The organism is Halorubellus litoreus (assembly GCF_037081675.1).
In the GTDB taxonomy this organism is placed as follows: domain Archaea; phylum Halobacteriota; class Halobacteria; order Halobacteriales; family Natrialbaceae; genus Halorubellus; species Halorubellus litoreus.
On the sequence record NZ_JAZAQL010000001.1, the window covers coordinates 660,721 to 715,589 of the forward strand.

Here is a 54,869-nt window from a genome sequence, read left to right on the forward strand (position 1 = left end):
CGCCCGCACTACCTGCATCGCCCGCACTACCTGCATCGCCCGCACTACCTGCATCGCCCGCACTACCTGCATCGCCCGCACTACCTGCATCGCCCGTGTAGTTCGCGCCGCCGGCATCGTCGGCGTTCGCTCACGAACCTGCGTGCGTTTCAGGGCCGGTACTGGTTGACCTTGCGCGTGGGGGTTCGTGAACGTAACGGCCAGCGAGGGACGCGAATCCGACGCCCGGAACGACGCCTTCCCGGAGCGTCGGCGATCACTCGAGCGCTTCCGGTGGTTCGGGGAGGCTGCCGATGTCGTCGGGGTCGTGGTGGACGTAGACGTCGGCGTCGTGGATGCGTTCGCGGTGCTTGACGTCGCGGATGGAGTCGACGCTCGCTTCGAGACTCCACGCGAACGACGCGGCGAGTTCCTCCTCGTACCCCTGGCGGTGGTTCGCGGCGTCGGCGGCCAGAATCACGGTGCCGGCGTCGGGAAGTTCGAGCTGGAGGCTCTGGTGGCCGGGACTGTGGCCGGGCGTCGGGAACGCGACGACGCTCCCGTCGCCGAAGACGTCGTACTCTCCCTCGATGGGGGTGACGTTCGCGTCGAGCCGGCGGAGCGGGAGGAGGTCGCCGGTGAGGTAGAACAACCGCTGGACGCCGTCGGGCGCCCACGCGTACCGGAGTTCCTCCTTCTGGACGACGATCTCGCAGCCGGCGTCGACGAACAGGTCGAGGTTCCCGGCGTGGTCGGTGTGGAGGTGACTCATCACGACGACGTCGACGTCCCCGGGGCCGTAGCCGACGTCCTCGAGGAGGTGTTCGACGCGCTGGGATTCGTCCATCTCGATGGCGTCGACGAACTCCGCCATGTGGGGCGCGCCATCGGGCCCGTACTCGGTGGGGTTCTCCTTCATGTCGTAGGAGAGCCCGGTGTCGAAGAGGACGGTGCCCTCGGGGTGCTCGACGAGGTACACCGGGCACGTTCCGGCGTACGGTTCGCCGAGGTTCGTCATCTGTACGGCCATCGAGAAGTCGAACGTCCAGTGCCCCGTGTTCAGCGTGTACAGATGGTCTGCGGTCACGGGATCTCGTAGGGGTGCCGCGGGTTTAAGTTCGGCCAATGCACCGACGGCGCCGTCGTCCGGACAGTGGGTCGCTACAGTTCCTTTGCGTACCGGACGCTCCGACCCTTGCTCGACGTCTCGGTGAACCCGAGGCGGTCGTAGACGTGTCGGGCGCGGTGGTTCGACTGGGCGACGGTCAGCCAGACGTCGGTGACGCCGAGCGAGCGCGCGTGCTCGAACGTCGCGTCGAGGAGCGCGGTGCCGACGCCGGCGTCCTGATGGTCCTGGTGGACGAAGACGCCGAGTTCGTGCGCGTCGGCGTCGTCCGGGACGAGGACGGCGTGCCCGACGACGGCGTCGTCGTGGACGGCGAGCACTGACAGCTCGTCGAGGACGACCGACAGCCACTCGGTGCGGCCGGCGTCCGTCGCGGGCGGCAAGCCCTGGGCGCGATACGCCGGCGCGAAGTCGGCGTACATCGCGTCGACGTCGCCGTAGCGCTCGGGCCGATAGCGCTCGAACGCGACGACGCGGCCGTCGTCGTCGACGAACCGGTCGATGCGGGCGTCGTCGCTGCGCCGGTCGTCGACGCCCTCGTCGTCGGGGCGACGGTCGCTGGCGGGGGCCGGCCCGTGGATGGGTTCGCTCGACATCCTCAGTCGTCCCTGCCGAACGTCACCGGGCACGGCGCGTTCAGTGCGACGCGCTGGGCGGTGCTCCCGAAGACTACCTTCCCCGTTGGGGTGCGTCGCCGGCCGCCGACGAGGACGCGCTTGGCGTCGACGGCGTCGGCCGCGGCGACGATCTCGCCGGCGACGTCGTCGCCGACGCGCGCGTCGACGTCCATGGTCGTTCCCCAGGCGCGGAGCGGTTCCTCGAGGCGGCCGACGACGTCGCGGACGGGCGCGACGCGACCGACGAGGTCGTCGGGGTCGGGGCGCTCGTCCTGGTGGTAGTTCAGTCGGTCGCGGACGGCCGCGTACCGGTCTTCGGTGAAGACGTGGAGGACGCGGACGGTGGTCTCCATCATGCCGGCGACCTCGGCGGCGGTGTTCGCGAGCGTCTCGACGCGTTCGGCGTCGCCGTACCCGATGGGGAGCAGGACGGTGTCGCGGTGGTCGCGGCGCGCGCGAACGTCGTTCGCGACGCCGAGGTCCTGGCCTGCAGCGGCGGCGGTTCCGCGCGTCGACTCGGTCATTCGGGGTCCTCCGCGGCCGGTTCGGTCGGCGGGCCATCGATGCGTGGGTTCATCCTGGCTAGCTCTCGCTCGCGGACACGGATAACGGCTGCCCATAACCACACCACCAGAGGATTAAACACCTAGAACAACACGCCTGGACGATTGAGAAAGAACGAGCGTCCAGGACGAGAACGGATAGAGCCCGTATCGTCAGATTACGGTTCCGCGCGGTCAGTCGTCGCGTTTCCGGTCGAGGTACGCGAGGACGCCGCGGACGTTCATCGCGGTCTCCGCGCTCGCCTTCCGGTCGCCCCAGACCGCGTCCATCTCGGTGTTCTCGACGAAGTGCTCGACGACCGCGTCGTCGTCGCCGAGTTCCTGCTGGGCGCGTTCGACGGCTGCGACCCAGTCCGTGAGTCGCGCCTCGTAGCGTTCGAGGCGGTCGTCGGTCGGTTGCGCGCCGAAGTGCGCGTACAGGAGCGTCGAGGGGTCGAGGTTCGCGATGGTCTCGACGTCCCGGAGCGCCTGTTCGAGGTCGAACTGCGGCGGCGGCGTGGTCTCCCTCACTTCGTCGATGGCGGGGACGTAGATGCCAGCGGCGTCCGCGGTGAAGACGGCGTCGTTCGCGGGGTCGTGGAAGACGTGCTGGTGCGGGGCGTGTCCGGGAGCGTCGTGCGCGCGGAGTTCGTGGTCGCCGAGGTCGACGACGTCGCCGTCTTCGAGCTCGCGGATGCGGTCCTCGGGGACGGGCTCGGGTTCGGTGTAGAACTCGAACTGGTCGCCGACCGCCGACTTCGTGCCTTCCCAGAGCCGCGTCGGGTCGACGAGGTGGCGCGCACCGTTTGCGTGGACGGCGACGGTCGCGTTCTCGCATTCGTCGGCGAGGAACCCCGCGCCGCCGGCGTGGTCGAGGTGGACGTGCGTCGGCACGACGTACGCGACGTCCTCGGGGTCGACGTCGGCGTACTCGAGCAGGTCGAGGACGCGGTCGTAGTGCGTGCCGATGCCGGTGTCGACGAGCGCCGGCTCCTCGGCGTCGAGCAGGTAGACCGCGCCGTAGGCGTCCACGTCGTACATCCCGGTGTCGACGTGGTAGAGGTCCGTGCACTCCCCCGTCGTGACTTCGGTGACGTCGCCTCGTGTCATACAGGAAGCGGGCGGGGACGGGCCAAAAGTCGGTCGGTCGCGGCAGTAGCTCGACTACGCTATCAGTCGAGTCAGTAGCTCGACCGCGCTGTCGCTCGCGGGTCGTTGGTGCCAAAGGGGAAACATCGGGGAGCGTGTGACACCCCGAATGCAACCAGAACACGGGGAGGGAGATACATAAACCCCATCCAACCGGAGTGAAAGTATAATCGCACGACTGCGACGGGTTCGAATCGGCGTCTGACGCCAGTTCGACGTCCGTCTGCCGCACCGAACCGGGGGTCGAGGGTGCGAGTCGGCTGGCGAGGTCCATGGTCATCGGGGGGCGATGCTGACGTCGTTCGCGTCGACGTACCGGCGGACGCGCGCCGCGAGGTCGTCGTCGCCGGGCCACGCGACCGACTCGGCGACGTCGAGGCGGTCGGGGTCGCCGACGTACACGGCCGCGCTCGCGCCCTCGAAGCCGGTCGTCGGAACGGCCACGCGGACGTAAAGGCCGCGAGCGACGCCCTCGTACGCGTCCAGTGCGTCGACGGCGTCGGTCTCGAGGAGTCGCCCGTCGACCTCGCCGCCGGGGGCGAGCGTCGGGTATCGGCCGTCGACCCGGTGGAGGCCGCGGAGTGTCGCGTCGCCGGCGAACGACCACGCGCGGTCGCCGAGCACCTCGCTGACGCGGTCGGGGTCGGTGAGCGTCCCGTAGACGAAGGCGTGCACGACGCGGACTTCGGGTTCCGCCACCCTGAAACCCGCGCCCGTTCGACTGAGAGCATGGACTGGCGGCGGACGAAGCGCGTCTGGCGGCGAGTGGCCGGACTCTCCTGGCCGATATCCGTCGAGCAGACGGTCCGCACCGGGATGCGGACGACGGACGTGTTCGTCACCGCCGCGTTCTCGCCGGCCGCCGTCGCCGCCATCGGGCTCGCGGACCTCTACGCCAGGTTCCCGCTCCGCGTCGGCCTCGGCCTCGGCGGTGGCGCCATCGCGCTCTCCAGTCAGGACACCGGCGCCGCGAGCGGGACCGACAGAGACGACGACGCGGCCGCACGAGCCGACCTCAACCGCGACGAGGCCGTGACCCAGGCGGTCCTCATCTCCTTCCTCGCGGGCGTCCCGTTCGTCGCGTTCGGCCTCCTGTTCGGCGAACCCGCCATCGCGTTGCTCGGTGCGCCCGACGAGGTGGCGCGGGTCGGCGGCGCGTACCTCGCCATCATCTTCGCCACCGCACCCGCTCGCATCGTCGGCCTCACCGCGGCGCGCGCACTCCAGGGAACCGGCGACACGCGCACGCCGATGGTCGTGAACGTCGCCGGGAACCTCCTCAACATCGCGGGGTCGCTCGTCCTCGGCCTCGGGTTGTTCGGCGTCGCGAGCTATCGCGTCGTCGGCGTCGGCGTCGCCACCGCCGCCGGGAACGTCTTCATCGCGCTCGTCCTCGCTGCCCTCATCGCGTCCTCGGCGACCGACGTCGGGTTCGTTCGCCCGCGGTCGACGATAGTCGGCCGCCAGCTCGTCGCCGTCTCCGCGCCGCGGATCGTCGAGGGGCTGTCGAACACGCTCGCGAACTTCCCGTTCAACGCGCTCCTCCTGTCGTTCGGGACGGACGTGAACGCCGCGTACCAGATCGGCTTGCGCATCTACCAGCAGGTGACGGGCCCGCTCTCGCGCGGGTTCAACGTCGCGGCGAGCGTCGTCGTCGGGCAGGCGCTCGGCGAGGGCGACGCGGCGGCGGCGCGCGAGAACGGGTGGGCGACCGCGACGCTCGGCCTCGTCACGGTCGGGACCGCGGGCGCGCTCATCTTCGCGTTCGCGCCGACGCTCGTCGGGTTCTTCACGACCGACCCGGGCACGGTCCCGAACGCGGTGGCGTTCACGCGGACGTTCGGCGTCGCCGCGCCGTTCCTCGTGTCGTTCGTCGTCGTCTCCGGCGCGCTCCAGGGCGCGAGCGACACCCGCACGCCGCTCGTCGCGCGGGTCGTCAGTCTCCTCGCGTTCTACCTCGGGTTCTCGTACGTCGCGAGCGTCGAACTCGGCTGGGGCGTCCCCGGCATCCTCGCGGGCGTCGTCCTCCACTACGCGAGCGCCGCGACCATCGTCACGCTCGGGTTCTGGCGCGGCGACTGGGCGACTCGCGCGAGCGACATGTTGCGCGAACGCGGGAGCGCCGGCGACGACTGAGTGCGCACTGAACCACCGGGACACTTGATTTCGCCGGCGTCACGAGGTACACAAGACACTTGTAGTCTCTCTCGGGATTCCGTGACGTGCGAACCGAGTCCCTCCTCCTCGGCGTGGTCGCGCTCGCGGTCGTCCTCGGCGTCGGCGTCGCCGTGGGCGTCCCGGGCGCGCTCGACCCACCCGAGGACACGCCAGACCGCCCCGAGAAGCCCGCGATGGTCGACGTCGTCGAGATGACGATAGCGCCCGGTGACGTCGGCGGCGAGAACGCCACCCTCCGCGTCCGGCCGTTCCTCGCGCAGCGCGGCGGTGCCGCCGAGAACGTCACCGTCCTCCTGCGCGCCGTCGACCACGATACCGGGTTCGTCGCAGCGACCCAGCGCCTCTCCTACGGGACGCTCGACGGCGACGTCACGCGGAGTCGCGAGGGCGCGCTCACGGTCGCTCGCCAGGGCGGCTACGACGTGCAAGCGATCGTGTACGTGAACGGGTCGCGCGTCGAGACCGGCGTCCGCGACGTCGACGGCGTCGGCACGCTCACGCCCGACTACCGCGACACGCCCCTCCAGTTCCAGGACTTCGACGCGGGCCTGCCCGTCATCGAGTACAGTATCGACGCCGTCGAGAACAACCGGTCGACGCTGTCGGTGTCGACGTACCTGACGAACACCGGCGACAGGACCGTCGACGACCTCGAACTCGTCCTGACGGCGCGCCAGAACGGCTCGAACGTCGTCGCCGACCGGACGACGGTCGAACTCGGCGCGGTCGGGAGCGGGAAGACCGTGCAGCCCACGGGAACCATCGTGGTGCCCGACGACTACAACTACTACCTGGACGCGGTCCTGTGGCGCGACGGCACGGTCGTCGCGACCGCGCGCTCCACCGCGAACCTCGCGCCCGGCACCGGCCTCCGGGTGGACGACAACACGACCACTGACGACGACGAGGGCTTCCAGGCCAGCGACTTCGAGTCGACGGAGTCCGGACGCGAGGAGGGGACCGAGGAGCCACTGACCGAGACGCAGGCGGGCGGGAGCGGCGGCCAGCCCGGGTTCGGCGTCGCCGTCGCCGTCGTCGCGCTCGTCGCCGCGGCACTCATCGCGAGGACTCGACAATGACCGACGATTCCACTTCGACGACCGACGCCAGCCGAGATAGCGACGCAGACGACCGCGACCGCGACAACCGCGGCGACCGACCCGGTCGAGAGCGCGACGACCGCGACCGCGAACCGCGCGGGCGCTCCCGGAGCGGGCTGTTCGAGGGCGACCTCTACGAGCGCCTGCAGTGGCTGGCGCTCGTCGTCCTCGTGCTCGTCGCCGTCGCGACGCTGTTCTCGTTCTACACGAACGTGACGCGACTCATCTCGATCTGGGCGAGCCGGAAGTACGAACCGGCGTTGCAGGCGGCGTTCGCGCTCGCGGTGCTCGCGACCGCGCTCGCGGGCATCGTCTCGCTGTCCCGGAACCTCCGCTAGAGACCCCCCGGGTTTGGGGCAAGGGTCAAAGTCCCTCCCGTCGAACTACTGCGTGATGAGAGCGAAGCGGGAGTTCCGTGACCGCGACGACGTGTCGGTCTCGGTGCTCGACGCCCTGGTCGAACGCGGGGAGGAGGGGATGACCGTCTTCGAACTCCGGTCGCACGTCGACGCCGGTATCGACGAGATAGAGCCGGCGCTCACGGAGTTGAAGGACGACGACCTCATCGAGGTCGACCGGTCGGGCGGGCAGACGCTCCTGAAACCCGACCCGCGCGTCGTCCCCGAGGACCCGGAGGACGACGAGCCGTCGCTGTTCGACGCGCTCCGCGACAAGCTTCCGTTCTGAGCCGCGACAGCGTGCAGTGCTGCGGCGTGGTCTCGGGTCGTGGCGACGTCGGTGCGTGCGAACCGGGACCGTACTGCTCTTGCCGTTCGGGCGTCCACGCCTCCACATGACCATCATCGATGACGTGCACGAGGCGCACGGGGCGACGTTCGTCGAGCGAGGGGGCCGTCGCGTCGTCCGGGACTACGGGCGGCCGGCGCGGACGGCGATGGCGGTTCGGCACGTCGTCGGCGCGTTCGACGCGGCGTACGGCGTGGTGACGGTGTCGGGGAGCGACCGCCGGGAGTTCGTGAACGACGCGGTGACGAACGTCGTGCCGCGCGAGGACGGCGAGGGCGCGTACGCGCTGCTGTTGTCGCCGGAGGGGCGCGTTCGCACGGACATGTACGTGTACGAGGCCGACGGCCGGTTGCTGTGTTTCACGCCGCCGGGGCAGGCGGGGTGGCTCGCGGAGGAGTGGGATTCGCGGACGTTCGTGCAGGACGTCGACGTGGCGCGCGCGAGCGACGACTTCGCGGTGTTCGGCGTGCACGGCCCGAAGGCGACGGAGAAGGTCGCGAGCGTCCTGAACGGCGCGGGAACGCCCGCGGAGCCGTTGTCGTTCGTTCGCGGGTCGATGGGGGACGCGGGCGTCACCGTGATCCGGAACGACGGGCTCGCGGGCGAGGAGGGCTTCGAGGTCGTCTGCACCGCGAGCGAAGCCGAGCGGGTGTGGGACACCCTCTTGCATCACGGGAACAACGCGACGCCGTTCGGGTACGCGGCCTGGGAGACGCTGACGCTCGAAGCCGGGACGCCGTTGTTCCAGACGGAACTCGACGGTCGGGTGCCGAACGTCACCGGCGTCCGGAACGGCGTGGACTACGAGAAGGGGTGTTTCGTCGGGCAGGAGACGGTGGCGCGCGTCGAGAACGTCGGCCGGCCGTCGCGGCGACTCGTCGGCGTGGAGCTCCCTGGCGTCGAGGACGGCGACGCGCTCCCGGGTGCGGGCGCGACCGTCAGCGTCGACGACGAAGACGCCGGGGAGGTGACGCGAGCCGCGTGGAGTCCGCACCGCGAGGCGGGTATCGCGTTCGCGCTCGTCCCCTACGACGCCGACGTCGAGCACGTCGCGGTGGACGTCGCCGACGACGACGGTGCGCTCGACGGCGACGTGGTCGCGCTCCCGTTCGTCGACGGCAGCGACCGGTCCGCGCGAGTCCCGACCTACGATTGAGCAGTCGCCACCCCCGCGACGGCGTCGGTCACGGGGCGGCGACCGTGGACGCTCAAACCACCGCCGTCCTGCGGTTTGAACGGATGAAACCGGTGGGCAGGTTTATATTTCGCCGTATCTAGATTTCACGTATGTCTACCACCCCCACCGCGCGCCTCTCCACGGGGGTCCAGGGCCTCGACGACGTCCTCGAAGGCGGCCTGGTCCCGAACCGAGCGTACCTCCTCCGTGGCGGGCCCGGGATGGGGAAGACCATCCTCGGCGAGCACTTCCTGACCGCGGACGACGCCGAGACCTCGCTGTTCGTCTCCCTCGAGGAGTCCGCGGAGAACCTCCGAGCGAACGCGGCGAGCGTCGGTATCGACCTCTCCGGCGTCGAGATAGTGGACTTCAGTCCGGACGCCGACCGGTTCGGCGACGGCGGCGCGTACGACGTGTTCGCGCCCGGTGATCGCGGCCCGTCGCTCTCGGAGGGGATCCGCGAGGCCGTCGAAGCTCACGCCCCCGATCGGGTGTTCGTCGACCCGCTGTCGCGCCTCCGGCAGTTCACCGCGGACCAGAGCGCGTTCTACGACGAGGTGGGCGCGTTCACGTCGTACGTCCGCGACGGGGACGCCACGCTCCTGTTCTCGACGCAGCCGACGACGGCGTCGCCGGACGAGGACCTGGAGTTCGTCGCCGACGGCAGCATCGAGCTCGCACACGAGCGGAAGGGTCGGACCATCAGCGTCCGCAAGCACCGCGGTGCGTCGTTCCAGTCGGGCACGCACACGGTCACCATCGACGGCGACGGGATGCACGTGTACCCGAAGCTCGTTCCGGACGTGCGGACCCGCGAGTTCGAAGCGACGATGCAGTCCACGGGCGTCGGGGAGTTCGACCGCATCCTCGGCGGCGGGATATCTCCCGGCACGGTCACGGTCATCAGTGGCGCGACGGGCGTCGGGAAGACGACGACCGCGGCGCAGGTCGCGGTCGCGGCGGCTGAGCGCGACGAGCGCACGGTCGCGTACCTCTTCGAGGAGGCCGAGGACACGTTCGTGCATCGCGCGGACGCGATCGGGATGCCGGTGTCGTCGATGCTCGACGACGGCAGTCTCGCGCTCGAGACCGTGGAGGCGCTCGCGGTGTCGCCCGACGAGTTCGCCGCGGGCGTCCGCGAGGAGGTCGAGGAACGCGGTGCGCGCGTCGTCGTCATCGACGGTATCGCGGGGTACCGCACCGCGATCCGTGGCGCCGACGACGACCTCGTCCGGGAGCTCCACGCGCTCTGCCGGTACCTCCGCGGGATGGGCGTCACCGTCCTCCTGACCGATGACGTGCACACGGTCACGGGCGACTTCGAGCCGACGAGCGAACGCATCAGTTACCTCGCGGACAACATCCTCTTCCTCCGGTACCTCGAGTACCGCGGGGAGCTCCGGAAGGCCGTCGGCGTCCTGAAGAAGCGCTCGAGCGACTTCGAGCGGACGCTCCGCGAGTTCGAGATAACCGCGGACGGAATCGACATCGGCGAGCCCCTCAGGGACCTCAGAGGGATCCTGACGGGGACGCCGGAGTGGTCTCGCGAAGATGAGTGACCGCTCGAGCGACGGACTGGCGTCGAACGGCCGGACGACGACGTGGCTGGCGACGGACGCGTCGACGGTCGTGCTCGGCGTCGCGGACGCCAGCGTCCGCCGGTCGCTCGAGTCGTGGTTCGAGGACGAGGCGTACGACGTGCGGGTGGCGGCACCCGATGACCTCCCGGCGGACGGGGACCTGTACGTCGTCGACGCGGGCGCACTCCGGACTGCTGCACCGCAGATAGAGCGCTGGAAGGCGGCGTCGTCGGTGTTCACGCCGTGCCTGCTCGTCGCCGAGGGCTCGCAGGGCGATCGCATTGCGGCGAGCACGGAGCAGGTCCTCCAGGTCGTGGACGACGTCCTGGAGACGCCGCTTCGGACGCCGTCGTTGAAGCGACGAGTCGACAGCCTCCTCAGGGCGCGCGTGCTCGCAACGCAACTCCAGGAGCGCTCTCGCGAGTACGAGCGACTCGTCGAACTCCTCCCGATCGGGTTGTTCGTCCTGGACGACGCGGGGACGGTGACGTACGCGAACGAGCGCGCCGGGTCGCTCGTCGGCGTGGACGCCGCGACGGTTCGGGGGTCGGCGTTCTCCGCGTTCGTGCAGCCCGCGGACCGCGATGCGGTCGCGGCGGCGCTGGACGGCGACGGGTCGTCGACGATCACGGTCCACCTCCAGTGCGAGGACCCGCCCGAGGCTATCGGCGCGGCCGACCGCGTGGGTCTGGACACCACAGGTGAACGCACCGTCGAACTCTCGGTGAGCGTCGTCGAGGACGACACGACGCAGGTGCTCGCGCAGGACGTCACCGAGCGGGAGGCTCGCATCGAACGGCTCCGCGTGTTCGAGCGCGCGGTCGGCGAGGCCGGCGTCGGCGTCAGTATCGCCGACGCGCAAGCCGACGACCACCCGCTCGTGTACGTCAACGACGAGTTCTGCTCGCTCACCGGATACGGCCGCGACGCCGCCCTCGGTCGGAACTGTCGGTTCATCCAGGGCGAGGACACCGACCCGAGGGTCGTCGACGAGATCCGCGCGGCGCTCGAGGTCGAGGCACCGGTGTCGGTGACGATACGGAACTACCGCGCGGACGGCACGCCGTTCTGGAACGAACTCACGATAACGCCCGTGTCAGACGCTGACGGGACGGTCACGCACTTCCTGGGGTTCCAGCGTGACGTGACCGAGCGCCGCGAACGGATGCGGTTGTTCGAGCACCTGCACGAGGCGACCGAGCGACTGCAGGGCGCGCGGACGCCGACCGAGGTCGCGGAGTCCGCGGTCGAGTCCCTCCGGAACATCCTCGAACTCGACGTCGTCGTCTGCTGGTTCCCGAACGACGACCGGACGCGCCTGGAACCGGTCGCAGTTGCCGGCGTGGACGAGGCAGTGCCGATCGAATCCGGGTCGAAGGACTGGACGGCGTTCGTCGACGGCGCGAACGTCACCGAGGTCTCGGTCACGGACCACGAGACCGACGCGGAGACGGGGCTCGTGTTCTCGCTCGGCGACCACGGGCTCATCGGTGCCGCCGACCCGGAGCGCGAGTACACGCAAGCGGTGCGGGACGCCGGGCACGCGTTCGCGGACCACGTCACGGTCGCGCTCGACCGCGCCGAACGCGAGGCCGAGCTCGCGGCGACGACCGCGGACCTGGAGAACACGCTCGAACGCATCAAGGACGGGTTCATCGCGCTCGACGCCGACTACGACATCACGTTCGTGAACAAGCAAGCGGAGTCGCTCCTGCCGTACACCGCCGACGAGCTCGAGGGCCGGAACCTCTGGGAGGCGTTCCCGAGCGAGGTCGACGGGGCGTTCTGGACGCAGTACCACGAGGCGCTCGAGACCGGTGAATCGCGGACGTTCGAGGCGCACTACGACGAACTCGACCTGTGGTTCGAGGTGACGGCGTACCCGAGCGACGACGGCCTGACGCTGTACTTCCGGGACGTCACCGGGCAGCGCGAACGCAAGCGCGAGCTCGAGCGGTACGAGACCATCGTCCAGACCGCCGGCGACCCGATATACACGCTCGACGAGGACGGCTACTTCACGAGCGTGAACGACGCGTTCGTCGACCTCACCGGGTACGAGCGAGACGACATCGTCGGCGAGCACGCACGAGCCATCTTTCCGGCGGACGACTTCGAGGCCTGCGAGCGCGTCATCTCGACGCTCCTCTCGGCGGCCGGCCCGGACAGGGAGACGGTCGAGGTGGACGTGATGACGCGGTACGGCGACCAGCGCGACTGCGAGGTCGCCATCGCGCCACTCCCCGGCGAGGACTTCGGTGGGACCGTCGGCGTCATCCGCGACCTCACGGAGTTCAAGGACAACGAGCAACGCCTCGCGGTCCTCGACCGCGTCCTCCGGCACAACCTCCGGAACAACCTGAACGTGGTCACCGGTCGCACGCGCGCACTCGCCGACCACGAGGACGACGCGGTCCGCAAGTCCGTCGAAGCGGTCGAGGAGGCGGCGTCGGACGTCCTGGAGATAGCGAACAAGGCACGGGCGTTCCAGCAGGCGCTCGAGGACGCGCACTCGTCGCTGGGGACCGTCGAGATCTGCGCGGTCGCTCGTGACGTCGTCGACGACGTCGCAGCGGCGACCGAGCGGGCGTCGGTCAGCTGCGAGCTGGAGTCGGCGGCGTCGCTCCGGGTTCGCGGGAACGAAGCGGTGGAGCTCGCCATCGCCGAACTCGTGGAGAACGCCGTCGCGCACAATCCGAACGCGGACCCGTCGGTGCGCGTGACGGTGAGTCGGAGCGACGGCGAGGCGCGGGTGGTCGTCGCCGACGACGCACCCCTCATCCCCGAGCAGGAGGTCGCGGTGCTCGAGTCCGACGTGGAGACGCCCCTCGAGCACGCGAGCGGACTCGGCCTCTGGCTCGTCCGCTGGACCGCGACGACGTTCGGCGGCCAGCTCGCGTTCGACAGCACGCCCGAGGGGAACCTCGTGACGTTCGCACTCCCGATAGTCGAGGACTGACCCGGCCACGCACTGCCAGCCGCGAGGTCGGTAGGTGGCTAGACGTCCCGGAGGCGCGCGCCCCCGTCGGCGGTGCGTTCGAGCGCGCGGAACGCGTCCGGCGTCTCCACGGTCACCGCTTCGCCGCCGCGCTCGCCGGCGTTCTTCTTCGTGACGTCCTCGCAGACGACGTTCCCCTTCCGCGTCACGCGCTCGTGGGGCGTGTGCCCGACGACCTGCTTCGGCGCGTCCCCAGGGAGATGCTCCCAGCCGAGCCAGAGCGGCCCGGCGTCCGGTCCCTTCGGGTGGTCGCGCCCGGCGCGACTCACCCACTCCTCGTCGAACGCGCGCTCGAACGTCCGATACGCGTCGGCATCCGTCCCGACGACGTCCGCGACGCTCGCGACGACCGCCCGGAACGCGTCGTTCGCTCGCGCCGGGTCGAGACCGTCGACCGCGCCGGCGTGACTGTACGTGTACTCGTAGCCGTCGTACGCCACCGCGAGGTCGCCGGCGGCGACCGCGTCGAAGAACGAGCGCCGGGTCGCGTCGTCGACCCTATCGCAGTACCAGTCCGCCGACCCGACGCCGCCCGCGAGCACGAACTGCTCGTGGTTCCCGCAGTGGTACCGGACGTGCCCCGCTGGTGCCTCGCGCTGGAGGCGTCGAATCGTCTCGACGACGCGCTCGCTATCGCCGCCGCGGTCGACGAGGTCGCCGTTCGCGACGAGGACGTACTCGCGCCCATTCTTGCCTCCCACCCAGTGGAGGTCGCCGTCGTCGTCGCGCTCGACGAGCGGCGCGAACTCGGCGTGGTCGCCGGGGAGCCTGAGCGCGGACGCGAACGAGTCGTAGTAGCCGTGGACGTCCGACAGCGAGACGACCGTCGGCGGATACGACTCGTCGTCGGCGAGCGCGAACACGGTGTCGCGCGCCGAACGGTCAGCGTAGCGCGCCGACCCGTCGTCGGGCATCGTCACGACCGCCCGAGCCAGCTCGCGAGGTGCTCGCGCGAGAACACGCTCGTCGGCCGGTCCATGTGCACGCCGATCTCGCCGGAGAACGCCTTGAGACCGAGGCGCTGGACGGGTTCGGGGAGCGAGTACGCGCGTCGAATCCAGTGCCCGAGCCGTATCTCGGTCGCGAGTTCGTCGCGCCACGCCGCCTCGTACGCGCCGAGGGTGCCCGGCCGGTCCGGTTCTATCTCGCGGGCCGCGTGGTCGGCGCTGCGCATCCCGTAGAGGATGCCGCCGCCCGTGAACGGCTTCGTCTGTGCGGCCGCATCGCCGACGAGGAACCCGCGGTGGCTCGTCACCGAGTCGGCCGGGCCGACCGGGATGAGCCCCGAGCAGCGCTTCGTGACGTCGACGTCGTACCCGGCGGGCCCGACGAGGTCGTCGAACAGCTCGTTCACGTCCGGGCCCGGCGACGCGGCGAGGCCGTACTCGACGCCGGCGTCGCCGCGCGGGATGCGCCACGCGAAGAACTCCGGCATCGTCAGGTGGACGTCGACGCGGTCGCCGTGGTCTTCCTCGTCGCTGAACCCGAGCACGCCGTGGAGGAGCTCGTCCGGTTCCGGGAGGTCGAGGTCGCGGCGGACGCGAGACGTCGGGCCGTCGCAGCCCGCGACCATCTTCGCCTCGACGTCCGCGACGCCGTCCGGGCCGCGGACCGTCACCGTCACCGAGTCGTCGCCCTCGTCGACGTTCGTCACGGTGTGGTCCTCGCGGACCTCGGCGCCCGCCTCTCGCGCCAGCTCGGCGAGGTGGCGGTCGAGGCCGACGCGGTCGATGACGTTCGACACGACCTCGGTCTTGTAGAAGTCCTCGAAGTCGCTCTCGGGCCCCTCGACGTGGAAGCGCGCGCCGTACACCTCGTTCTGGAGGAGGTCGTCGCGAGCGCCCTCGCCGGCGTACTGCCAGATATCTCCGGAGACGTGCCCCGAGCACGCGAGCGGCTCACCGAGCCGGCCCTGTTCGAACGCGAGCACGTCGTACCCGGCCTCGGCCGCCCGCCGCGAGAACCGCGCGCCGGCGGGGCCGACGCCGACGACGACGAAATCGTACATGCCCCCACTGACCCACGCGAGGAGTAAAGCAGTCACGGAAACCCCGCCGCAGCCCCAGCAACCGAGAGGCAACCCACCAGAGTTTACGTCTCATGTAAACCCCGGCCGGTGGACGACGGCCCGCCACTGGGTGGACGACGGCCCGCCGCTGGGTGGACGACGGCCCGCCGCTGGCGAGTCAGACGTGGACGAGGCCCCGAGCCGTCCCGCCGCCCTCGCCGAAGGGGAGGTCAACGTCGAGGCGCGTCCACGCGTCGCCAGCGTCTGTCGTCCGGTAGAGTCCGCGGTTCGACGCGGCGTAGAACGCGCCGGCGTCGTCGCCGGCGGCGAGCACTGGCCGGGTCTGGCCGTCGGCGCCACCGAGGCCGTCCATCGCGCGCTCCCAGGGGTCGTCGCCGCGCTTCCGGTAGACGTACGTGTCCGCGTTCGCCGGCGTGTGCGCGGTCCGAGCGCCCGTCGCGGCGCTCACGAGCCGGACGTCCGGGTCGGCCGGGTCGACCGCGACGCTCCAGCAGTACCGATGCCCGAGCCCGTCCTGGGGGTGCTCCCACGCGTCACCGTGACGGGTGCTCTCGGCGTACCCGTCACCAGCGGCGGCGTACACGCGCCCCGGCGCGTCCTGGTGCGTCGCCATCGAGTGCGTGTCCCGACGCGACCCCGGCGGTCGCTCGCGGAACGACGCAGTCCCATCCGCGACGTCCAGCACGACGAGCGCGCCCGCCTCCACCGCGACCAGCACGCGACCCTCCCGATGTGGGTCCGGCTCCAGCCACCGCACGTGATGCGTGTGCGGTCGCGGCGGGAACGCCCACTCGTCGCTCGACGGCAACTCGACCAGGCCCGAGAGGTGCTGGAAGGAGTCGCCGCCGTCGGTCGACCGGTAGACGCGCGACGGCTCCGTCCCCGCGAACACGACGTCCGGGTCCCACGGCGCCACCGCCACCGCCGTCACGTGCGACGCGTCCGCGCCGTCCACAGGTGGGCCGAGCGCGACCCGCGACCACGACCCGCCACCGTCCGTCGACCGGAACAACCCCTCGCCGGCCGTCCCGACGAACGCGCGTTCCGGCCGTGCCCGCGACGCCGCCACGCACTCCACGCGAACGCCGTCCGCGTCGGCATCGTCGTCCTCGTCAGCAGCGGGCACGAACGCCTCCTCGACCACTGGCACCGACGAGTCGACGACCGCCACGCGACGGTCGGTCGCAAGATACAGCATACCACGACTCACGCGACGCGACCGGAAAAGCGCCGCGCCGTCCGTTCCCCGAGAGATCAGGAGAGGTCGGGGAGGTCGCCGTTCGCGAGGATCTGCGAGGACGCGCCGTCGGGCGTCGTCCAGAGCACGAGCACCTGCTCGCCGTCATCGAATGCACTGGTCTCACCGGTGGTGACCCCGAGCACCCACTCCTCGCCGGGCTGCCAGACGTCACCGGGATGGTTCGTCGTCTCCAGCCACGGGTGCCCGGACGGTGGACTGCCCGCGTACTCGACGGTCACGCGATCCGTGTCGATGTCCTCCCCGCCGTCGTGCTCGATAATGAACTCCTCGTTCGGGTCGTTCCCCCAGCCGTCCGCCGTGCCCTCCTCGGACACGTACCGGAATTCGGCGTCGGGGACCGACGTCGTCGTGTTCGCGCCGAGGACGAACACGCCGATGACCGCGGCCATCGTGACCGTGATTCCGACCATCAGTATCACACCGATGACTGGCGATACCGCGTCGTCGTCCGCGAGCAGGGCCCCGAGTTCCATGGTGGATACACCGGACGGTTGCTCGTCCGTTCGGCTGGAACACACGAACGCTTAGTTAATATAGCTACCGGATATTCGAAATTAAGACGCGAGGGGCGTAGTCATCTGGGTCAGAAGACTGCATGAGAAATCAAGTCGATTTTAATAAACCGAGAGATGGCGGTGCCGTCACCGCAGAACCTCCACCGTCGCCCCGAACGTTCAAACCCGAACGCGCGGCGAACCCGGGCGTGCACTGACCACCGCCCCGGCGCGGCCACGACGGGAGCGCGGCGCACCGCCCGGGGACCCCGAGCGCCGCCTGTTCGCCATCACACCCGCTAGCGACGCTCGGGCCAACACCAACGCTCGTGGCGTCAGCGACGCGACAAGTAGCAGCGACGCGAAAAGGAGAAGTGACGCGAGAAGCTGTCAGTCGTCGGTCGCCGGTGCCGCCTCGACCTCCTCGTCGTCGGCGTGCTCCATGTCGCGCGTCTCCGGTTCCACGCGCTCGCCGCGCGGCCCCTCCGCCTCGACCGCCGGGAGGAGGTCGCGCAGATAGCGGCCCGTGTGGGACGCGTCCGTCCGCGCGAGGTCCTCGGGCGTCCCCTCGGCGACGAGTTCGCCGCCGTTCTCGCCGCCCTCGGGGCCGAGGTCGACGACGTGGTCCGCGTTCTTCACGAGGTCGAGCTCGTGCTCGATGACGACGACCGTGTTGTCGTTGTCGACGAGTCGATGCAGGACGTCGATGAGCTTCTTCTCGTCCGCCGAATGCAGGCCCGTCGTCGGCTCGTCGAGCAAGTAGAGGGTGTTCCCGGAGTCCTTCTTCCCGAGTTCCTCCGCGAGCTTGATGCGCTGGGCTTCCCCGCCGGAGAGCGTCGTCGACGGCTGCCCGAGCCGCATGTACCCGAGGCCGACGTCCTTCAGGAGCTTCAGGCGCCGGCGGAGCTGCCCCGAGGACTCGAAGAAGTCGTACGCCTCGTCGACGCTCATGTCCAGGACGTCCGCGATGGTCGCGTCCTTGTACGTCACGTCCAGCGTCGCGTCGTTGTACCGCGCGCCGTCACAGGCTTCGCAGGGCACGTAGACGTCGCTGAGGAAGTTCATCTCGATCTTCACGGTGCCCTGGCCGCCGCACTCCTCGCAGCGACCGCCCTTGACGTTGAACGAGAACCGGCCCTTCTCGTACCCGCGCTGCTTCGAGAGCTTCGTCTCCGCGAACAGCTCGCGGATGTAGTCGAAGACCCCAGTGTAGGTCGCCGGGTTCGACCGCGGCGTCCGCCCGATGGGGCTCTGGTCGATGAGTCGCACCGTCTCGACGTCCTCGATGCCCGTGATGTCGTCGTGCTCGCCGGGATTCACCGAGGTGTTGTCGTTCATCCGCCGCGCGAGGCCCTTGTAGAGGACGTCGTGCATGAGCGTCGACTTCCCGGAGCCGGACACGCCCGTGATCGCGGTGAACGACCCGAGCGGGAGGTCGACGTCGAGGTCCTTCAGGTTGTGCTGGCGCGCACCCTCGATAGTGAGGAACGCGTCCGCGCTCCGGCGCTGTGCCGGCACGGGAATCTGTTTGCGGCCGGCGAGGAAGTCGCCGGTGACGGAGTTCTCGGTGGAGACGATGTCGTCGTAGTCGCCCTGCGCGACCACTTCGCCACCGCGTTTGCCGGGGCCGGGCCCCATGTCGATGACGTTGTCCGCGCGCCGCATCGTCTCCTCGTCGTGCTCGACGACGATGAGCGTGTTCCCGAGGTCACGGAGTTCCTCGAGCGTGTTCAGGAGGCGATCGTTGTCGCGCTGATGCAGACCGATACTCGGTTCGTCGAGCACGTAGAGCACGCCGACGAGCCCGCTCCCGATCTGCGTCGCGAGCCGGATCCGTTGGGATTCGCCCCCAGACAGGGTCGCGGCTTCCCGGTCGAGCGTGAGGTACTCCAGGCCGACTTCGGTCATGAATCCGAGGCGCGCACGGATCTCCTTGAGGATCTCCTCGGCGATCTTCGTCTCGCGCTCGTTCAGGTTCGCCTCGACGCCGTCGAAGTGCGCGAGCGCGTCCCCGATGCTGAGGCGGTTCACCTCCGCGATGCTCGTGCCGTCCACGAGGACGGCACGGCTCGCGGGCTTGAGCCGGGAGCCGTCACACGCCGGGCACTCGGTGACGCTCATGTAGTCCTCGATGTGGTCGCGCGTCGAGTCCGAGTCAGTCTCCAGGTAGCGGCGTTCGAGGTTCGGGATGACGCCCTCGAAGCGCTTCTCCTTCCGGCGCGTGCCGTTCTTCGTCTGGCGCTTGAACACGACCTCCTCGCTGGTGCCGTAGAGGAACGCCTGCTGGACGTGGTCGTCGAGTTCTTCGAACGGCGTGTCCAGACTCACGTCGAAGTGTTCGGCGACCGCGTCGAGGCGCGTCTGGTAGTACGAGCGATTGTAGCTCCACGCTTCGAACACGTGCTTGAGCGGTTTCGATTCGTCGACGACGACGCGGTCCTCGCTGACCTCCTTCGTCTCGCCGATGCCCTCGCACTCCGGGCACGCGCCGTGCGGGGAGTTGAACGAGAACGACCGCGTCTCTATCTCGGGGATGTCGATCCCGCAGTGCGTACACGCGAGCGCCTCGCTGAGTTCCACGACGAGGCGGTCGTCGGTCTCGGTCTCGTCCGCGTCGTCGCCGGCGTCACCGAGCGCGCCAGTGGAGCGTGCCGCGGACCCACCGAGGGCTTCCGCCGCTCCCTCGGGCGGATCGGGGACGACGACCTTCACGACGCCGTCGGCCTCCTCGAGCACCGTCTCCACGGAGTCCGTGATGCGCGGTCGCGTCTCCGTACTCACCTTGATGCGGTCGACGACGACGTCGATCGTGTGGTCGTAGTTCTCGTCGAGGTCGGGTCGGTCCATCGTGAGGTCGTACGGTTCGCCGTCGACCTCGACGCGGGCGTAGCCGTCGGCGACGAGGCGGTCGAACTCGTCCTCGAACGCGCCCTTCTGGTCGCGGACGACGGGCGCGCAGAGCTTCGCCTTCGTGCCCTCCGGGAGTTCCATGATGCGCGAGACCATCTCCTGCGCGCTCTGCTCGCCGACCTCGCGCCCGCACTCGGGGCAGTGCGGGGTGCCGACGCGAGCGTACAGCAAGCGGAGGTAGTCGTGGAGTTCGGTGACGGTTCCAACAGTGGACCGCGGGTTGTTCGCCGCGGCCTTCTGGTCGATACTGATGGCGGGCGAGAGGCCTTCGACGGTCTCGACCTGCGGTTTGTCCATCTGGCCGAGGAAGTTCCGCGCGTACGCCGACAGCGACTCGATGTAGCGACGTTGCCCTTCGGCGTACACGGTCTCGAACGCGAGCGAGGACTTCCCGGACCCGGAGAGGCCGGTGACGACGTTGAACTGCTCGCGCGGGATCTCGACATCGATGTCCTTGAGGTTGTGTTCTTCCGCGCCACGGACCTCGATGTACTCCTTTGTCATTGGGGGTAGACAGTGACTGCACCAGTGAAGGGTTGTCGGTTGCGTTCGATACGGTGGGGTTCCGCGTCCGGGCAGCCCGTCCATTGGTTTAAGTCGGTTACTCGGGCAAGGGACGGTATGGACACAGATCGTTCCTACGACATCCAGGGCTTGGACCTCGTTGACGACCACTACACGGTCGAGCAGGCGCTCGTCCGGAACAAGTACAAGGCGATGGATTCTCGCGGGAACGTCCTCATCCGCGGGAAGCAGAAGATGTTCAAGATGAAGGAGGAGTTCCCGTTCGTGGACGCGGACGGGAACGAGGTGTTCACGGTGAAAGCGGGCGGCATCATCGACGTCGCCGGGAACTACGTCTTGACGGACGCACGGACCGGCGAGGACCTCGTCATCCTCGACAACGACTACAGCATCTTCCAGGACACGTGGAAGATCCGGGACGCGAAGACGGAGGCGAAGCTCGCGGAGATCAACTCGCGTGGGACGCTCGTCACGCTCGCGCGAAACTTCCTGCCGTTCGGTGGGTGGATTCCGCACAAGTACGAGATCACGGACCGCGACGGCGACCACGTCGGGAGTATCGAGGGCCAGTTCTCGCTGAAGGACCGCTACGAGATCCACATCGACGACGCGAGCGACGTCCCGAAGGAACCCGTCATCGCGGCGGCGATGGTCATCGACGCCATCCAGGGGAACTGACCGAGCGGTCGCCGTCGCGGCCCGACGCGTCCGTTCGGGCGTCAGGCCGCGCGGAGTTCGAGGACGACCTCGCTGCCTTCGGTGGGGTCGCCGAAGGAGACGCCGCCACCGAGCGACCGCGCGACCCACGAGACGACCCAGAGCCCGAGGCCTTCGCCGTGTTCGACGCGCGAGACGGACCGGTCGCCGGTGAGGAGGTCGCGTTCGTGGTCTGGGATGCCGGGGCCGTTGTCGGCGACGACGATGTCGACGCCGCCGGCTTCGGTGGGTTCGACGAGCACCTCGACGACGGGGTCGGGGCGCTGTGCGTGCTCGACGGCGTTCTCGACGAGGTTCTCGACGGCGAGGTCGAGGCGTTCGTCGGCGTTCGCGATCGCTTCCTCGGGCGCGTCGGTGGTGATGGTGGCGTCGGGGTACGTGTCGCGGAGTCTGTCGGCGAGCGACCGCACGTGGTCGGCGACGTTCGTCGGGCCGGTCGTGAACGTCGAGTCCTTCCGGATGACCTGTTCGAGCTGGTGGACCTTGTCGGCGAGTGCGGCGGCGTCCTCGGCGCGACCGATGACGTGCCTGAGGATGCCGACGGCGTCGGGGTCGTCGAGGTCCTCCGCGAGCTGGTCGAGGTACCCGGTGACGATGCCCATGTCGGTGCGGAGGTTGTGCCGGAGGACGCGATGGAGGACCTGAAGGTGCTGTTCGCGGTCGTACTGGTCGGTGATGTCGGTGTAGATACCGAACGCGTGCACGTCGTCGCCGTCGACGTGGTACGGGATGCCTCGGAAGAGGAAGTGGCGGTCGCCGTCGGCGGTCGAGCGCGTGATCTCGGCGCTGACGTTCTCGTCGGCGAGTGCGCGCGCGTCGAGTTCGTCCGCGAGTTCGTCGTCGTCGTCGTTCGGGACGAGGATGTCGTTCACGGGCGTGCCGACGACGTCGGCTTCGTCGTGCCCGAATACGTGCTCGAACGCGGGGTTGACGGAGTCGATGACGGGTTCGCCGTCCTGGAAGCTGGAGTCGATGACGGGGTCGGGGAGGTGCTCGAACAGCGACCGGAAGCGGTCGCGTTCCCGGTCGCGTTCCGCTTCGGCGGCGAGCAGGTCGCTGATGTCGCGGATCGCGCCGATGGTGCCCTGGTAGGTGCCGTCGTCGTCGCGGAGGACGGAGAGTTCGATCTCGGCGGGGATGGGGTCGCCGTCGGCGGTGAGGGCGTCGGCGCGGTACGTGCGCGTGGCGTTCGGGTCGTCGTCCTCGAGGAGGTCGACGATGAGTTCGGTGCCGCGTTCGAGGCCGTCGTCGGGGAAGAACCGGGAGACGTGCGAGCCGAGGACGTCCTCGCGGTCGTAGCCGGAGGCGTCGACGACCTCGTCGCTCGCGAGGACGATGCGGCCGCGTTCGTCGAGGACGTACATCATCTCGCGGACGTTGTCGACGACGGTCTGGTAGAGCGACAGGGTCTGTTCGCGGCGGGCGCGGTCGACGCCGGCGGCGGCGTTCGCGGCGAGTATCTCGGCGAGTTGGACGTCGGCGTCGTCGATGGCGTCGACGCCGTCGGCGCCGACGGCGAGGACGCCGTGGTCGCCGAGCGGGAAGAACATGAGCGCGCAGTCGTCGTGCTCGATGACGGTCGGTTCGCCGCTCTCGTAGACGCGCCCGACGGGTTCTTCGCCGGCGTCGTACGTGGTCTGCCAGTCGTGGTCGTCGGGGCGGGCGGCGGCGAGCGCGAGCGTTCGCGGGTCGTCGTAGGCGTCGTGGACGGCGGCGAGTGCGGTGACGTCGTCGACGAGCCAGACGCTCGCGCGTTCGAAGCTGAGGATGTCGACGGCAGCGTCGGTGACGACGGCGGCGATGGACGCCGGTCGGCGCGTGGTCATGAGTTCGCGGGCGGTGGCGAGGAGGCCGCCGAGCGTCTGGTCGTTTGGGCTGGTGACGCGTGCGTCGGCGTGATGCGTGATGCGTTCGCTGAGGCGCGCTTCAGGGTCCGACCAGACGCCGAGTGGGAGGTATTCGGTTGCGGCGCCGGCGGCGACGGCAGCGGCGAGGTCGTCGTCGGGGTCGCGACTGGTGAGGATGGCGGGGACGCCGGGGTGGCTGGTGGTGAGGCGTTCGAGGAGGCGTCGGCCGCTCGGGCCGTCCGAGCGAGCGTTCGGGCAGACGATGCAGTCGACGCGTGCGGAGCCGAGGACGTCGCTGGCTTCCGATTGCGTGGCGGCGGTGTACACCAGGAGGTCCTCGCGGTCGGTGAGGGCGTGTCGAGTGGTGTCTTCGTCCCCTTGCACGTAGAGGACTGCGGTCTGCGCGCTCATCCGCGTCGCATGTCCCTAGGCGGGGGCGTGACTATGAAAGTGTCTGCCGACGACGGCGGGGTCGGTGGAAGGAGTCGGTTGGCGTGGGTCGGCGTCCCCGCGCCCCACCCGAACCCCGTTGATTGCTCCAGATGCGAGTAAATACTCCACCAGTATTATGGTCGTGCCGCCCCATTCGGGGTGCATGACGCTCTCGACGCTACTCGTCGCGGTCGGCCCCGGTGACGCGGACCGGGTGGACACGCTCGCGACGGCCGTCACCGACGTCGCCGTACCGACCGGCGCTCGCGTGGTGCTCCTGCACGTCTTCGAGGAGGACGACTTCGATGGGGTGCGCGAGCGACTCGACCAGTCCGACGCCAGCCCGACGGCGGCCGCACGCCGCCAGAAGACCGTTCGCGACCTGACGGCGGCGTTCGACGACGCCGACGTGGCGTACGACGTCCGCGGGCGCGTCGGGAACAAGTCCGACGCTATCGTCTCGACGGCGGAGGACGTCGACGCTGACCGCGTGTTCGTCGCGGGCCGCGACCGTTCGCCGACCGGGAAGGCGGTGTTCGGGTCGACCGCGCAGTCCGTGATGCTCTCGGCGCCCTGCCCCGTGACGTTCGTCCGCGCCGGCACGACCTAACCGACCGCGAATCGACGAGACCGACCGCGAATCGACGACCGCGACCACCCGTGTGACTGTTTTACAAGGAGTGCGGTGGAACGTGTCTGCATGGACCACGAGATCCGGAACCGGCCGTCGTTCGCCGCCGTCGAGATAGACCTGAACCAGGGCGAGAGCGTGATGGCCGAGTCCGGCGCGATGGTGTCCCACGAGGACGGCATCAGTATTCGCACGGACCGCGGTGGCGGCGGGCTGATGAAGAACCTGAAGCGCTCGATACTCGGTGGCGAGTCGTTCTTCCGGAACACGTTCACCGCCGACTCCCCTGGTTCGGTCACGTTCGCGCCGCCGCTCCCCGGCGACGTCGTCCAGTACGACCTCGACGGGACGGTGTACCTCCAGAGCGGGTCGTACCTCGCCGCGCACCCCGAGATAGACGTGGACGCGAAGTTCGGGGGCGGGCGGACGTTCTTCGGCGGCGAGGGCCTGTTCCTCCTGAAGTGCTCGGGACTGGGCGAGCTGTTCATGTCGAGCTACGGCGCAGTCGAGGAGAAGGAGTTGCGCGCCGGCGAGGGGTTCACGGTCGACACGGGCCACATCGTCGCGTTCGAGGAGTCGGTCGCCTGGAACGTGCGGAAGGTCGGCGGCCTGAAGTCGACGCTGTTCTCCGGCGAGGGCCTGGTCTGCGACATGGAGGGCCCGGGGACGGTGTGGCTGCAGACGCGGAGCCAGGACGCGTTCCTCTCGTGGCTCGTCCCGCACCTGCCGACGCGCGAGACGAGTAACGGTGGCGTGTCGTTCGAGATGGGTGGCGGCCACTTTGGTGGCGGCGGTCGCGGCGGCAACATCTGACCCGCCCCGGGGCGGGCTCGCGCGGTCGGGCGGGCTCGCGCGGTCGCTGTCGGGGGAGCGTGCGTCGGGCGAGCACCCCACGGCGCACGCTTATGGTGTCAACCATCGTATGGGACGGGTATGGAGTACGAGATACGCAACCGGCCGTCGTTCGCTGCCGTCGAGATCGACCTGAATCAGAGCGAGACCATCATGGCGGAAGCCGGGGCGATGGTATCCCACGAGGACGGCATCGCCATCGAGACGAACCGCGGTGGTGGCGGCCTGATGAAGAACCTGAAGCGGTCCGTGCTCGGCGGCGAGTCGTTCTTCCGGAACACGTTCACCGCCGAGTCGCCGGGGTCGGTGACGCTCGCGCCGCCGCTCCCCGGCGACATCACGCAGTACGACCTCGACGGGACGCTGTTCGTCCAGAGCGGGTCGTATCTGGCGGCGACGCCCGAGATAGACGTGGACACGAAGTTCGGCGGCGGCCGGTCGTTCTTCGGCGGCGAGGGGTTGTTCCTGCTCGAACTCACGGGGACGGGCCCTGTTTTCATGTCGAGCTACGGCGCGGTCGAGGAGCGCGAGCTCGCGGCCGGCGAGCGGTTCGTCGTCGACACCGGCCACATCGTCGCGTTCGAAGGTGGCGTGAACTGGGACGTCAAGAAGGTCGGCGGCCTGAAGTCGACGCTGTTCTCCGGCGAGGGCCTCGTCGCGGAGTTCCAGGGGCCGGGGCGCGTGTGGCTGCAGACGCGGAGCCAGGACGCGTTCCTCTCGTGGCTCATCCCCCAGTTGCCGTCGACGAACAACAGCAACTAGCCCCGGTCGCGGCCCCGAATTACCGGTCGCGCCACCGCCTCGGCGCTCGCTTCTTTCCCGTCCGACCACCGCGAAACTCGATATCGAGTAAATGCTACAGCGTTAAGTGCGCGGGGCTCGGTGACTCGAACGAGAATGGCCACGTACGCGGGCGTCGACCTGGGCGCCACGAACATCCGGGCCGTCGTCGGCGACGCCGAGGGACGCGTCGTCGGGTCGAATCGTCGAGGAACACCGCGCGGACCGACCGGCATCGCCGTCACCGAAGCCGTCCTCGACGCGCTCCGGGGCGCGTGCGCGGACGCCGGCGTCGAGCCGACGGCCGTCGACGCCTGCGGCATCGGCTCCATCGGCCCGCTCGACCTGGCCGAGGGGAGCGTCGAAGACCCCGCGAACCTCCCCGATACCATCGACCGCATCCCGCTCGCCGGCCCCATCGGGCAGCTCGTCGACAGCGACCGCGTCTACCTCCACAACGACACCGCCGCGGGCGTCATCGGCGAACGCTTCCACTCGACGCGGAACCCCGACGACATGGCGTACCTCACGATATCCTCGGGTATCGGTGCGGGCGTCTGCGTCGACGGTCGCGTCGTCGCCGGCTGGGACGGGAACGCCGGCGAGGTCGGGCACTACGTCGTCGACCCGGAAGGCCGCATGACGTGTGGATGCGGGAAGGACGGGCACTGGGAGGCGTACTGTTCGGGCGAGAACATCCCCGGGTACGCGCGACTGCTCGCCGAGGACGACCCGACCGTCGACACCGCGCTCCCGCTCGAGGACCCCGACTTCTCCGCCGCGGACGTCTTCGAGCACGCCGACGACGACGCGTTCGCCGCGCACGTCGTCGACCAGCTCGCGCACTGGAACGCCATCGGCGTCACGAACCTCGTGCACTCGTTCGCGCCCCTCGTCGTGTTCGTCGGTGGCGCGGTCGCGCTCCACAACACCGAGCGCGTCCTCGACCCGATCCGTGACCGCGTCGCGGAGATGGTGATGACGAACGTCCCCGACATCGAGCTGACGACGCTCGGCGACGACGTCGTCGTGAAGGGCGCACTCGCCAGCGCGATGACCGAGGGCACGGGCGACCGCAAGCACCTCACCGCCTGACCAGCACCGCCCGACCACCCCAGGAACGGGTCGCGTCACCATCCCGCACGGTTGCTAAAATCAACGCCGTACATTCGCTATCTTTTAACTATACTGCGTTCTGGGATGTTGGTATGCGACGCAGACAGGTCCTCCGTTCGAGCGCTGGCGCGCTCGCCCTCGCCGGCATCGGCGGGGTCGCGAGCGCAGACGACGCATCGTACGCCCCGAAAGGCGAAGTCGCCGTCGACGGCACGCAGGAGGTCGCGACGACCGACGACGGCAACTACGCCGCCGTCGCCGCCGGGAAGGGCTTCGCTATCGTCGACGTCACCGACCCGGCCGCCCCGAGCGTCGCCGCCGAACGCGGCGCGCTCCTCCAGGAGAACGAGAACGGCCCGATGCAGATGATCGCGGACGTCAAGATCGACGGCGACCGCCTCCTCGTCACCGGGCCGAACGGGTCGTCGCGCGGAGAGCTCGTGAAGGCCGCCCTCCTCTACGACATCAGCGACCCCGCGAACCCCGAGCGTCTCGACGTCCTCGAGGTCGACCACCCCATCCACAACAGCTTCTACGTCGACGGGTACGCGTACCTCACCGTCTCTGACTTCGAGTACGAGGGCGCGAAGATGGTGGACGCGACCGGCGACGAGTTCGAGGTCGTGAACTCGTTCTCCATCGTCGACCACGACGACAAGTGGAGCGACGTCCACGGGTTCCTGCGGTCCTGTCACGACCTCTACGTGCAGGACGACGTCCTGTATCTCGCGCAGTGGGACGCCGGAACGTACATGGTCGACATCAGCGACAAGCAGAACCCGACGGTGCTCGGACGCGCCGGCGGGCTCCCCGCGGACAAGCTCTCGCAGGTCCCCCAGCAGAGCCTCGGCGCGGTCGGCCTGCAGCCGCCGGGGAACAGCCACTACGTCCGGCCGGGCCCGGACGCGAACTACCTCTACAAGGGCGCGGAGTCCTGGGACGCGGACCCGAACGACGACAAGCGCGGCGCGAGCGGTATCACGGTGTTCGACATCTCCGACATGGCGAACCCGAAGGAACTCACGACCATCCACCCGCCGGGCGCGGAGGACGAGACCCGCGGCGGGCAGTTCACGACGAGTCACAACTTCTCGGTTCGCGGCGACCGGTTGTTCTCCTCGTGGTACTACGGCGGCGTGATGGTGCACGACGTGAGCGACCCCGCGAACCCCGAGCGCCTCGCGTGGTGGCGCAAACCCAGCGAGACGATGTTCTGGGGCGCGAAGGCCGCGGGCGACCGCGACCTCTTCGTCGCCGGGAACATGCAGGGGAGCGTGATGACGTTCTCCACGAAGGCCGGCGAGATGGCGGACCCGCCGGGCGCGTTCACGCCGCCGGAGGAGACGAGTCTCGTCACGGACATCGACTGGTCGCAGTACCTCGAGAGCGAGAGCACGACGACCGAGCCGACGACCACGGCGCCGACGACGACCGAGCCGACGACCGAGATGCCGACGACGACCGAGATGCCGACGACGACCGAGATGCCTGACACCGAAACCACCGAATCCAGTGGGTCGCCCGGGTTCGGCGCGCTCGCCGCAGCGGGCGGTCTCGGACTCGGCGCCGCACGCCTCCTCTCGAACACGGACGAGGACGACGAGGAGTAACGCACCGCCCGACCGTCGGTGCCCGACGAGGGCCGCACGGCGATTGCCCGCGACCACCGCCCGCCATCCGTCCGTTCCGTCGAGCGCGACGCGGTTTCTTCCAGCGGCGGGTAGACAGTCTTATGCTCGAAGCTCCGTTGTTCGTGTGCATGGAACACGACCCCTGGTCCCTGCGGCGGCGCGACGTCCTTCGCGCTGGCGCGAGCGCGACGGCAGTGGCGGCGCTCGGAGCGACGGCGAGTGCGACCGAGGCCGGCGCGACCGACGCGACCACCCTGGCGTCGAGCGCGGCGTACGCACCGCGCGGACAGGTCGACATCGACGGTGCCGCGGAGGCCGTGGTGACGCCGGACGGCGAGACGGCGTTCGTCGCGGTCGGGAGCGGGTTCGTGAGCGTGGACGTCTCCGACCCAGCGAACCCGACGGTCGTCGGCGAGGCGGCGGGCCTCCAGAGTCCGGACGGCGAGAACGTCCGCGAGGTCCTGGACGTGAAGTACGACGACGGCCAGTTGCTCGTGCCGACCGCGGCGCAAGGCGGTGGGCCGCGTGGATTCTACCTCTACGACGTCAGCGACCCCGCGAACCCGACGCAGGTCGGTGACTGGTTCCCGACGCCAGAGAGCGGCATCCACAACGCCGCGCTCGTCGACGGCGTCGCGTACCTCACGACGGGTTTCAATCTCGAGGTCGACATCGTCGACGTCTCCGGGGACGCCTTCGAGCGCCTCGCGACGTGGGAGCCCAGCGACTGGAACGAGGACTGGGCGCGCCCCCGGAACGCGCCGCTACACGACCTCTACGTCCAGGACGGCGTCGCGTACTGCGCGTACTGGGACGCCGGCGTGTTCGTCGTCGACGTCTCGGACCCCGCGAACCCGTCGTTCCTCTCGCGCGTCGGCGAGTACACGCTCGAGGAGAACCAGGAACTCACGCAGTCCGCGTACATCGAACCGGGCGGGAACGCTCACTACGTGACGGTGAACGAGGACGCGTCGCTGATGGCCGAAGGCGGGGAGTCCTGGGACCTGGACGCGAGCGACGACTCGGGTGGCCCGTCGGGAATCACGCTCTACGACATCAGCGACGCGGCGAACCCGGAGCGCGTCGGGCACGTCGCGCCGCCGGTGTCGCGGAGCAACGCGTACCGCGGCGGGACGTGGACGACGAGTCACAACTTCGACCTCCGGAACGGCAGGCTGTACGCGTCGTGGTACCAGGGTGGCGTGAGCGTCCACGACGTCTCGGACCCGGCGAACCCGGAGCGCGTCGCGTGGTGGGCGTCGCCGACCGAGCGCGCGTTCTGGACGGCGCGGCTCGCGAAGCCGGGCGAGTTCTTCGTCGCCTCGAGCTACGAGGTGAACGGCACGACCGGCGGGCTGTTGACGTTCCCGGACGTCGCGGGGGAGATGGCGGAGAAGCCGAGCGAGGTGGCGTGGACTCGCGAGGAACTGGAGGCGCGAGCGCCGGCGACGACGACGGAGCCGACGACGACCACGACCACGGCGCCCACGACGACCGAACCGACGACCGCCGAACCGACCACGGCGATGCCCGAGGAGGCGCCGACGACCACGACCGAGGACGCGAGCGGGTCGACGCCCGGGTTCGGCGTGCTCGCTGCACTCGCCGGCCTCGGCGTCGGGGCGAGCCGCCTGCTCCGGTCGCGCGACGACGACGCCTGACGCGAGGCCGCGTCGTCGGGACGCCCGGGGCCGCAGCGTCGTCCCGGCGGGCGGTCTATCACGGTCGTTCCAGACGAATCGTGCGACTGATACCCAAACGTTATCCTCGCGCGCAGGCTACCCAGAAGCAATGAGTACGGACGCGACCGACGCCGACGCGACCGAGGAGGCGCTCCGGGAGCGCGTCGAGACGTGGCTCACGAAGCAGATGCCGATCATCCAGATGCACGGCGGCACGAGCGCCGTCCGCGAAGCCGACCCCGAGACGGGCGAGGTCATCGTGGAACTCGGCGGCGGCTGCAAGGGCTGCGACGTCGCGAACATCACCACCGGGAACATCGAAGCGGAACTCCTGACGTGGGAGGAGATCGAGGACGTCACCGTCCGCGTCCCCGACGCCGGCGAGAGCCTCGGCGTCGACCAGGCCGAATCCATCATGGGCGTCGACCGCACCGAAGGCGGCCGCGGCGACTGGGGCTCCTCGAACCCCGGCAAGGACTCCTTCTAAGAGCTTCGGAGCCATCGCTCGCGGACGGTTCCGAGCGCGCCAGCGAGAACGAGCGACGCCGTCGGTCAGTCTCGGCCGAGTTTCTCGCGGCTGATCTTCACGCCCGTCGGGGTGACGATGAGCTGGTCGTCGCCCTTCTGGACGATGTCGCCGCCGACCTCGTCGGCGACCTGTCGGAGTTCGTCGACGATGTGTTCGACGGTGCGGTCCTCGGTGCGGAGGCGCGTGATGTCCGCGATGACGAGGTCGCCGTCGTAGACGGCGTCCTTGATGTCGATGGCGTCGGCCTGGCCGTCCACCTCGGCGATGTGTACCTGCATCGCGGCGCCGTCGGAGGCGGCGGCGTCGAAGTCGCCGACGTCGAGTTCCACGTAGTCCTCGGTGCTGCGTTCGTCGCGGCCGCCGAGGATCTTGCTCATGAAGCCCATACCGGAGTAGGTTCCACGGCAACCGTATAGTTCTTGCGTCAAGGTCCGTGGAACGTGGCCGAGGGCGCGGCGGTGAGCGACGACGAAGGAGCGAAGGTCTCGGTGGCTCGAATCGTTCGAAGCGGCCGCAGGGCGGGCGCTCCAGAAGGTTCTTGTCCAGCTCCGGAGTGGTTGTGCGTATGCGGCAGTCTCGGTTCGCGTGGTTCGGCGTGGTCGAGTTGCTCCTGGCAGCTGCACTACTCGCGGTCTTCGGGCCGGTCGTGCTGACGACGACGGCGGTCGTCCCGCTCGTCGTGGTCTCGGGCATCCTCGCGATTCTCGCTGCCCGGTACGCCGTCATCGAGGTCGCCGGCGTGAGTGTCACGTGGCGCTCGCTCGTCGGCGCCTCCTACCTCGCGTTCGCCGTGATGTGGCCGCTCATCTACGGCCCGACCGTCCTGTTCGGCGACCCGGTCGCGGAGGACTACCTCATGTTCGTCGTCGCCGTCGTGTCCGCCGGCTGTTTCCTGTTCTTCGGCATCGACATCGCTCGCGGCGGCCGGCATTTCGACGTCACTGGCGACGTCGACCGCGTGCTCTCGCTGTGAGGTCGGTCGTCGACGCCGTTCAGCGCCCCCTCGAAAAGCTCTTGTCCGTTCTCCGAGACGTCGACGGTATGCGTCAGTCCCTGTTCGCGTGGTTCGGCGTCCTCCTCCTGCTCGTCCCGGCCGCGTTCGCCGCCATGTTCGGGTGGCGAGCGGCCCTCGGCCAGTCGACGATGCCGCTGTTCGCCGTCGCCGGCGTGCTCGCCGTGCTCGCCGGGCGCGTCGCCGCCGTCGAACTCGGGGGCGTCAGCGTCTCCTGGCGGTACCTCCTCGGCAGCGCGTACGGCCTAGTCGCGGTCGGTAACCTCCTCGGCGTCCCCGCCACGCTCTCGGCCGCCGACGCCACGGCAGGCCTCGTCTCGGCGGGTGCGGCGGTCGTGGTCTCGCTCTGCATCGGGTTCATGGGCATCGACATCGCTCGCGACGGCCGGCACTTCGAGATACGCGGGAACGTCGAGCGCGTCCTCTCGCTCTGAGCGACTCCGCGGGCGCGGTGACGGACTGCCGCGGGACGGACGCTTTTGTCCCGCGGGACGGTACCGGTGCGCATGACGTTCAGCATCTGCGTTCGCGAGACGTACGAGGACGACGACGGCGACGAGCAGACGCGGTTCGGCGTGGCGGTGACGACGCGGTTGCCGGGCGTGGGGACGATGTGTCCGTTCGTCTCCGAGCACGGCGCGGTCGCCACGCAGAGCCTCGTGAACGAGCGCCTCGGCCGGAAGGGCGTCGAGTACCTCGACGACGGCCTCGGGGTCGAGGACGCACTCCAGTCGCTGCTGAACGCGGACGCCAACGCGCCCGCTCGACAGCTCCACGGCGTCGGCCGCGACGGCGAGTTCGCGTTCAGCGGCGACGAGTGCATGGACCACTACGACGACGTCGTCGGCGACGGCTACACGGTCGCGGGGAATCTCCTCACCGGCTCCGAAGTGCTCGAAGCGACGAGCGACGTCTACGAGGGCACGCGCGACGACGACCGCCCGCTCGCCTTGCGGCTCATCGACGCGCTCGAAGCCGGCCACGAGGAAGGCGGCGACAAGCGCGAGGACCTCACCGTCCAATCCGCCGCCGTCAAGGTCGCGACGACCGAGGACCGCGAACCGGAACCGTACTACGACGACCTCCGCGTCGACGCCACCGAAACGCCGCTCGCCGACCTCCGAGAGACCTACGAGTACGCGAAGCAAGGGTACGAGGCGGCGCTGGAGAAGTACGGCGACGCCTACGAGGACGACGACATGGACGCCGCGGAGGAGTAGTCGGCTCACCCGCGAGCGAAAGGACGGCGTCCAGCAACCCGTTCAGACGTCGAACTCGTAGAGGTCGTCGCCGACGTGGTGGACGCTCTCGACGACCTTGCCCTCGCTGCCGACCATGTCGTCGCCGTCGACGAGCGCGCGCCCGATGGCGAGGACCTTCCCGTGGGACTCCTCGGCGATGGCGACGAGGTCGCCCTCGCTGATGGCGTCGTCCGCCTCGACGATACCGGGCCGCATGACGTCCGCGCCGTTCGAGACGAACGAGATGGCGCCCGCGTCGACCGTGACGACGCGCGTCGCCGGCGGGTGCTCGTTCGCGCCCGAGACGGTCAGGAACGGTTCCTCCTCGACGTAGAGGACGTCCGGCTCGCCGTCGACGAGCACGACGTCGAACTCGCTGTCCTCGATCTCGACGAGCTCGTACGCGTCGCCGTCCAGGTCGACACCGAGTGCGTCACTGACGGCGTCCTCGACCTCGCGTACGTCGTCGCTCCGGAGGTGATGCCGGGACTTGACTTCCATACGAGAAGCCCTCGACAGCGACCGGCTTAAAGGACGCGTCTCGCGGTCTCGGTGCGTGTCGGAGTCGTCGCGTTGCGCGATTCGAAACACCGGGCGAAAGTACAAGTCCCGGGGCGCCGTCGCTTCGCGTATGTGGCGGTCAGGGAGCAGTTCGGGGAGTGACCCGGTCGCGTGCGTGGCGTGCGGGACGGAAGTGCCGCGGGACGACGCACGCGAGTACGACAAGCACGGGGACCGCTGGGAGCGCAACGGGAAAGCGTTCGAGTACCTCTGCAAGCCGTGCTTCCGACGTGAGTGCCATCAGCCCCGCGACGAACTCGAATCGCTGCTCGTGGACCTCGACGCGGGCGAGGGCCTGAGCGACGACGAGTTCCTCGCGGCGTACGTCGAGGCGGTCCACGAGCGCTACGGGAAGGTCGAGGAGTAACCGGTCGACGAGCGCTACGGGAAGGTCGAGGAGTAGCCGCTCGCGTTCGCTTCTCGCGGACTCACGGCCCCGTCAGAGGCCGGTGTCCGCGGTCTCGTTCCGCATCGTCCCGAGGAACTGCATGAAGTCGGTGCCGCCGGTGCCGGTGGCGTCGCCGGTGGCGGCGACGATGTACTGGACGACCTGCGAGAGGTGTATCTTCCGGAAGTCGTGGAGCGCGTCGATGGCGTCGTTGTACGCGTCGACGAGCGCCGGGTCGCTGTCCGCGACGTACTCGCGGAGGCCCGTGGCTGCCTCGAAGCCGGCGACGAGCGCGCGATGCTCGGGCGGCATGTACTCGCGCATGTCCCGGAGATGGTCGAGGAGGCTCGTGGCGGCGTGGTCGACGTCGAGCGCGCCGTCGAGCGCGGGGAGGACGCTGCTCTGCGCGCCGCTGCCGCCGCGGTACGATTGCGGGCCGTCGAGGGCGTCGACGCCCTCGTAGACGACGTCGTCGAACCCGTCGAAGTACGGGCGGTAGTCGGTCGCGAACACCGCGGGGTCGTTCCCTTCGGTCATGCGCTGCATGATGCGCGTGCACTCGCCGAGGGACTCCGCTATCTCGCGGCACGCCGCCTCGACGAGCGCGCGGTCGTCGTCGTGGACGCCCTGGTAGGCGTCGCCGGCGGCGACGAGCGCGCGGCCAGCGGCGGCTTCGATGGCGACGTGGACCGCGTAGAACCAGCGTTCGTCGTCGAGGTCGGTGAACGAGACGACGGCGTCGACGTTGTCGACCGCGAACCCCTCGCTCGGGTCGCGGAGGTGCCAGTTGTGGAGGCCCTGCGTGTCGTACGCAAGCATCGGTTTCTGGTCGAGGCGGTCGCTGGCCTCGTAGAGGCCGACGGCGAGCCCCGGCGGTATCGAGTCGACGGGGTCGGCGTCGATGACGTGGACGTGCGCGCTGGCGAGGAATCCCGTGACCTGCCGGAGTCGGACGACCTGTCGCTGGGTGAGGTCGTCGACGATCGCGGGGTCGATGGGGTCGAGTGCGCGCGTGCGGTCGCGGAGCGTGCCGTCTTCGAGATGCGCCGGGAGTGCGTCGGCGAGCGCGTCGAGTGCGTCGAGCGCGTCGGCGGCGCCGGGTGGGACTGGGTCGTCGCTGAACGAGACGAGCGGGTCGTCGTCCGGGAGGAACCCGCGGGCGCGACTGACGCCGTGCGCTCGCGGGTCCGGGAACGACCCGGTTTCTGCATCCATACTCCACACATAGGACGCATGGGGCCAATCAAACTTCCCGGCGACGTCCGTGCGAGAACCACCAGAAGGGACGGGTAGCGTGCAGGTTCGTACGTCGAGGGCCGGTTCTGCCATCGAGCCGGAGTGACGGGGCGTCTTCGACACCGGTCAGCGCACGATATCGTCGACGGCGTCGGCGACCTCGTCGAAGGCGTCGGCGGCGAGGGCGACCTCGTCGACGACGCTACAGAAGCCGTGTGCGAGCGTCGGGTAGTGAGCGTGCGTGACGGGGACGCTGGCGTCGGCGAGCGCGTCGACGTACGCGGCGGCCTCGTCGCGGAGGACGTCGACGCCGGCGGTGGCGACGACCGCGGGCGGGGCGTCCGCGAGCAGGCGCTCGGGCGCACCGAGTGGGACGGCGAAGGGATTGTGTGCGTCGACGGGACTCCGGAGGTAGTGACGCCACCCCCACGCGACGTCGGCGGTCGACAGCAGCGCCGCGTCGTCGTGCTCGTCGTAGGACGCGCGACGGCCGTCGTCGGTTGGCGCGCTCGGGCCGTCGAACGCGCTCTCGGCGGACAGCATCGGGTACAGAAGCACCTGGACGTCGAGGTCGACGCCCGCGTGGCCGGCGCGGAGCGCGGTCGCGGCCGTGATTCCGCCGCCCGCGCTCGTCCCCGCCACGCCCACGCGCTCCGTGTCCGCGCCGAAGGCGTCTGCGTGCTCGCGCGCCCACTCGACGACCGCGAACGCGTCGTCGACCGCCGCCGGGAACGGGTGCTCGGGCGCGAGCCGGTAGTCGACCGAGAGCACGACGCGACCGGTGCGCGCGGCGAGCTCCCGGCAGACGTCGTCCGCGGAGTCGAGCGTCCCGAGCACGAACACGCCGCCGTGCGCGAACACGAGCACGCCCGGGTCGCCCTCGACCCCGGCGTCGCGCTGCTGGCGAGCAGTGGGGCGGTACGCGCGAACCGGAATCGAGTGCTCGCCGGATTCCGCCCCGTCACCCGAGCCCTCGACCGCGAAGTCGCGGACCGTCGTCATCTCGGGACCGCCGCCCGCGCCGAACAACTCGTCCTCGAGGCGACGAGCAGCGTCGACCGCCATCGAGTGCCACGGCGGCAAGCCCGTCTCGGCGAACGACTCGACGACCGCCGCGAACTCCGCGTCCAACTCCCCGCCCTCGGCATCGGTCATACGCGTCGCGTCGCCCGGCGACGACCTAAACCCACCGCCGTCGACGCAGTCCTCGGGCGTCAGCGCCGACGACGGCGCACCACCGAAATCGGTACGTGCCCGCCCGTCGTGCTCGCCAGTATGGACGACTCCGACGCGACGAGCGCGCTCGAACGCGCCAAGGAACGCGACGCCGACGACGAACTCGCCGAGTTCCGCGAGCGCTTCGACGTCCCCGACGAGTACTACATGGACGGGAACTCGCTCGGCCCCATCTCCACGGACGCCGCGGACAGCCTCGAGAACGCCGTCAGCGAGTGGCGCGAGCTCGGCATCCGCGGATGGACGGAGTCCGACCCCGAGTGGTTCCACTACGGCGAACGCATCGGCGCGAAGCTCGCGCCGCTCGTCGGCGCCCGCGAGAGCGAGGTCGTCGTCGCGGACTCGACGACCGTCAACATCCACAAGCTCGTCGGGTCGTTCCTCGACGCGCGCGACGACGACCAGCCACCGGGCGTCCTCGCGAACGACCTCGACTTCCCGACCGACCACTACGCGATGGCCGCCCAGCTCCGCCAGCGCGGCCTCGACCCCGACGAGCACCTCCTGCGCGTCGAATCCGCGGACGGCCGCACCATCGACGCGGACGCCGTCGTCGACGCCATCGAAGAGAACGACGTCGGTATCGTGTTCATGCCGAGCGTGCTCTACCGGAGCGGCCAGCTCCTCGACGTCGAACGCATCACGGAAGCCGCCCACGAGCACGGCGCGTACGCCGGGTTCGACCTCGCGCACTCCGTCGGCGTCGTCCCGCACGACCTCCACGACGTCGGCGTGGACTTCGCGGTCTGGTGTAGCTACAAGTACCTGAACGCCGGTCCGGGCGCCATCGCGGGCCTGTACGTCCACGAGCGCCATCACGACGTCGAGCCGGCGCTCGCGGGCTGGTGGGGCAACGACAAGGAGACGATGTTCGACATGGCACTCGACTTCGACCCGGCGCCCGACGCGGGCCGCCACCAGGTCGGGACCGTGCCCGTGCTGTCGGCGGCGCCGCTCGACGGCGCGCTCGACGTCGTCCGCGACGCCGGCATCGACGCCATCCGCGAGAAGTCCGTCGCCCTCACCGAGTTCATGATCGCGCTCGTCGACGACCGCCTCGCCGAGCACGGCGTCGACGTCGGGACGCCCCGCGACCCCGAGCGCCGCGGCGGGCACGTCGCGCTCGAACACGAGGAAGCGTACCGGCTCAGTGAAGCGCTCCGCGACCACGGCGTCGTCACCGACTTCCGCCAGCCGAACGTCGTCCGCGTCGCCCCCGCACCGCTCTACGTCGGGTTCGAGGACGTCCACGACGTCGTGCACATCATCGAGGACATCCTCGAAACCCGCGAGTACGAAACGTACGACCGACAGAGCGGCGGGGTGACGTGACCGGAGTCGGCTCGGCGCGCTCGAGGCGAGACACCCGGTCGCAGCCACGGGCGGCAGATTCATGCTATCACGGCCCTTGAGAGTGTCAATGAACCGCACGGAGGGTGGGGCGATTTGACTGCGGCCGACGGCGAGTTACGCGTCCTGCACGTGGACGACGACCCGGCCATCGCCGAACTCGCGGCCACGTTTCTGCAGCGGGAGAACGACCGGCTCGACATCGAAGTCCTGACCGCGGCGAGCGACGGCTGCGAGTACCTCAGCGAGCACGACGTCGACGGCATCATCTCCGACTACGAGATGCCGGGCGCGAACGGCCTCGAGTTCCTCCAGTCCGTCCGCGAACACGACCCCGACATCCCGTTCATCCTCTACACGGGGAAAGGCAGCGAGGAGGTCGCGAGCGCCGCCATCTCCGCCGGCGTCACCGACTACCTCCAGAAGGAGACCGGGACCGACCAGTACGCGCTCCTCGCGAACCGCCTCACGAACGCCATCCAGCACCAGCGCGCGACCGTCGCGCGCCGCCGCCAGCTCGCCGCCATCGAGCGCGCCCGCGAAGGCATCAGTATCCTCGACACCGACGGCGAGTTCGTGTACGTCAACGACGCGTACGCCGACCTCTACGGGTACGCGCCCACGGAGATGCTCGGCGAGCACTGGTCGCTCATCTACGTCGACGACGAGATCCCATTCGCCGAAGACGTCATCCTCCCGACCGTCGACCGCGACGGCTACTGGGAAGGCGAGACCACCGGCCTCAGAGCGGACGGGTCGACGTTCCCCGAGGACCACGTCGTCTCCGCGACCGAACACGGCGAACTCGTCTGCACCATCCGCGACGCCACGACCACTCGAACCCCCGACGTCGCCGAGCGCGACGACGTCGACCACCGCTACTCCAAGACCATCCTCGACACGTTCGACGACCCAGTGTACGCGCTCGACGCCGACGGCCACTTCACGTACGTCAACGCCGCGTTCGCCGACCTCGTCGGGTACGACCCCGACCACCTCCTCGACAGCGACGCCACCCTCGTCACCGACACCCGAACCCTCGACGCCGTCGACCAAGCACTCACCGCACGCCCCGAGACCGACACCCCCGACGCACACACCAAACACACCATCGACGTCGACATCACCCCCCGCAACGGCGACCCCATCCACTGCCAAGCAGACCTCACACCACTCGCCACCCCCGACGGCACCCCCGACGGCACCGCCACCCGCCTCCACATCCACACCCCCTAACTGACACCACCACACCGCGGAAGGGCCTCGACAGTCGCGGACGACGTCGCTCGCGCCATCGGCGCTTCCCGACGCCCCGCCACCGCACCGCCGAAGGGCCTCGAGAGTCGACGACGACGTCGCTCGCGCCTCCGGCGCGTCGCGACGCCCCGCCACCGCACCGCTGAGTGCGGGCGCCGACCGCGGGCGACGTGCCTGTCGACACGTTTTCCTGCCCCACCCGCGTAGCCGGTGCCATGAGCGACAACGCGCAGGCCGAGGCCGGGACCGCGGAAGGCCAGGGCCCCGTGAAGATAGACGAGGAACTCGCGCGACACCTGGAGAACAAGCGCGAGGACCTCTTCGAGAAGTTCGACATCCGCGACGAGTTCCCGCCGGAAGTCATCCAGGAGGCCGAAGAGCGCACCGAGGGCGTCCAGCAGGAGATCCAGGACGAGCTCGAGGAGCGCGAGGACCTGCGCGACCTGACGACGTGGACGACCGACCCCATCGACGCGCAGGACTTCGACGACGCACTCAGCATCCGCGAGAACGAGGACTCGTACACGCTCTGGGTGCACATCGCCGACGTCACGCACTACGTCCACCCCGAGTCGAAGATGTGGGAGGAAGCCGTGCAGCGCTCGAACACCGTGTACCTCCCCGCGTACACGATGCACATGCTGCCGCCGACGCTCGCCGAGACCGTGTGCTCGCTCGTCCCGAACGAGGACCGCCTCGCGCACACCGTCGAGATGGAACTCGACAAGGAGAACCTCGGGTACGAAGAGATAGACATCTACAAGTCCGTCATCGAGAGCGACGAACGCCTCACGTACAGTCAGGCCGAGCAGCGCCTCGACGACCCCGACGCCGACCTCCACGAGGAGAACCAGATGGTGTTCGAGCTCGCCGACCAACTCCACGAGCAACGCAAGGAGGACGGGTCGCTCGTCCTGAACCCGCGTCGGGACCGCGCGCACACCATCATCGAGGAGTGCATGCTGAAAGCGAACAAGGCCGTCACGCACGAACTCATGTGGAATCGCGGCGTCGAAGCGATGTACCGCGTGCACCCGCAGCCGACGCCCGACGAATGGGACAAGGCGCTCGTCGAGATACAGGACTTAGACGGCGTCTCCATCCCGGGGAGTAGCTGGGACGACCCGCGGAAGGCCGTGAACGCGACCCTCGAGGACGCTCCCGCGCGCCAACTCGACAAGATCCAGTGGGCGGTGATGAAGGTGATGCCGCGCGCGAAGTACATGAGCGACCCCTTCGGCGGCCATCACGCGCTGAACTTCGACATCTACGGGCACTTCACGAGCCCCATCCGGCGCCTCTCAGACCTCATCAATCACTGGATCGTGTACACGAACGACGTCCCCGAGGACCTCCAGGCGCTGTGCTCGCGCGCGTCGGACAAACAGAAGGACGCGGAGACCTGCGAGCGCGAGTACAAGGACTTCCTCACCGAGGTCGGCCTCGACCCGAACGCCGTGAACAACCGCGGTCTCGAAGTCGTCGAGGACGCCGAGGACGCCGACCACACGGTCTGATCCGCCGCGCGAACGCGCCCTCGCTCGCCTCGTACTGGCCGCGCTGAGCGATCTCGTCCTGGTTCGTTTTCGGTCACAGGTTCCTGCAGGAGCGTGCCCCGTATTCCGGAAGTTGTCGGCCGTTTGCTCGTCGATACATAAAGAGTGGACATCTGAATGGGACGGCCAATGATGTCATGGTGTATCAGGTAGCACTGGGTTCATGACGTGGGGATCGCAGCCGAGCGACCGACGCATCGACACCGAACGACCGACGACAGTGGGGGTGACCGAGGCGTGTACGCGCTCGGCCATCTGGGTCTAGTCCTCCTCGCCTTCGCCCCGATCGCCCGCCACCTCCGCCGCACGAATCGTACGCCACTCGCCGCCGCCGGGACCATACAGGTCGCCGCCCTGTCGACGATCCCCGACGCCGACCTCCTCCTCGCGAGCGTCTCGCATCGCGGCGTCACGCATACCGTCTGGTTCGCGCTCGCCGTCGGCAGCGGCCTCGCGACGCTCGCCGCCCTGCGAGCGCTCCGCCGACCACCGGCGCCCGGGCGGCGACGCTGGACCGCCGGACTCGCGAGCGGCCTCATCGGCGCGTTCGCCGTCCTCGCGCACCTCGTCGGCGACGTCATCACGCCGATGGGGATCACGCCGCTCGCACCCGTCGTCGACGCGCACTACTCGCTCGCGGTCGTCAACGCCGCCGACCCGAGCGCGAACAACGCGCTGTTCGCGCTCGGCGTGCTCGCGACGACCTCGACTTGGATCGCCGGACGCGTCCGCGTGCCACGAGCGCGACCGACCCCGCGGACCGTGCTCGCGTGGCTCGCGCGCATCGACCGCCGACCGTGGCGGACGCCGACCACGCACCGCGACGACCGCACCGCGGGACAATCGACGCGCGGCGCACTCGACGAGAACGCGCCGCGCTGACCCGGACCGGCGTCCGACCGGGAACCCTCGACAACGGGAACTGCACGCGCGCGGTTGCGGGTTCCCGAACATCGACAAGCCCCGGGTGCGTCCTCCGGGGTATGCCGACTGCACCAGACCTGAGCGGGTCGACCGCCTTCATCACCGGAACGACTCGCGGGATCGGGAAGGAGATCGCGCTCGCGCTCGCCGACGCCGGCGCGAACGTCGTCTCCACGGGGAAGACCGTCGACGACACTGACAGTGATCTAGAGGGCACCATCCACAAGACCGCCGAGGAGTGCGAGGCGAAGGGCGTGGACGCGCACGCCATCCAGTTGAACGTCCGCGACGAGGACGAAGTGGAGGCCGCCGTCGAGGAGGCCATCGACGAGTTCGGCGAGATAGACATCGTCATCAACAACGCGAGCGCGATCCAGATCGCGAACGTCGAGGACCTGCCCGCGAACCGCTTCGACCTGATGACGGACGTGAACGTCCGCGGGACGACGCTCGTCTCCCGCGCGTTCATCCCGCACCTCAAGGAGCAGGACGAGAGCTGGCTGCTGACGAACGCGCCGCCGGTGACGACCGACCGGTCGCCGGGGAAGGCGCCGTACGCGTGGTCGAAGCTCGGCATGTCGTTCGTGACGCTGTCGCTCGCGACGGAACTCGGCGGGTACGACGTCGGGTGTAACAGCTTCTGGCCGGCGACCGCCATCGACACGCGCGCGACGCGGTACTTCGGGCTCGGGACCGAAGACGACTGGCGGACGCCCGACGTCGTGAGCGACGCCGTCCTCGAGATACTCAAGCGCGACCCCAGCGAGTGCACGGGCAACGCGTTCTACGACGAGGAACTGCTCGCGGAGGCGGGCGTCGATGACTTCGCCGAGTACAACCTCACCGAAGGGGACCCGGCACCCACGTCCGCGCAGATGTTCAATCCCGAGTACGAACGCCCGTACTGACGCGGCACTCGCGACCGAGACTCGGCTACCGACCCCAAGCGTATTTCTTTCGAGACACGAAACGCGAGTACTGATGGCTACAGGTTCGGTCGTCGCGTCCGCGCTCTTGATACTCGTCTTGCTCGCGCTGGTCGTGTTCGTCGCGAACGAGAGCGCGCTCCTCCGCAACGCGACCCCCTACGAGTCGACGTGGCCGCATCCGGACCGAGAGGCCGCACGGGTCGTCCTCGAGGATGGCCGGGCGTTCGACGACCGCGAGTGGGAGGCCGTGGAGCGCACGCACTCGTATCTCGCCGCGAACCCCGAGGCGTGCGTCGACGACCTCCTGTTCGACGTCCGGCCGCTCGCGCGCTGCGGGCGACTGTCGCCCCGGGCGTGGTGGGCGGACGTCGTCGCACGCGGACTCGCCACGGAGAGCGACGTGGAACTGGACGCGGTTCGAGCGGGCGAGCGCGCGGTTCCGTCGGCGGCGCTCCGGGAGCGCGCGAGCGACCTCCCGGGGAGTCCGTTCGGGGACGCACCCGCGTTCAGGCCGGCGTACGCAGTGTCGCGACCGCGGGAAGACGACGGGTTCGGGGCGGCGCTCCCGGGGCCGTTCGCGGTCACGGACGTCGCCGCCGACGACCACCGGGTCGTCGTCGAGGGCGCCGACGAGCGGGCGGCGTTCTCGGTGGTCGACCGCGACGGCGACCTGGCGGTGGCGCCGGTCTCGGACGCGTACCGCCGCGAAGGCATCGCCGGCCCGCCCGCGGAGTGGTTCGTGGACGCGGCGAACGCGCTCGAAACCGTACTCCCGGAGCGGTTCGATGCCCTCGACGACGCAGATTCGCCGTGGCCGAGCACGGACGACTCGAGGAGAACTGAGTCCGGAGCGACCGGAGACGCCCCACCGGTCGTCGCACCCCCGGCGCACGCGCCGTCGGTCGACGCGTTCGACTGCACGGTCCACCGTGGACCGGCATCACCGTCCCAAGACGGAACTGCCACGGACGATGCGATATCGACCACGGACGATGCGACGACGGTCCCCGAAAACACGCGAACGATGGTCGACGTAGCCGGCGGCGGCGACCGCGAAGCACTCCTCGTCGACGCGGACGGCGTCGTCCGGTTCTCGTCCACCGGCGCTCGCCGCGGCCACGACCGCGTCTGGGCGACGCGCGCAGTCGCCGCCGCGGACGTCGCCGTGCACGACTCCCAGAACGCGTGATCGTCGCTGCTCGCAACCGTCTGCAGAACCCGGTTACGGGGTCGACGTCGACGCCACGGCTACGGCTCGGGCGTCCAGTTACAGGTCGTGCCGGTCGCAACGTCGGACTCGGTGCTGTACGCCGACAGGCACCCCCAGTTACAGAACGCGAACTCGCTCCCGTCCCTCGCGTCGACCGCGTCGGGGGCGCTCTCGAACACGACCACCGGGTCGTGCGCCTCCACCTCGCACCCGCAGTACGTACACTCGGTCATACCCCAACCGACGCGAGACGGGGACTTCCAACTTCCTCCTCGTCACCGCGTAACGCAGACGGCCACGCTGGCAGTCACTGGTCGGTGCGGTACTCCGCGATGGAGCGCGGGACCGCCGGGACGAGCGGTGCGCGCGACGTGAACTCGTAGAGGCTCTTCCGGAGCGCGCCCTTCCCGTACTGGACCGCGGACTTCGAGATGGGCGTCCGCCGACCGACGACGCTCGTGTCGCCGTTGCTCAGCGCTTCGACGACCTGCTGGACGGAGACGTCCGAGACGCTCGCCGCGTCGACCGCGACCTCGGTGTACGCACGGCCGACGTTCGGGAGGTAGTGCGCGTCGCTCCCCGCAACCGCCCCGTACCCGTACGATTCGGCGTACCGGCGTGCACGCCGGTTCCGCCAGCCCGTGAACAGCATCGAGTTGTACACCTCGACCGCGTCCACGCGCGTCTCGTCGAGCACGCGCCGCCGGACGCCGTGCCTGGTGCGCTGGAACGGATGCGGGACCACCGCCGCCCCACCGAGCTCGCGGACGCGCTCGACGGTCTCGCGGTAGCTCATCCCGCGCGCTGGCCGTTCCTCGACGCCGACCGCGAGCAGGTGTCCGTCCGCGGTCGACACCTCCACGCCGGGGATGCCGACGAGCCCGTACTCGGGCGCGAGCTCGGCCGCTTCGAGACTCGCCGCGATACGGTCGTGGTCGGTCACCACGATACCGTCGAGACCGATCGCGCTCGCGTGCTCCAGCAGGAGCTCCACGGGCTCGTGGCCGTCGTACGACAGCGACGAATGCACGTGCAGGTCCAGCGACAACAGCGTTCGGTCCCCAACCATCAGTTACTCTCCGTTTGCTCCCGACCGACGTGAACCTTCTCCCAAACCCCACCCCACGAAAAGAGTGAGTCAGTCCCCGACCGCGTGCTCGCTCCCCGCGCTCTTGGGCCCGACCGAGTCCTGCCGCCACTTCTTCTCCACGTCTCGGTTCGCGAGCACCACGAGGTCGCCGTCCTCCGCGCGAAGCCGCGTCTTCCGCAGGTCGATCGCGACGATCTCGCCCGTCACGCTCGCGGACTCCACCACGTCACCCTCGTTGAAGTCCGGGTCCCGCAGGAGGTAGACGCCCGCGACCGTATCCGCGATCATCTCCTTCAACGCGTACGCCACCCCGAGCCCGACGAACCCGCTCGCCGTCCCCAGGCTCGCCGCCACGTCCCCGAGCCCAACTATCTTGAACAACGCGAGCGCCGCCCCGAACCACAGGAACACGCCAACGATAGCCACCCACAAGTCCACGACGAGCTCCTGGTCCTCCGGATAGATCCGGTCGAACACCCGCCGCACCACCGTCAACACCACCCGAATCAGGACGTACGCGATCGCCAGGAACAGGATGCCAAGCAGCACGTGCGGAATCGCCTCCACGATCCCACGCACGAACTCCTCGACGACCACCTCCACGTCCACCGGCTCCGCAGGCTCAGTCTGCAATACCATACCACACGCGACTCGCCGCCCACACGAAAACGTACGGGGTAACAGACAGATAGCAATGCCATTCGCACGTCGGCAAACCCGTTCACTGAAGGTTTGAACCCGAAACCAGACGTGCTCTCCCTGCGTTCCCTACGCGCGACTGATAGGGCTTCGAACCACAGCTTCGGCGACGATTCATGCCGCTCGCGGTGGGGTCGCGGCAGAGAATAGTAGACGCGTTGGAAGGTCGCACCGTCAGCAGCAGTGTAGATTAGTAGTCAGATATTTTCGTTTGCCTTGAACCAAGTGACTGACCCCGCTCCTCGAGACTTCTCTCTTGAATCCAATCGGAAAAACCGTCCTCTCCATACACGATCTTCCCCGAGGTTTTCGACCCACCATGTGCGGCTTCGTGACAATGTGAACAGAGCGTTGCTAAGTTTGAATCATCATTCGTACCCCCCTGACTGACTGGCAAAACGTGGTGGACCTCTAATGCCGTTTCAACTTCCAGACCACAACGAAGGCAGGAACCACCATCCCGATTAATTATCTTCGTTCGCGCACCCGGGGAAACCTTCTCATTCTGGTTGGATTTTGACCACTCCTTCTCAAACCCGCCTCTCTCATCATCATATGAGAACCGCCTCGCATACGACGGTGAACAACCGATGGCTTCAGCGACCAGTTCTGACTCAATTTTCTGTTCGCAGTATTCATGTAGTCTACATATCTGTACTTCGTACGTTTCCGATTTCAGCCCTTCAGATTCGAGTAACGATTCCACAACCTCGCAAAATTCGGTTTTAACCGGCTCGGGACGCGGATGAGTAGAACGGTACTCTGTATAGAGTTCCCGTATTTCGTCAGCGGACACGGAGACCATCAATTATCAAAGGGAGAATTAGACTGATGAGACAAATGGTTTTGTCCTCACATAGACCAGACCAATTCCAATGAAACGAGACGAGAGCGCGCTGAGGATTTGAACCCGAAACCAGACGTGCTCTCCCTGCGTTCGCTGCCCGCGACTGGTAGGACTTCAAATCCCAGCTTCGGCTACGGTTCCCGCCGCTCACGCACGCCTCGCTGTCGCTCGCGGTGTGGTCGCGGCGGAGAATAGTGGACTCGCTGGGATCCCCGCGAGCGAACGCAGTGAGCGAGGGGGAATACAGCGAGCCCATGACTGTCGCGAGTGAAACGAGCGGCAGGAATGGACTCGCTGGGCAGGTACCGACGGGTATCGCCGCGCAGTCGTGTAGTTTTCTCATCATTCGAGGTGGTTTTTTCTGACGTTCATCTTCTCGCGCTCGGTTCGGGCGTCGTAGTGCTTGTAGAGGACGTCGAGGCTGACGTCCATCCGTTCGCTGACGGTCTCGGGGGGTGTCGAATCGTTGAGGTGGGTGGTGATGCTTCCACGTCGTATGTCGTGAGGAGAGCGGGCACTCGGGCACTTGCTCGGGTAGCCGTCGGCGCCGCGAGCGTCACACGTCTCCGGCTCGCGGTCGTGCGGGCACTCGCCGAGATTGCACGGGTGCGTGGCCTGGTTCACCCAGTTGTAGATGGTGTCGCCGGTCGGCCGCCCGTACTGGGTCGTGACGAGTGGTTCACGACCGTGGTCGTCGGTGACGTCGTGACGGTCCGGGTTCTCCCGGTACCCCTCGACGACCTCGTAGTCTCGCGGTCGAAGCCACACCCATCGTTCCCCGTTCTCGCCGTTCTTCAGGCGGGTTCCGTCGTCGAGACGGTGTCGGAGTACGATGGCGTTGTCCTCGGGCCGGAGGTCGTCGACGTCGATGGACCGGAGCGCACTCCGTCGCATGCCCGTCCGCCACAGGATGGTGAGGACGGCGTGGATGCGACTCGACCGATGATACTGGTTGTAGTAGTTGAGGATGCGCTCCGCGCGGTCCGACTTCAGCAGCTCGTCGCGACTTTCGGCGCCGTCCGGAAGATCGGGCGCGTGGACCTTCTCCGCGAGACCCTCGCGAACTCCCTCGATATCCGCCCAGTACCGGAGCGCCTGGCGGATGGTCGAAAGCTGTTTCTGGAGCGTGAGGGCGGCGATGTCGTCGCGACGCCACGCGACGAAGTCAGACAGGTCACGGCCCGTGAGGTCGTTCAGGTTCTCGATATCGCGCTCCGCACACCACGCCTTGAAGTAGTTCAGGCGGGTGCGTGCGTTTTCGAGCGTGCTCTCGCGAACGCTCGGCTCACGGTGTCGGAGGAACCGCTTCACGCCTTCGCTCGGCGGGAGGTCCTGGAGGTCATCGGTCATCGTCCGCTCCCTCCGTCGGCGCGAGCCTGCTGTTCGCTCGTCGAGTCGACCGCGGCGGGGGCGAGCGTGTCGCCCCACGCGGCGAGGACGTGCTCGAGGCGGAACGCCATCCACTGGTTCGCCGCGACCTCGAGGACGTCGAACCGCACGTGAACCTCGCCGCGCGCCTCGGTGATGGACCGGACGCGCATCGCGCCGAGCTTCGAGTGCTCGACGTGCGTCCCGACGGCAAGTCGGTGGCCGTCGACGACGACCGCGTCGACGTCCGCGCTCATGCTATCGTCCTCCGGTAGCCGCAGCGCTCGCACGTCTCGGCGGTCTCGACCTGGGGCCAGTCGTCGCTGGTCCGGTACGCGTCGTCGTCGACGACGTCGTCGCTCCAGGACGCGAGCACGCGCCGACCGGTCCGGCGCTCGACGAGGTAGAGCGCCCCGTCGCACTGCGGGCACGACGTCGCCTGGCGCTCGCGCTCGAGGACGCGCGAGCCAAGGTCGGGGTCGTCGACGAACCGGAGGTCGGTCGGCGGGACGTCGGGCGTCGGCCGCTTCATGACTTGACCTCGCGACCGCGCACGACGTCGACGGTTCGCGTGACGTCGTCGCGCTCGTCGAACGCTCTCTCGACGTCGACGAAGTCGGCGGTCCACCGAGGTTCGAACCGCATCACCGCGTCGTCCGTGCGGTCCTCGCGGCACTCCTCGCGACGGACGCGGAACGCGGTGACGGACTCGGGCGGGTCGACGCGCACGGCGCGGTGGCCGTCGAACGCCCACTCGTCGGCGCCGTGGAAGAGCGCCCGGTCGACCAGCTGGAGGTCCGTCCTGTTGACGCAGTCGGGGTCGCGGACGTCCTCGAGCGCGACGAACTCGTGGTCGTCGACATCGTCGAGCGCGGGCGTCACGCCGCCTCACCTCGTTGGTCGTCGACGTCGTAGCGCCCGGCGAGCTTCAGGAGGTCGAGCGTGCCGCGGTCGACGACTCGCGCCTCGGAACCGCCCTGTTCGGCGACCGCGTCGGTCGCGCGTGCCTTCGAGCTCGGCCCGGCGAGCAGCGCGAGTGTGCGGCCGACACCCTCGTCGACGGCGAAGTACTCCCCGCTCATGCCACCATCACCCCGAGCGGGACCGCGACGCCGGCCGTGATGAGCGAGAGCCCGACGACCGCCTTCGTGACCGGCCGCATCACGCGTCACCTCCGACGGCGTCGGGGTCGGCCTCGACGAGCGCCTTCGCGAGCGTGCCGCGGCGGTGGCCGCCGCCGGGACCGCGGTCACGTTCCGCGAGCTCGTCGAACGTGGCGCCGCAGTCGTTGCAGACGTACGCGGCGTCGGGGTCGCGCGACCGCGACGCGCTCGAGTGCTTGTCGCGGCGCGGGTAGACGTTCGTCTCGGCGGTCCCGCAGTGCGGGCACGCGCCGATGGTTGTCGCGTCCGTCACGCGCCACTCCCTCCACGAGTGTCGGTGCCGTGAGTGAAGACGCCGGACTTAGAACAGTCGGCGGCGTTGTCTCCCTCGGGGGCTCGCTGGTAGGACATCACGCGCTGGCCCCCGTCTCCTCGGGCCCCAAACCCGAGGATTCGTCCTGAACGCCGAGTTTCTCGGCGAGCGCGTCGCGGACGACGTCGCTCTTGTTCGGCCTGTAGCCGGTCGCTTCTTCGACCTCGTCCAGGTGCCGTTCAAGCCGGGCCTGGAGTTGGTCACCAATCCGGAATCCGATAGTCGGTGCCATTGCGTTTAGCGTGTTAAACGAGTCTAACAATATAACTTATGGTGCTATTAGACAAGCTGAAAATCCCACGTTGATTAGTTGTGTTGCGTGTAATACAGGTATAATGAGCGACGACGGCGAGACGACGGTGGGCTTTCGCGTAGATGACGAGCTACTCGAACAGTTCATGTTGGCGTACCGGAAGGCTCAGGCGGAGGGTCTCGCACCGGCAAACGGGGACAGGAGCCAAGCCTTTCGTCAGCTGATGCGCGCGTTCGTCAACGACCCGACCATCATCGAGAAGGGCTCGACGGATGCAGAGATCGAGTCCGGCGAAGACTCCTGAAGCACTCCGGGCAGAGGAGCGCGACGCCGACGTTCAGTTCGACGTACCGCCAGCCCGCCGCGTAGTGCTTCTCGGGCTTCGTACGACTGCAATCGGCACATCCTTCGGGCGACTGTTGTGGTGTCATCGTGGCCTCCCGTCTCGAACGAGAACGGAGATACACAAGAGCGTAGTCGGGTGGTTTCCGGAAACTTCCGGAAAGCTCGTCGAACCGCCAGATTCTCGCGGGAGGACGATAGACGCGGTGGTTCTGGAGTTTCAGCGGCGTTTCCGGAAAGCGTCCGCGAACCGGGTGACGGCGTCAGTAATCGAGTAGCACGTCGAGCGCGCGACTGTCCAGGTAGAGGTTGTGGCCGCTTCGAGAGACGAGGTCGGGATGGGTGAGTTCCGTGAAGAGGCGTTCGACGTCGTCGTGGTAGGACTCGGCCCGTTCCTCCTTGATGGCGAGAACGGGTTCGTACTCGCGCATCGTGCCGCGGTTGAGGACGACGGCGCGACACCAGACCGCTCGCGTCTCGGGAGTGGCGTCGAACAGCCACTCGGGAAGGTGTGCTGGGGCTTCGGTGGTCTTCCGGCCGGTGTGTGCGCCAGCAGCGGCGAGACAGCGCCCGAAGAGCGTGACGTGCTCGTCGACGACGATCTCGTTCACGCGCTCGTCGCCGAACATCGCCTCGGGCGCCTTCTCGGTTCGTTCGATGACCCGGTAGTTCAGGCCGACGGCGTCGAGCGCGGTAGCGAGCACGTCCATCTCGCTCTTCACGAACCCCCGGTTCTCGTTGATGCGCGCGTAGAACCGGGGCTGGTAGGAGTCGGCAGCGAGACTGCCGCCGCTGTAGATCCAGGCGACGAGGCGGGTCCAGGCGTGCCCGAGGTCGGTGTCGACGTCGACGTCGAGCCATCCGAGGTCGCGCGCGGTGTCGATGGCGCGGACGGGGTCGGGTTTCGCGTCGCCGTCGACCCACGGGCGGATACGGCTTCGTGGGAGTTCGAGCGCGGTCGCGACGGCGTGACTCCCCTTCTCGGGGTGGTCGGCACAGTACGATTGGACGCGTCGGTATTCTTGAACGCGAGCCCAGGCTTCCAGCTCTCCGTTCCGCGGGTAGGTGGACGCGAGCGCATATGGCGTGATTATCGTGACCATCGGGGTCGTCAGTGTGTCGACCTCGGGTGCCCGCCTGATAAAGGGAGTCTTTAGAGTATCTCTATCACACCGTGGTGCGCGCGATTCGCGCACGCTACGCGCACCAGTCCCGCCACCAATATCGTATATAAATGTTGTCCTGTGCGTTTCGAACAGCCATTTCGTGACAGAATAATATTTAATCTTGTAATGGTTCGTTACGGTATCGTAGAACCACAACCAGTCACCGGTTTTGAACAGTCTTCAAGCCGCCATTGAACGCGCGCAATTCGAGCTATACCAATTTCCAGACACACTTGACGAAGCGGAATCCGAACCGATGGCCGACGGGATTAAGTAAGAAGCTTCTAATCTGAATGGTAACATCGGCACGGTGGGTGAACCGTCAGCCGGTGTGGGAAACTACAACAATGCAACTGAAGAACCTCTTCGCGGACGAGGACGCGGTGTCGCCGGTCATCGGGGTCATCCTGATGGTGGCAATCACCGTCATCCTCGCAGCCGTGATCGGCGCGTTCGTACTCGGAATCGGCGGGAGCCAGGAACAGACTCCGCAGGCCAGCTTCTCGTATGAAGCACCCAGCGGCGGTGGTGCAGTAGACGTAACTCACCAAGGTGGAGACTCAATTGATGCCAGCAATATCCAGTTTGGTGGCGCTGTTTCCCCTGCGGTGGATCCGAGTAGCACGCCATCTGAGTGGACTGCAGGAACGACGCTCACTGCAAGTTCCGGGACCTGGAATCCTGGTGATTCCGTTACCGTGATTTGGTCCTCACCAAGCAGCGATTCCTCGAACATTATCGCAGAGGGGACCGCGTAATATGGATTTTAAAAGCCTATTCACTGATGAGGACGCGGTGTCGCCGGTCATCGGGGTCATCCTGATGGTGGCAATCACCGTCATCCTCGCAGCCGTGATCGGCGCGTTCGTACTCGGTATCGGCGGGAGCCAGGAACAAGTCCCGCAAGCTAGCTGGGACTTCGAACATTCGGGTGGTGAAGTAACTGCGACTCATGCAGGAGGAGACCAGATTAGTGCTAGCCAATTGTCGTCGACTGGTGACCACGCTGAAGGGTCTGGTATCTTCTCAAGCTATACAGAGGTCTCCGCTGGTGACTCCAGCCAAATCACTGATGGAACCGGAAGCTTCGGTTCTGGTGATACGATAAACATCGTCTGGAAGTCCCCTAGCAGTGACAGCTCGAACATCATCGGAACTTTCGAAGGTTAAAACATGAAACTCAACTCCATCTTCACTGATGAAGACGCGGTGTCGCCGGTCATCGGGGTCATCCTGATGGTGGCAATCACCGTCATCCTCGCAGCCGTGATTGGCGCGTTCGTACTCGGTATCGGCGGGAGTCAAGAACAGGTTCCTCAGGCTAGCTGGTCTTCAAGTGCTAATCCAACTGGGACTGGTGTCGAGGCCGGATTCGAGACTGCTGATGGCGACCTAGAGCAGAACGACGAGTTCACTATCGAACACCGGGGCGGTGACTCAATCCAGTGGAACCGGTTGAGCTTCAAGGTGACTGGAACCTCAACTGGTGCTAGTAGTACAACGTATACAGCAACGGTTGACCCGACTTCTGGGACCCAGGAAGGCACGTGGTTCTCCAACGGGGGGTCTGCTTACACTGGTACGAATACGATGAGCGCAGGCACTTCATTTACAATCACTGAAGGAACCGTGAGCGGCACGGACCTGTACCTTATCGACGGTGGCCAAGTCAGCGTAGTCTGGAGTTCTGGTAGTAGCGATTCTACCCAGATTATCAGCACGCAGGAGATCTAAGTTCTCCTGTCGCCCTATTTTTATGCAGCTAAGAGCGCTCATTACTGACGAAGATGCCATTTCTTCGACCATCGGAGTCGTGTTGATGGTGGCGGTGACTGTCATCCTCGCAGCAGCGGTAGGGACGTTCGCGCTCGGCCTGGCGGAAGAATCGACGAAGGAGACGCCGTCAGCTTCGATAGAAACAGAACGCGGGGTAACGACAGTGGCAGGGACGACGCACCAGACGATGGACATCACGATCATCGGTGGGGATGCGCTGAAGCCGAAGTTTGTGACGGTCAAGCTGGATGGGTCGGTAGTGTGGAACTCCGACGAACAGGCTGGAGCGACCACCGGAATTGCGATATACAATTCGAAGACTTGGCCGACGTCGTCGAAGATCGAGTCCGGTGATACGCTCGGGCTGCGTGAGGATGGAACGACGTTCACGAGCGATAAGACGTTCCAGGTGGTCTGGAATAACGGCCAGAAGTCGCAGGTTCTCGGCTCGGCCGCTGCGAACTAACTCAACTTCTCTTCTCGCCTCGGTCTCCCTGCGGTCGCACGTCGACAAACCGGTTCGCCCGGATATGAACACGAGTCGCGCCTCCAGGACGACCGCCGTGTTCACGAGCGCGGGGGTCGCACCGAGATCGTGCCCGACTTGAGCTCGTCGACGACCGCCTTCGACACCATTCTTTATATGTTGACCTCCAGTGGCTGACCGCAGCAAACTAGGAATAGCAGCTCGTGTTCACGAGCATGGCACGCCGAGACGTCCCCGGCAGCGTCCGCATCCGCACCGACGACGGCAACGAATGGCGATACGACGCAATCCAGGCCGCCGCCGACTACTACGACTGCAACCGGTCAGACGCCGTCGCGTACGCGTGCGAGGATATGACAGGAGCCGTTGGTTTTCTTGAAGAGGTCCTGAACCGGAAGGACTTGAGCCAACAACAACGTGAGGAACTTGTTCAATCCGCAAATTCCCACCTTCGAGGTATCCAAACAGAGGTACGGTGTCAAGTGTCTATTCACACGGAGTCAAACAAATAGAAGAGTAAATCCTAACGCACGCCAATTTTAAGTCTTGTAAGAATAATGACCGACTATGGACCCGGGTGAGATTTTTGGTGCAATTGCCACATTTGTCGTTGGAGCAATCGTAATTCTGTCTCTCTTGGGCGTGAGCATCGGAAGCGGAATAATGGATATCGCCACCTCAATCCTCATATTTGCATTTGTTGTTGCTGTTATAGTTGGGCTTCTGAGCGAAGGCTTCTGAACCATGTCCGAGTCTACTAATCTGGAATCCGAAAAGGAAGAAACTACACCGATACGTGCCCGAGTACCAGACTCGCTTTCGCGACTACTAAATCTGGATTTACTGGACGAGATTCTTCGAGACTTGGGCGAGATTCATTGGTTCAGAGTCTCAATTACCACATTCTACGTCGGCGTAATGGGGCTCAGTATCTGGGGTGCGGTCTTCTCAATCGCTTTCGGGTTTTCATATTTATTTGATTCATCAGGGATACTTAGTAGCATAAGCAGATTTGCCACTGTGGGCCCTCTAATCCCTGTCGTCCTGTGGATGTTTGCAGGCTTCTCAAAATATGTAGCTACAAATCTTAGCGAATCGTTTGAGGGAGAGATAGCGAATTGGTCGACAGTAGACAATATCAAAATGTCCCTTGTTGCGTCGTTCAGTCTCGGTGCGGCATTCATTCTCCGGTATTTTGTTTTTCGCGCTGGGTATGAGGTATACCAAGATGGAATTACCCAGTACGAACTCGGAGGGCTCATTATCGTTGATTTTTCTTGGGTTAGCTTGCTACTCATAGGGATTGGAGCATATGGTGCAATCCTATCCGAACAGTCCTACTAAGAACTAAAATTTCAGAACTTCTATTGGGACCTTCGCTTTCCGTGAACCACGATGACCGCCTGTGGAGGACCACTGCATCGGCGGTATCTTCGTTGCTCGCTTCATCCGAACCTTCAGCACGCGCATCCCGCGGCCGCTCCTGGAGTACGGCGCGAATGCGTACCAGCCGTCGGCGTCAAGGAGCTGGTCGTGCGCTCGTTCGTAGATCTGGAAGTAGCCCGTGGAGTCGACGTCGCAGCTCTTTATCTCGACGGGCGTCCCGTTCTGGAACTTCGCGTCGTGCCAGTAGCACCGCGCGGGCTCGAGGTCGCGCTCCTCGATGACGTGGTGCTCGGCCGCGGTGCCGTACTTGTTCGCTTTCTTCGACGGCATCGTTACCCTCCGGGGACCGCGAACCCGACCGTGCCGGGGGCGCGTCGCGACGCGCCACCCGTCCCGCGCACGCGCCGATATATATCCGACTCCGCCACCCACGACCGCGCGCGGTCATCG

Annotated in this window: 61 protein-coding genes; 33 read left to right on the top strand and 28 right to left on the bottom strand. The window is 67.8% G+C overall.

Features of this window, described 5'->3' with window-relative positions; genetic code table 11:
- Positions 1–256 precede the first annotated feature (256 nt).
- The 5 genes from VYJ16_RS03330 to VYJ16_RS03350 form a co-directional block, all read right to left on the bottom strand.
- Entirely contained in the window at positions 257–1,066 is an 810-nt protein-coding gene (locus tag VYJ16_RS03330; protein ID WP_336348893.1) for an N-acyl homoserine lactonase family protein, read from the bottom strand.
- 74 nt (positions 1,067–1,140) lie between these two features.
- Positions 1,141–1,701: a GNAT family N-acetyltransferase gene (locus VYJ16_RS03335; protein WP_336348894.1), complete on the bottom strand. Its 561-nt coding sequence runs from the start codon at positions 1,699–1,701 to the stop codon at positions 1,141–1,143.
- 2 nt (positions 1,702–1,703) lie between these two features.
- Positions 1,704–2,246 carry a universal stress protein gene (locus tag VYJ16_RS03340; RefSeq protein WP_336348895.1) on the bottom strand — a complete coding sequence of 181 codons (543 nt, stop codon included), beginning with the start codon at positions 2,244–2,246 and terminating at the stop codon, positions 1,704–1,706.
- A gap of 213 nt (positions 2,247–2,459) precedes the next feature.
- Entirely contained in the window at positions 2,460–3,374 is a 915-nt protein-coding gene (locus tag VYJ16_RS03345) for an MBL fold metallo-hydrolase (protein WP_336348896.1), read from the bottom strand.
- Between the two features lie 315 nt (positions 3,375–3,689).
- Positions 3,690–4,088 (bottom strand): gamma-glutamylcyclotransferase family protein, encoded by a 399-nt coding sequence (locus tag VYJ16_RS03350; protein WP_379762003.1) that lies wholly within the window; start codon positions 4,086–4,088, stop codon positions 3,690–3,692.
- A gap of 54 nt (positions 4,089–4,142) precedes the next feature.
- Here VYJ16_RS03350 and VYJ16_RS03355 point away from each other — a divergent pair, with 54 nt between their 5' ends.
- The 7 genes from VYJ16_RS03355 (at position 4,143) to VYJ16_RS03385 (ending at position 13,154) form a co-directional block, all read left to right on the top strand.
- On the top strand, positions 4,143–5,549 hold the full coding sequence (locus tag VYJ16_RS03355; RefSeq protein ID WP_336348898.1) for an MATE family efflux transporter: 1,407 nt from the start codon (positions 4,143–4,145) through the stop codon (positions 5,547–5,549).
- Positions 5,550–5,635: 86 nt separating this feature from the next.
- On the top strand, positions 5,636–6,670 hold the full coding sequence (locus tag VYJ16_RS03360) for a DUF7490 domain-containing protein (RefSeq protein WP_336348899.1): 1,035 nt from the start codon (positions 5,636–5,638) through the stop codon (positions 6,668–6,670).
- Positions 6,667–7,029, top strand: a complete 363-nt coding sequence (locus VYJ16_RS03365; RefSeq protein WP_336348900.1) for a DUF8060 family membrane protein — start codon at positions 6,667–6,669, stop codon at positions 7,027–7,029. The genes VYJ16_RS03360 and VYJ16_RS03365 overlap by 4 nt, the downstream gene beginning before the upstream one ends.
- Positions 7,030–7,084: 55 nt before the next feature.
- A complete protein-coding gene (locus VYJ16_RS03370) occupies positions 7,085–7,378 on the top strand; it encodes a DUF6432 family protein (RefSeq protein ID WP_227132215.1) in 294 nt (97 codons plus the stop codon).
- A 106-nt stretch (positions 7,379–7,484) separates the two neighbouring features.
- Entirely contained in the window at positions 7,485–8,594 is a 1,110-nt protein-coding gene (ygfZ, locus tag VYJ16_RS03375; protein WP_336348901.1) for a CAF17-like 4Fe-4S cluster assembly/insertion protein YgfZ, read from the top strand.
- 131 nt (positions 8,595–8,725) lie between these two features.
- On the top strand, positions 8,726–10,174 hold the full coding sequence (locus VYJ16_RS03380; protein ID WP_336348902.1) for an ATPase domain-containing protein: 1,449 nt from the start codon (positions 8,726–8,728) through the stop codon (positions 10,172–10,174).
- The gene (locus VYJ16_RS03385) at positions 10,167–13,154 is read left to right on the top strand and encodes a PAS domain S-box protein (protein WP_336348903.1); all 2,988 of its coding nucleotides are present in this window, start codon (positions 10,167–10,169) and stop codon (positions 13,152–13,154) included. The genes VYJ16_RS03380 and VYJ16_RS03385 overlap by 8 nt, the downstream gene beginning before the upstream one ends.
- Before the next feature lie 38 nt (positions 13,155–13,192).
- Here VYJ16_RS03385 and VYJ16_RS03390 read toward each other — a convergent pair whose 3' ends face one another.
- The 5 genes from VYJ16_RS03390 to uvrA all read right to left on the bottom strand — a co-directional run bounded on the left by VYJ16_RS03390 (position 13,193) and on the right by uvrA (position 20,391).
- Positions 13,193–14,107 carry a metallophosphoesterase gene (locus VYJ16_RS03390; protein WP_336348904.1) on the bottom strand — a complete coding sequence of 305 codons (915 nt, stop codon included), beginning with the start codon at positions 14,105–14,107 and terminating at the stop codon, positions 13,193–13,195.
- A 2-nt stretch (positions 14,108–14,109) separates the two neighbouring features.
- Entirely contained in the window at positions 14,110–15,201 is a 1,092-nt protein-coding gene (locus VYJ16_RS03395; protein WP_336348905.1) for a geranylgeranyl reductase family protein, read from the bottom strand.
- A 178-nt stretch (positions 15,202–15,379) separates the two neighbouring features.
- Complete coding sequence (locus tag VYJ16_RS03400; protein WP_336348906.1) at positions 15,380–16,420, bottom strand: beta propeller repeat protein; 1,041 nt, start codon at positions 16,418–16,420, stop codon at positions 15,380–15,382.
- A 56-nt stretch (positions 16,421–16,476) separates the two neighbouring features.
- Positions 16,477–16,956, bottom strand: coding sequence for a type IV pilin N-terminal domain-containing protein (locus tag VYJ16_RS03405; RefSeq protein ID WP_336348907.1), 480 nt, complete (start codon positions 16,954–16,956; stop codon positions 16,477–16,479).
- A gap of 411 nt (positions 16,957–17,367) precedes the next feature.
- Positions 17,368–20,391, bottom strand: a complete 3,024-nt coding sequence (uvrA, locus tag VYJ16_RS03410; protein ID WP_336348908.1) for an excinuclease ABC subunit UvrA — start codon at positions 20,389–20,391, stop codon at positions 17,368–17,370.
- A gap of 117 nt (positions 20,392–20,508) precedes the next feature.
- Between uvrA and VYJ16_RS03415 the strand changes: the two genes are divergently transcribed.
- The gene (locus VYJ16_RS03415; RefSeq protein WP_336348909.1) at positions 20,509–21,090 is read left to right on the top strand and encodes an LURP-one-related/scramblase family protein; all 582 of its coding nucleotides are present in this window, start codon (positions 20,509–20,511) and stop codon (positions 21,088–21,090) included.
- 41 nt (positions 21,091–21,131) lie between these two features.
- Here VYJ16_RS03415 and VYJ16_RS03420 read toward each other — a convergent pair whose 3' ends face one another.
- Entirely contained in the window at positions 21,132–23,387 is a 2,256-nt protein-coding gene (locus VYJ16_RS03420) for a PAS domain S-box protein (RefSeq protein WP_336348910.1), read from the bottom strand.
- 184 nt (positions 23,388–23,571) lie between these two features.
- On the opposite strand from VYJ16_RS03420, the gene VYJ16_RS03425 reads away from it, so the two are divergent.
- The 7 genes from VYJ16_RS03425 (at position 23,572) to VYJ16_RS03455 (ending at position 30,587) form a co-directional block, all read left to right on the top strand.
- Entirely contained in the window at positions 23,572–24,018 is a 447-nt protein-coding gene (locus tag VYJ16_RS03425) for a universal stress protein (RefSeq protein ID WP_336348911.1), read from the top strand.
- Positions 24,019–24,108: 90 nt separating this feature from the next.
- Positions 24,109–24,852 carry a TIGR00266 family protein gene (locus VYJ16_RS03430; RefSeq protein ID WP_336348912.1) on the top strand — a complete coding sequence of 248 codons (744 nt, stop codon included), beginning with the start codon at positions 24,109–24,111 and terminating at the stop codon, positions 24,850–24,852.
- Positions 24,853–24,972: 120 nt separating this feature from the next.
- The gene (locus VYJ16_RS03435) at positions 24,973–25,653 is read left to right on the top strand and encodes a TIGR00266 family protein (RefSeq protein ID WP_336348913.1); all 681 of its coding nucleotides are present in this window, start codon (positions 24,973–24,975) and stop codon (positions 25,651–25,653) included.
- 135 nt (positions 25,654–25,788) lie between these two features.
- Positions 25,789–26,766, top strand: a complete 978-nt coding sequence (locus VYJ16_RS03440; protein ID WP_336348914.1) for an ROK family protein — start codon at positions 25,789–25,791, stop codon at positions 26,764–26,766.
- A 113-nt stretch (positions 26,767–26,879) separates the two neighbouring features.
- Positions 26,880–28,397: an LVIVD repeat-containing protein gene (locus tag VYJ16_RS03445; RefSeq protein ID WP_336348915.1), complete on the top strand. Its 1,518-nt coding sequence runs from the start codon at positions 26,880–26,882 to the stop codon at positions 28,395–28,397.
- A gap of 149 nt (positions 28,398–28,546) precedes the next feature.
- A complete protein-coding gene (locus tag VYJ16_RS03450) occupies positions 28,547–30,079 on the top strand; it encodes an LVIVD repeat-containing protein (protein ID WP_336348916.1) in 1,533 nt (510 codons plus the stop codon).
- Between the two features lie 130 nt (positions 30,080–30,209).
- On the top strand, positions 30,210–30,587 hold the full coding sequence (locus VYJ16_RS03455; protein WP_336348917.1) for a NifU family protein: 378 nt from the start codon (positions 30,210–30,212) through the stop codon (positions 30,585–30,587).
- Positions 30,588–30,652: 65 nt separating this feature from the next.
- On the opposite strand, the gene VYJ16_RS03460 is transcribed toward VYJ16_RS03455, so the two are convergent.
- Positions 30,653–31,015, bottom strand: coding sequence for a cell division protein SepF (locus VYJ16_RS03460; RefSeq protein ID WP_227132251.1), 363 nt, complete (start codon positions 31,013–31,015; stop codon positions 30,653–30,655).
- A 179-nt stretch (positions 31,016–31,194) separates the two neighbouring features.
- Between VYJ16_RS03460 and VYJ16_RS03465 the strand changes: the two genes are divergently transcribed.
- From VYJ16_RS03465 to VYJ16_RS03475, 3 genes are all read left to right on the top strand, one after another.
- Positions 31,195–31,602, top strand: a complete 408-nt coding sequence (locus VYJ16_RS03465; protein ID WP_336348918.1) for a DUF7994 family protein — start codon at positions 31,195–31,197, stop codon at positions 31,600–31,602.
- Between the two features lie 68 nt (positions 31,603–31,670).
- On the top strand, positions 31,671–32,075 hold the full coding sequence (locus tag VYJ16_RS03470) for a DUF7994 family protein (protein WP_336348919.1): 405 nt from the start codon (positions 31,671–31,673) through the stop codon (positions 32,073–32,075).
- A gap of 72 nt (positions 32,076–32,147) precedes the next feature.
- Complete coding sequence (locus VYJ16_RS03475) at positions 32,148–32,861, top strand: DUF1028 domain-containing protein (protein WP_336348920.1); 714 nt, start codon at positions 32,148–32,150, stop codon at positions 32,859–32,861.
- A gap of 42 nt (positions 32,862–32,903) precedes the next feature.
- Here the strand turns inward: VYJ16_RS03475 and VYJ16_RS03480 are convergent, their stop codons facing one another.
- Positions 32,904–33,383 (bottom strand): RNA-binding protein, encoded by a 480-nt coding sequence (locus tag VYJ16_RS03480; RefSeq protein WP_336348921.1) that lies wholly within the window; start codon positions 33,381–33,383, stop codon positions 32,904–32,906.
- A 130-nt stretch (positions 33,384–33,513) separates the two neighbouring features.
- Between VYJ16_RS03480 and VYJ16_RS03485 the strand changes: the two genes are divergently transcribed.
- Complete coding sequence (locus tag VYJ16_RS03485; RefSeq protein ID WP_336348922.1) at positions 33,514–33,810, top strand: DUF7562 family protein; 297 nt, start codon at positions 33,514–33,516, stop codon at positions 33,808–33,810.
- Positions 33,811–33,882: 72 nt separating this feature from the next.
- Here the strand turns inward: VYJ16_RS03485 and VYJ16_RS03490 are convergent, their stop codons facing one another.
- Both VYJ16_RS03490 and VYJ16_RS03495 read right to left on the bottom strand, forming a co-directional pair.
- Positions 33,883–35,046, bottom strand: a complete 1,164-nt coding sequence (locus tag VYJ16_RS03490) for a PrnB family protein (protein WP_336348923.1) — start codon at positions 35,044–35,046, stop codon at positions 33,883–33,885.
- A 147-nt stretch (positions 35,047–35,193) separates the two neighbouring features.
- Positions 35,194–36,222 carry an alpha/beta hydrolase gene (locus tag VYJ16_RS03495; protein WP_336348924.1) on the bottom strand — a complete coding sequence of 343 codons (1,029 nt, stop codon included), beginning with the start codon at positions 36,220–36,222 and terminating at the stop codon, positions 35,194–35,196.
- 120 nt (positions 36,223–36,342) lie between these two features.
- On the opposite strand from VYJ16_RS03495, the gene kynU reads away from it, so the two are divergent.
- The 6 genes from kynU to VYJ16_RS03525 all read left to right on the top strand — a co-directional run bounded on the left by kynU (position 36,343) and on the right by VYJ16_RS03525 (position 43,508).
- Positions 36,343–37,635: a kynureninase gene (kynU, locus tag VYJ16_RS03500; protein WP_336348925.1), complete on the top strand. Its 1,293-nt coding sequence runs from the start codon at positions 36,343–36,345 to the stop codon at positions 37,633–37,635.
- A 114-nt stretch (positions 37,636–37,749) separates the two neighbouring features.
- A complete protein-coding gene (locus VYJ16_RS03505) occupies positions 37,750–38,889 on the top strand; it encodes a PAS domain-containing response regulator (RefSeq protein ID WP_336348926.1) in 1,140 nt (379 codons plus the stop codon).
- 236 nt (positions 38,890–39,125) lie between these two features.
- Complete coding sequence (locus tag VYJ16_RS03510; protein WP_336348927.1) at positions 39,126–40,427, top strand: ribonuclease catalytic domain-containing protein; 1,302 nt, start codon at positions 39,126–39,128, stop codon at positions 40,425–40,427.
- Positions 40,428–40,703: 276 nt separating this feature from the next.
- On the top strand, positions 40,704–41,348 hold the full coding sequence (locus tag VYJ16_RS03515; RefSeq protein ID WP_336348928.1) for a metal-dependent hydrolase: 645 nt from the start codon (positions 40,704–40,706) through the stop codon (positions 41,346–41,348).
- A gap of 101 nt (positions 41,349–41,449) precedes the next feature.
- Positions 41,450–42,298, top strand: a complete 849-nt coding sequence (locus VYJ16_RS03520; protein WP_336348929.1) for an SDR family oxidoreductase — start codon at positions 41,450–41,452, stop codon at positions 42,296–42,298.
- A gap of 73 nt (positions 42,299–42,371) precedes the next feature.
- Positions 42,372–43,508: a hypothetical protein gene (locus tag VYJ16_RS03525; protein WP_336348930.1), complete on the top strand. Its 1,137-nt coding sequence runs from the start codon at positions 42,372–42,374 to the stop codon at positions 43,506–43,508.
- Positions 43,509–43,567: 59 nt separating this feature from the next.
- Here the strand turns inward: VYJ16_RS03525 and VYJ16_RS03530 are convergent, their stop codons facing one another.
- The 11 genes from VYJ16_RS03530 to VYJ16_RS03580 all read right to left on the bottom strand — a co-directional run bounded on the left by VYJ16_RS03530 (position 43,568) and on the right by VYJ16_RS03580 (position 49,241).
- Entirely contained in the window at positions 43,568–43,762 is a 195-nt protein-coding gene (locus VYJ16_RS03530; protein ID WP_336348931.1) for a hypothetical protein, read from the bottom strand.
- Between the two features lie 74 nt (positions 43,763–43,836).
- Positions 43,837–44,598, bottom strand: a complete 762-nt coding sequence (locus VYJ16_RS03535) for a PHP domain-containing protein (protein ID WP_336348932.1) — start codon at positions 44,596–44,598, stop codon at positions 43,837–43,839.
- Positions 44,599–44,667: 69 nt separating this feature from the next.
- A complete protein-coding gene (locus tag VYJ16_RS03540) occupies positions 44,668–45,258 on the bottom strand; it encodes a mechanosensitive ion channel domain-containing protein (protein WP_336348933.1) in 591 nt (196 codons plus the stop codon).
- Between the two features lie 250 nt (positions 45,259–45,508).
- Positions 45,509–46,123 (bottom strand): HNH endonuclease, encoded by a 615-nt coding sequence (locus VYJ16_RS03545; protein ID WP_336348934.1) that lies wholly within the window; start codon positions 46,121–46,123, stop codon positions 45,509–45,511.
- Between the two features lie 384 nt (positions 46,124–46,507).
- Positions 46,508–47,515 carry a tyrosine-type recombinase/integrase gene (locus VYJ16_RS03550; protein ID WP_336348935.1) on the bottom strand — a complete coding sequence of 336 codons (1,008 nt, stop codon included), beginning with the start codon at positions 47,513–47,515 and terminating at the stop codon, positions 46,508–46,510.
- The gene (locus tag VYJ16_RS03555) at positions 47,512–47,790 is read right to left on the bottom strand and encodes a hypothetical protein (RefSeq protein WP_336348936.1); all 279 of its coding nucleotides are present in this window, start codon (positions 47,788–47,790) and stop codon (positions 47,512–47,514) included. Before VYJ16_RS03555 ends, VYJ16_RS03550 begins: the two co-directional genes overlap by 4 nt.
- Complete coding sequence (locus VYJ16_RS03560) at positions 47,787–48,065, bottom strand: hypothetical protein (protein ID WP_336348937.1); 279 nt, start codon at positions 48,063–48,065, stop codon at positions 47,787–47,789. The genes VYJ16_RS03555 and VYJ16_RS03560 overlap by 4 nt, the downstream gene beginning before the upstream one ends.
- Positions 48,062–48,415: a hypothetical protein gene (locus VYJ16_RS03565; protein WP_336348938.1), complete on the bottom strand. Its 354-nt coding sequence runs from the start codon at positions 48,413–48,415 to the stop codon at positions 48,062–48,064. The genes VYJ16_RS03560 and VYJ16_RS03565 overlap by 4 nt, the downstream gene beginning before the upstream one ends.
- The gene (locus VYJ16_RS03570) at positions 48,412–48,615 is read right to left on the bottom strand and encodes a hypothetical protein (RefSeq protein ID WP_336348939.1); all 204 of its coding nucleotides are present in this window, start codon (positions 48,613–48,615) and stop codon (positions 48,412–48,414) included. Before VYJ16_RS03570 ends, VYJ16_RS03565 begins: the two co-directional genes overlap by 4 nt.
- Positions 48,616–48,694: 79 nt before the next feature.
- Positions 48,695–48,949: a hypothetical protein gene (locus VYJ16_RS03575; RefSeq protein WP_336348940.1), complete on the bottom strand. Its 255-nt coding sequence runs from the start codon at positions 48,947–48,949 to the stop codon at positions 48,695–48,697.
- A gap of 97 nt (positions 48,950–49,046) precedes the next feature.
- Positions 49,047–49,241, bottom strand: a complete 195-nt coding sequence (locus tag VYJ16_RS03580; protein WP_336348941.1) for a ribbon-helix-helix domain-containing protein — start codon at positions 49,239–49,241, stop codon at positions 49,047–49,049.
- Positions 49,242–49,344: 103 nt separating this feature from the next.
- Between VYJ16_RS03580 and VYJ16_RS03585 the strand changes: the two genes are divergently transcribed.
- Entirely contained in the window at positions 49,345–49,566 is a 222-nt protein-coding gene (locus VYJ16_RS03585) for a hypothetical protein (protein ID WP_336348942.1), read from the top strand.
- A gap of 301 nt (positions 49,567–49,867) precedes the next feature.
- Here the strand turns inward: VYJ16_RS03585 and VYJ16_RS03590 are convergent, their stop codons facing one another.
- Positions 49,868–50,707, bottom strand: a complete 840-nt coding sequence (locus VYJ16_RS03590) for a hypothetical protein (protein WP_336348943.1) — start codon at positions 50,705–50,707, stop codon at positions 49,868–49,870.
- A 410-nt stretch (positions 50,708–51,117) separates the two neighbouring features.
- Between VYJ16_RS03590 and VYJ16_RS03595 the strand changes: the two genes are divergently transcribed.
- The 7 genes from VYJ16_RS03595 (at position 51,118) to VYJ16_RS03625 (ending at position 54,377) form a co-directional block, all read left to right on the top strand.
- Entirely contained in the window at positions 51,118–51,528 is a 411-nt protein-coding gene (locus VYJ16_RS03595) for a type IV pilin N-terminal domain-containing protein (protein WP_336348944.1), read from the top strand.
- A 1-nt stretch (position 51,529) separates the two neighbouring features.
- Complete coding sequence (locus VYJ16_RS03600; RefSeq protein WP_336348945.1) at positions 51,530–51,940, top strand: type IV pilin N-terminal domain-containing protein; 411 nt, start codon at positions 51,530–51,532, stop codon at positions 51,938–51,940.
- 3 nt (positions 51,941–51,943) lie between these two features.
- A complete protein-coding gene (locus VYJ16_RS03605; protein WP_336348946.1) occupies positions 51,944–52,504 on the top strand; it encodes a type IV pilin N-terminal domain-containing protein in 561 nt (186 codons plus the stop codon).
- A 22-nt stretch (positions 52,505–52,526) separates the two neighbouring features.
- Positions 52,527–53,012, top strand: a complete 486-nt coding sequence (locus VYJ16_RS03610; protein WP_336348947.1) for a type IV pilin N-terminal domain-containing protein — start codon at positions 52,527–52,529, stop codon at positions 53,010–53,012.
- Between the two features lie 236 nt (positions 53,013–53,248).
- Entirely contained in the window at positions 53,249–53,545 is a 297-nt protein-coding gene (locus VYJ16_RS03615; RefSeq protein WP_336348948.1) for a DUF7692 domain-containing protein, read from the top strand.
- A gap of 55 nt (positions 53,546–53,600) precedes the next feature.
- Positions 53,601–53,774 carry a hypothetical protein gene (locus VYJ16_RS03620; RefSeq protein ID WP_336348949.1) on the top strand — a complete coding sequence of 58 codons (174 nt, stop codon included), beginning with the start codon at positions 53,601–53,603 and terminating at the stop codon, positions 53,772–53,774.
- Between the two features lie 3 nt (positions 53,775–53,777).
- On the top strand, positions 53,778–54,377 hold the full coding sequence (locus VYJ16_RS03625; protein WP_336348950.1) for a hypothetical protein: 600 nt from the start codon (positions 53,778–53,780) through the stop codon (positions 54,375–54,377).
- 3 nt (positions 54,378–54,380) lie between these two features.
- On the opposite strand, the gene VYJ16_RS03630 is transcribed toward VYJ16_RS03625, so the two are convergent.
- The gene (locus tag VYJ16_RS03630; protein ID WP_336348951.1) at positions 54,381–54,749 is read right to left on the bottom strand and encodes a PD-(D/E)XK family putative nuclease; all 369 of its coding nucleotides are present in this window, start codon (positions 54,747–54,749) and stop codon (positions 54,381–54,383) included.
- Positions 54,750–54,869: the final 120 nt, after the last annotated feature.

Bases quoted from the DNA above. Each gene is read 5' to 3' on its own strand.
- VYJ16_RS03335 (WP_336348894.1), bottom strand. From the start codon at position 1,701: ATGTCGAGCGAACCCATCCACGGGCCGGCCCCCGCCAGCGACCGTCGC.
- VYJ16_RS03340 (WP_336348895.1), bottom strand. From the start codon at position 2,246: ATGACCGAGTCGACGCGCGGAACCGCCGCCGCTGCAGGCCAGGACCTC.
- VYJ16_RS03345 (WP_336348896.1), bottom strand. From the start codon at position 3,374: ATGACACGAGGCGACGTCACCGAAGTCACGACGGGGGAGTGCACGGAC.
- VYJ16_RS03355 (WP_336348898.1), top strand. From the start codon at position 4,143: ATGGACTGGCGGCGGACGAAGCGCGTCTGGCGGCGAGTGGCCGGACTC.
- VYJ16_RS03365 (WP_336348900.1), top strand. From the start codon at position 6,667: ATGACCGACGATTCCACTTCGACGACCGACGCCAGCCGAGATAGCGAC.
- VYJ16_RS03370 (WP_227132215.1), top strand. From the start codon at position 7,085: ATGAGAGCGAAGCGGGAGTTCCGTGACCGCGACGACGTGTCGGTCTCG.
- ygfZ (WP_336348901.1), top strand. From the start codon at position 7,485: ATGACCATCATCGATGACGTGCACGAGGCGCACGGGGCGACGTTCGTC.
- VYJ16_RS03380 (WP_336348902.1), top strand. From the start codon at position 8,726: ATGTCTACCACCCCCACCGCGCGCCTCTCCACGGGGGTCCAGGGCCTC.
- VYJ16_RS03385 (WP_336348903.1), top strand. From the start codon at position 10,167: ATGAGTGACCGCTCGAGCGACGGACTGGCGTCGAACGGCCGGACGACG.
- VYJ16_RS03390 (WP_336348904.1), bottom strand. From the start codon at position 14,107: ATGCCCGACGACGGGTCGGCGCGCTACGCTGACCGTTCGGCGCGCGAC.
- VYJ16_RS03395 (WP_336348905.1), bottom strand. From the start codon at position 15,201: ATGTACGATTTCGTCGTCGTCGGCGTCGGCCCCGCCGGCGCGCGGTTC.
- VYJ16_RS03400 (WP_336348906.1), bottom strand. From the start codon at position 16,420: ATGCTGTATCTTGCGACCGACCGTCGCGTGGCGGTCGTCGACTCGTCG.
- VYJ16_RS03405 (WP_336348907.1), bottom strand. From the start codon at position 16,956: ATGGAACTCGGGGCCCTGCTCGCGGACGACGACGCGGTATCGCCAGTC.
- uvrA (WP_336348908.1), bottom strand. From the start codon at position 20,391: ATGACAAAGGAGTACATCGAGGTCCGTGGCGCGGAAGAACACAACCTC.
- VYJ16_RS03415 (WP_336348909.1), top strand. From the start codon at position 20,509: ATGGACACAGATCGTTCCTACGACATCCAGGGCTTGGACCTCGTTGAC.
- VYJ16_RS03420 (WP_336348910.1), bottom strand. From the start codon at position 23,387: ATGAGCGCGCAGACCGCAGTCCTCTACGTGCAAGGGGACGAAGACACC.
- VYJ16_RS03425 (WP_336348911.1), top strand. From the start codon at position 23,572: ATGACGCTCTCGACGCTACTCGTCGCGGTCGGCCCCGGTGACGCGGAC.
- VYJ16_RS03430 (WP_336348912.1), top strand. From the start codon at position 24,109: ATGGACCACGAGATCCGGAACCGGCCGTCGTTCGCCGCCGTCGAGATA.
- VYJ16_RS03435 (WP_336348913.1), top strand. From the start codon at position 24,973: ATGGAGTACGAGATACGCAACCGGCCGTCGTTCGCTGCCGTCGAGATC.
- VYJ16_RS03440 (WP_336348914.1), top strand. From the start codon at position 25,789: ATGGCCACGTACGCGGGCGTCGACCTGGGCGCCACGAACATCCGGGCC.
- VYJ16_RS03445 (WP_336348915.1), top strand. From the start codon at position 26,880: ATGCGACGCAGACAGGTCCTCCGTTCGAGCGCTGGCGCGCTCGCCCTC.
- VYJ16_RS03450 (WP_336348916.1), top strand. From the start codon at position 28,547: ATGGAACACGACCCCTGGTCCCTGCGGCGGCGCGACGTCCTTCGCGCT.
- VYJ16_RS03455 (WP_336348917.1), top strand. From the start codon at position 30,210: ATGAGTACGGACGCGACCGACGCCGACGCGACCGAGGAGGCGCTCCGG.
- VYJ16_RS03460 (WP_227132251.1), bottom strand. From the start codon at position 31,015: ATGGGCTTCATGAGCAAGATCCTCGGCGGCCGCGACGAACGCAGCACC.
- VYJ16_RS03465 (WP_336348918.1), top strand. From the start codon at position 31,195: ATGCGGCAGTCTCGGTTCGCGTGGTTCGGCGTGGTCGAGTTGCTCCTG.
- VYJ16_RS03470 (WP_336348919.1), top strand. From the start codon at position 31,671: ATGCGTCAGTCCCTGTTCGCGTGGTTCGGCGTCCTCCTCCTGCTCGTC.
- VYJ16_RS03475 (WP_336348920.1), top strand. From the start codon at position 32,148: ATGACGTTCAGCATCTGCGTTCGCGAGACGTACGAGGACGACGACGGC.
- VYJ16_RS03480 (WP_336348921.1), bottom strand. From the start codon at position 33,383: ATGGAAGTCAAGTCCCGGCATCACCTCCGGAGCGACGACGTACGCGAG.
- VYJ16_RS03485 (WP_336348922.1), top strand. From the start codon at position 33,514: ATGTGGCGGTCAGGGAGCAGTTCGGGGAGTGACCCGGTCGCGTGCGTG.
- VYJ16_RS03490 (WP_336348923.1), bottom strand. From the start codon at position 35,046: ATGGATGCAGAAACCGGGTCGTTCCCGGACCCGCGAGCGCACGGCGTC.
- VYJ16_RS03495 (WP_336348924.1), bottom strand. From the start codon at position 36,222: ATGACCGATGCCGAGGGCGGGGAGTTGGACGCGGAGTTCGCGGCGGTC.
- kynU (WP_336348925.1), top strand. From the start codon at position 36,343: ATGGACGACTCCGACGCGACGAGCGCGCTCGAACGCGCCAAGGAACGC.
- VYJ16_RS03510 (WP_336348927.1), top strand. From the start codon at position 39,126: ATGAGCGACAACGCGCAGGCCGAGGCCGGGACCGCGGAAGGCCAGGGC.
- VYJ16_RS03520 (WP_336348929.1), top strand. From the start codon at position 41,450: ATGCCGACTGCACCAGACCTGAGCGGGTCGACCGCCTTCATCACCGGA.
- VYJ16_RS03525 (WP_336348930.1), top strand. From the start codon at position 42,372: ATGGCTACAGGTTCGGTCGTCGCGTCCGCGCTCTTGATACTCGTCTTG.
- VYJ16_RS03530 (WP_336348931.1), bottom strand. From the start codon at position 43,762: ATGACCGAGTGTACGTACTGCGGGTGCGAGGTGGAGGCGCACGACCCG.
- VYJ16_RS03535 (WP_336348932.1), bottom strand. From the start codon at position 44,598: ATGGTTGGGGACCGAACGCTGTTGTCGCTGGACCTGCACGTGCATTCG.
- VYJ16_RS03540 (WP_336348933.1), bottom strand. From the start codon at position 45,258: ATGGTATTGCAGACTGAGCCTGCGGAGCCGGTGGACGTGGAGGTGGTC.
- VYJ16_RS03545 (WP_336348934.1), bottom strand. From the start codon at position 46,123: ATGGTCTCCGTGTCCGCTGACGAAATACGGGAACTCTATACAGAGTAC.
- VYJ16_RS03550 (WP_336348935.1), bottom strand. From the start codon at position 47,515: ATGACCGATGACCTCCAGGACCTCCCGCCGAGCGAAGGCGTGAAGCGG.
- VYJ16_RS03555 (WP_336348936.1), bottom strand. From the start codon at position 47,790: ATGAGCGCGGACGTCGACGCGGTCGTCGTCGACGGCCACCGACTTGCC.
- VYJ16_RS03560 (WP_336348937.1), bottom strand. From the start codon at position 48,065: ATGAAGCGGCCGACGCCCGACGTCCCGCCGACCGACCTCCGGTTCGTC.
- VYJ16_RS03570 (WP_336348939.1), bottom strand. From the start codon at position 48,615: ATGAGCGGGGAGTACTTCGCCGTCGACGAGGGTGTCGGCCGCACACTC.
- VYJ16_RS03580 (WP_336348941.1), bottom strand. From the start codon at position 49,241: ATGGCACCGACTATCGGATTCCGGATTGGTGACCAACTCCAGGCCCGG.
- VYJ16_RS03585 (WP_336348942.1), top strand. From the start codon at position 49,345: ATGAGCGACGACGGCGAGACGACGGTGGGCTTTCGCGTAGATGACGAG.
- VYJ16_RS03590 (WP_336348943.1), bottom strand. From the start codon at position 50,707: ATGGTCACGATAATCACGCCATATGCGCTCGCGTCCACCTACCCGCGG.
- VYJ16_RS03595 (WP_336348944.1), top strand. From the start codon at position 51,118: ATGCAACTGAAGAACCTCTTCGCGGACGAGGACGCGGTGTCGCCGGTC.
- VYJ16_RS03600 (WP_336348945.1), top strand. From the start codon at position 51,530: ATGGATTTTAAAAGCCTATTCACTGATGAGGACGCGGTGTCGCCGGTC.
- VYJ16_RS03605 (WP_336348946.1), top strand. From the start codon at position 51,944: ATGAAACTCAACTCCATCTTCACTGATGAAGACGCGGTGTCGCCGGTC.
- VYJ16_RS03610 (WP_336348947.1), top strand. From the start codon at position 52,527: ATGCAGCTAAGAGCGCTCATTACTGACGAAGATGCCATTTCTTCGACC.
- VYJ16_RS03615 (WP_336348948.1), top strand. From the start codon at position 53,249: ATGGCACGCCGAGACGTCCCCGGCAGCGTCCGCATCCGCACCGACGAC.
- VYJ16_RS03620 (WP_336348949.1), top strand. From the start codon at position 53,601: ATGGACCCGGGTGAGATTTTTGGTGCAATTGCCACATTTGTCGTTGGA.
- VYJ16_RS03625 (WP_336348950.1), top strand. From the start codon at position 53,778: ATGTCCGAGTCTACTAATCTGGAATCCGAAAAGGAAGAAACTACACCG.
- VYJ16_RS03630 (WP_336348951.1), bottom strand. From the start codon at position 54,749: ATGCCGTCGAAGAAAGCGAACAAGTACGGCACCGCGGCCGAGCACCAC.